Origin of the sequence: Stenotrophomonas sp. ESTM1D_MKCIP4_1, assembly GCF_003086895.1 — a bacterium.
GTDB lineage: Bacteria > Pseudomonadota > Gammaproteobacteria > Xanthomonadales > Xanthomonadaceae > Stenotrophomonas.
The window spans coordinates 3,216,722-3,274,392 of the sequence record NZ_CP026004.1 but is presented as its reverse complement, the minus strand read 5'-3'; the positions used below and the strand labels follow the sequence as shown (position 1 = coordinate 3,274,392).

At 67.3% G+C, this 57,671-nt stretch carries 43 protein-coding genes (2 of these 43 running past the window's edge); 27 read left to right on the top strand and 16 right to left on the bottom strand.

The annotated features are described in order from the left end of the window. The 6 genes from C1924_RS14920 to tsaB all read left to right on the top strand — a co-directional run. On the top strand, positions 1-453 hold the 3' portion of the coding sequence (locus C1924_RS14920) for a hypothetical protein (protein WP_108766008.1). The gene continues 1,119 nt to the left of window position 1, outside the view; 453 of the gene's 1,572 nt are visible here — the last part of the coding sequence; the start codon falls outside the window, past its left edge; its stop codon occupies positions 451-453. A gap of 125 nt (positions 454-578) precedes the next feature. Continuing rightward, complete coding sequence (locus tag C1924_RS14915; RefSeq protein ID WP_108766007.1) at positions 579-1,523, top strand: glycosyltransferase family 2 protein; 945 nt, start codon at positions 579-581, stop codon at positions 1,521-1,523. 74 nt (positions 1,524-1,597) lie between these two features. Then, entirely contained in the window at positions 1,598-4,036 is a 2,439-nt protein-coding gene (gene mrcB, locus C1924_RS14910) for a penicillin-binding protein 1B (RefSeq protein WP_108766006.1), read from the top strand. Next, positions 4,036-4,569 carry a hypothetical protein gene (locus C1924_RS14905; RefSeq protein ID WP_108766005.1) on the top strand — a complete coding sequence of 178 codons (534 nt, stop codon included), beginning with the start codon at positions 4,036-4,038 and terminating at the stop codon, positions 4,567-4,569. The genes mrcB and C1924_RS14905 overlap by 1 nt, the downstream gene beginning before the upstream one ends. Positions 4,570-5,181: 612 nt before the next feature. Beyond that, a complete protein-coding gene (locus C1924_RS14900; RefSeq protein WP_108766004.1) occupies positions 5,182-7,245 on the top strand; it encodes an ATP-dependent DNA helicase in 2,064 nt (687 codons plus the stop codon). Between the two features lie 24 nt (positions 7,246-7,269). Further along, the gene (gene tsaB / locus C1924_RS14895; RefSeq protein ID WP_108766003.1) at positions 7,270-7,983 is read left to right on the top strand and encodes a tRNA (adenosine(37)-N6)-threonylcarbamoyltransferase complex dimerization subunit type 1 TsaB; all 714 of its coding nucleotides are present in this window, start codon (positions 7,270-7,272) and stop codon (positions 7,981-7,983) included. A gap of 568 nt (positions 7,984-8,551) precedes the next feature. On the opposite strand, the gene C1924_RS14890 is transcribed toward tsaB, so the two are convergent. Together C1924_RS14890 and gshB are read right to left on the bottom strand one after the other, a co-directional pair. Continuing rightward, positions 8,552-9,436 (bottom strand): energy transducer TonB, encoded by an 885-nt coding sequence (locus C1924_RS14890; RefSeq protein WP_108766002.1) that lies wholly within the window; start codon positions 9,434-9,436, stop codon positions 8,552-8,554. Beyond that, positions 9,436-10,383: a glutathione synthase gene (gene gshB / locus C1924_RS14885; RefSeq protein ID WP_108766001.1), complete on the bottom strand. Its 948-nt coding sequence runs from the start codon at positions 10,381-10,383 to the stop codon at positions 9,436-9,438. The genes C1924_RS14890 and gshB overlap by 1 nt, the downstream gene beginning before the upstream one ends. 240 nt (positions 10,384-10,623) lie before the next feature. On the opposite strand from gshB, the gene pilG reads away from it, so the two are divergent. From pilG to C1924_RS14850, 7 genes are all read left to right on the top strand, one after another. Continuing rightward, complete coding sequence (pilG, locus tag C1924_RS14880) at positions 10,624-11,025, top strand: twitching motility response regulator PilG (protein ID WP_005418455.1); 402 nt, start codon at positions 10,624-10,626, stop codon at positions 11,023-11,025. Positions 11,026-11,043: 18 nt separating this feature from the next. Beyond that, positions 11,044-11,406 carry a response regulator gene (locus C1924_RS14875; protein WP_108766000.1) on the top strand — a complete coding sequence of 121 codons (363 nt, stop codon included), beginning with the start codon at positions 11,044-11,046 and terminating at the stop codon, positions 11,404-11,406. Then, complete coding sequence (locus C1924_RS14870) at positions 11,406-11,936, top strand: chemotaxis protein CheW (protein WP_108765999.1); 531 nt, start codon at positions 11,406-11,408, stop codon at positions 11,934-11,936. The genes C1924_RS14875 and C1924_RS14870 overlap by 1 nt, the downstream gene beginning before the upstream one ends. 41 nt (positions 11,937-11,977) lie before the next feature. Further along, on the top strand, positions 11,978-14,014 hold the full coding sequence (locus C1924_RS14865) for a methyl-accepting chemotaxis protein (protein ID WP_108765998.1): 2,037 nt from the start codon (positions 11,978-11,980) through the stop codon (positions 14,012-14,014). A gap of 100 nt (positions 14,015-14,114) precedes the next feature. Further along, on the top strand, positions 14,115-20,927 hold the full coding sequence (locus tag C1924_RS14860; RefSeq protein ID WP_108765997.1) for an Hpt domain-containing protein: 6,813 nt from the start codon (positions 14,115-14,117) through the stop codon (positions 20,925-20,927). After that, a complete protein-coding gene (locus C1924_RS14855) occupies positions 20,914-22,242 on the top strand; it encodes a chemotaxis protein CheB (protein WP_108767078.1) in 1,329 nt (442 codons plus the stop codon). Before C1924_RS14860 ends, C1924_RS14855 begins: the two co-directional genes overlap by 14 nt. Continuing rightward, a complete protein-coding gene (locus C1924_RS14850) occupies positions 22,239-22,703 on the top strand; it encodes a chemotaxis protein CheW (RefSeq protein WP_108765996.1) in 465 nt (154 codons plus the stop codon). Before C1924_RS14855 ends, C1924_RS14850 begins: the two co-directional genes overlap by 4 nt. A gap of 128 nt (positions 22,704-22,831) precedes the next feature. On the opposite strand, the gene C1924_RS14845 is transcribed toward C1924_RS14850, so the two are convergent. Next, on the bottom strand, positions 22,832-23,569 hold the full coding sequence (locus C1924_RS14845) for a 16S rRNA (uracil(1498)-N(3))-methyltransferase (RefSeq protein WP_108765995.1): 738 nt from the start codon (positions 23,567-23,569) through the stop codon (positions 22,832-22,834). Further along, positions 23,560-24,951 carry an adenosylmethionine--8-amino-7-oxononanoate transaminase gene (gene bioA / locus C1924_RS14840; RefSeq protein ID WP_216821547.1) on the bottom strand — a complete coding sequence of 464 codons (1,392 nt, stop codon included), beginning with the start codon at positions 24,949-24,951 and terminating at the stop codon, positions 23,560-23,562. Before bioA ends, C1924_RS14845 begins: the two co-directional genes overlap by 10 nt. 77 nt (positions 24,952-25,028) lie before the next feature. Between bioA and nudE the strand changes: the two genes are divergently transcribed. The 5 genes from nudE to C1924_RS14815 all read left to right on the top strand — a co-directional run bounded on the left by nudE (position 25,029) and on the right by C1924_RS14815 (position 28,002). Then, a complete protein-coding gene (nudE, locus tag C1924_RS14835; protein WP_108765993.1) occupies positions 25,029-25,592 on the top strand; it encodes an ADP compounds hydrolase NudE in 564 nt (187 codons plus the stop codon). Continuing rightward, positions 25,589-26,392 (top strand): 3'(2'),5'-bisphosphate nucleotidase CysQ, encoded by an 804-nt coding sequence (gene cysQ, locus C1924_RS14830; protein ID WP_108765992.1) that lies wholly within the window; start codon positions 25,589-25,591, stop codon positions 26,390-26,392. Before nudE ends, cysQ begins: the two co-directional genes overlap by 4 nt. A gap of 14 nt (positions 26,393-26,406) precedes the next feature. After that, positions 26,407-27,240: a nucleoside triphosphate pyrophosphohydrolase gene (mazG, locus tag C1924_RS14825; RefSeq protein WP_108765991.1), complete on the top strand. Its 834-nt coding sequence runs from the start codon at positions 26,407-26,409 to the stop codon at positions 27,238-27,240. Further along, positions 27,237-27,563, top strand: a complete 327-nt coding sequence (locus C1924_RS14820) for a YnfA family protein (protein WP_108765990.1) — start codon at positions 27,237-27,239, stop codon at positions 27,561-27,563. The genes mazG and C1924_RS14820 overlap by 4 nt, the downstream gene beginning before the upstream one ends. Positions 27,564-27,699: 136 nt before the next feature. After that, positions 27,700-28,002: a DUF962 domain-containing protein gene (locus C1924_RS14815; protein ID WP_108765989.1), complete on the top strand. Its 303-nt coding sequence runs from the start codon at positions 27,700-27,702 to the stop codon at positions 28,000-28,002. A gap of 132 nt (positions 28,003-28,134) precedes the next feature. Here C1924_RS14815 and C1924_RS14810 read toward each other — a convergent pair whose 3' ends face one another. From C1924_RS14810 to C1924_RS14790, 5 genes are read right to left on the bottom strand one after another with little or no spacing between them, the layout of a single operon-like run. Continuing rightward, positions 28,135-29,322, bottom strand: a complete 1,188-nt coding sequence (locus C1924_RS14810; RefSeq protein WP_108765988.1) for a GDSL-type esterase/lipase family protein — start codon at positions 29,320-29,322, stop codon at positions 28,135-28,137. Between the two features lie 18 nt (positions 29,323-29,340). Beyond that, positions 29,341-30,093 carry a glucose 1-dehydrogenase gene (locus C1924_RS14805; RefSeq protein WP_108765987.1) on the bottom strand — a complete coding sequence of 251 codons (753 nt, stop codon included), beginning with the start codon at positions 30,091-30,093 and terminating at the stop codon, positions 29,341-29,343. A 46-nt stretch (positions 30,094-30,139) separates the two neighbouring features. Continuing rightward, the gene (locus C1924_RS14800) at positions 30,140-31,444 is read right to left on the bottom strand and encodes an MFS transporter (protein WP_108765986.1); all 1,305 of its coding nucleotides are present in this window, start codon (positions 31,442-31,444) and stop codon (positions 30,140-30,142) included. Continuing rightward, complete coding sequence (locus C1924_RS14795; protein ID WP_108765985.1) at positions 31,441-33,669, bottom strand: oligoalginate lyase; 2,229 nt, start codon at positions 33,667-33,669, stop codon at positions 31,441-31,443. The genes C1924_RS14800 and C1924_RS14795 overlap by 4 nt, the downstream gene beginning before the upstream one ends. Then, positions 33,666-35,105, bottom strand: a complete 1,440-nt coding sequence (locus C1924_RS14790; RefSeq protein ID WP_108765984.1) for a polysaccharide lyase 6 family protein — start codon at positions 35,103-35,105, stop codon at positions 33,666-33,668. Before C1924_RS14790 ends, C1924_RS14795 begins: the two co-directional genes overlap by 4 nt. 241 nt (positions 35,106-35,346) lie before the next feature. On the opposite strand from C1924_RS14790, the gene C1924_RS14785 reads away from it, so the two are divergent. The 5 genes from C1924_RS14785 to C1924_RS14765 all read left to right on the top strand — a co-directional run bounded on the left by C1924_RS14785 (position 35,347) and on the right by C1924_RS14765 (position 42,632). Beyond that, positions 35,347-38,238, top strand: a complete 2,892-nt coding sequence (locus C1924_RS14785) for a TonB-dependent receptor (protein ID WP_108765983.1) — start codon at positions 35,347-35,349, stop codon at positions 38,236-38,238. A 102-nt stretch (positions 38,239-38,340) separates the two neighbouring features. After that, positions 38,341-39,084: a FadR/GntR family transcriptional regulator gene (locus C1924_RS14780; protein WP_108765982.1), complete on the top strand. Its 744-nt coding sequence runs from the start codon at positions 38,341-38,343 to the stop codon at positions 39,082-39,084. A gap of 655 nt (positions 39,085-39,739) precedes the next feature. Then, on the top strand, positions 39,740-40,852 hold the full coding sequence (gene gcvT, locus C1924_RS14775; protein WP_108765981.1) for a glycine cleavage system aminomethyltransferase GcvT: 1,113 nt from the start codon (positions 39,740-39,742) through the stop codon (positions 40,850-40,852). A 94-nt stretch (positions 40,853-40,946) separates the two neighbouring features. Beyond that, positions 40,947-41,342 (top strand): glycine cleavage system protein GcvH, encoded by a 396-nt coding sequence (gcvH, locus tag C1924_RS14770; RefSeq protein ID WP_108765980.1) that lies wholly within the window; start codon positions 40,947-40,949, stop codon positions 41,340-41,342. 774 nt (positions 41,343-42,116) lie between these two features. Beyond that, positions 42,117-42,632: a histone gene (locus tag C1924_RS14765; RefSeq protein WP_108765979.1), complete on the top strand. Its 516-nt coding sequence runs from the start codon at positions 42,117-42,119 to the stop codon at positions 42,630-42,632. 147 nt (positions 42,633-42,779) lie between these two features. Here the strand turns inward: C1924_RS14765 and C1924_RS14760 are convergent, their stop codons facing one another. Then, a complete protein-coding gene (locus C1924_RS14760) occupies positions 42,780-43,673 on the bottom strand; it encodes a LysR family transcriptional regulator (RefSeq protein WP_108765978.1) in 894 nt (297 codons plus the stop codon). Between the two features lie 113 nt (positions 43,674-43,786). On the opposite strand from C1924_RS14760, the gene C1924_RS14755 reads away from it, so the two are divergent. After that, entirely contained in the window at positions 43,787-44,545 is a 759-nt protein-coding gene (locus C1924_RS14755; protein WP_108765977.1) for an SDR family oxidoreductase, read from the top strand. A gap of 145 nt (positions 44,546-44,690) precedes the next feature. Here the strand turns inward: C1924_RS14755 and C1924_RS14750 are convergent, their stop codons facing one another. Next, the gene (locus C1924_RS14750) at positions 44,691-46,091 is read right to left on the bottom strand and encodes a serine hydrolase domain-containing protein (RefSeq protein ID WP_108765976.1); all 1,401 of its coding nucleotides are present in this window, start codon (positions 46,089-46,091) and stop codon (positions 44,691-44,693) included. Positions 46,092-46,376: 285 nt separating this feature from the next. On the opposite strand from C1924_RS14750, the gene C1924_RS14745 reads away from it, so the two are divergent. Further along, positions 46,377-47,705, top strand: coding sequence for an MFS transporter (locus tag C1924_RS14745; protein ID WP_108765975.1), 1,329 nt, complete (start codon positions 46,377-46,379; stop codon positions 47,703-47,705). Positions 47,706-47,781: 76 nt separating this feature from the next. Next, positions 47,782-48,138: a DUF1304 domain-containing protein gene (locus C1924_RS14740; RefSeq protein WP_108765974.1), complete on the top strand. Its 357-nt coding sequence runs from the start codon at positions 47,782-47,784 to the stop codon at positions 48,136-48,138. Positions 48,139-48,275: 137 nt separating this feature from the next. Here C1924_RS14740 and C1924_RS14735 read toward each other — a convergent pair whose 3' ends face one another. Next, positions 48,276-50,753 carry an acyl-CoA dehydrogenase gene (locus tag C1924_RS14735; protein WP_108765973.1) on the bottom strand — a complete coding sequence of 826 codons (2,478 nt, stop codon included), beginning with the start codon at positions 50,751-50,753 and terminating at the stop codon, positions 48,276-48,278. Then, complete coding sequence (locus tag C1924_RS14730; protein ID WP_108765972.1) at positions 50,750-51,667, bottom strand: alpha/beta hydrolase; 918 nt, start codon at positions 51,665-51,667, stop codon at positions 50,750-50,752. The genes C1924_RS14735 and C1924_RS14730 overlap by 4 nt, the downstream gene beginning before the upstream one ends. 142 nt (positions 51,668-51,809) lie before the next feature. Between C1924_RS14730 and C1924_RS14725 the strand changes: the two genes are divergently transcribed. Beyond that, entirely contained in the window at positions 51,810-52,412 is a 603-nt protein-coding gene (locus C1924_RS14725; protein ID WP_079222832.1) for a TetR/AcrR family transcriptional regulator, read from the top strand. 140 nt (positions 52,413-52,552) lie between these two features. On the opposite strand, the gene C1924_RS14720 is transcribed toward C1924_RS14725, so the two are convergent. The 3 genes from C1924_RS14720 to C1924_RS14710 form a co-directional block, all read right to left on the bottom strand. Further along, positions 52,553-55,438 carry a TonB-dependent receptor gene (locus C1924_RS14720; RefSeq protein WP_108765971.1) on the bottom strand — a complete coding sequence of 962 codons (2,886 nt, stop codon included), beginning with the start codon at positions 55,436-55,438 and terminating at the stop codon, positions 52,553-52,555. Positions 55,439-55,819: 381 nt separating this feature from the next. Then, positions 55,820-56,677 (bottom strand): hypothetical protein, encoded by an 858-nt coding sequence (locus tag C1924_RS14715; protein WP_108765970.1) that lies wholly within the window; start codon positions 56,675-56,677, stop codon positions 55,820-55,822. Between the two features lie 119 nt (positions 56,678-56,796). After that, positions 56,797-57,671, bottom strand: partial view of an Hsp33 family molecular chaperone HslO gene (locus tag C1924_RS14710; RefSeq protein ID WP_108765969.1) — the 3' portion only. Its footprint extends 19 nt past the window's final position; only the last 875 of its 894 coding nucleotides appear in the window; its start codon lies off the right edge, out of view; the stop codon is at positions 56,797-56,799.

Sequence of the window (57,671 nt, the reverse complement as noted above, 5' to 3'; positions counted from 1 at the left end):
GAACGGCAGCTGCGCGACCGCCTGCGCCAGATCGACCGCGCCGCGCACGACGGGCGCTGGATCAGTCCGCCCGGGCACAGCGCCTTCGATGCGCTGCGCGAGGCACAGGCGCTGGCCCCGCGCGATGCCCGGGTGAAGGCTGCTGCAGCGCGCCTGCTGCCGGCCAGCCGGGCGTGCTTCGATGACAACCTGCGGCAGAACCGCGTGCAGGCCGCAGGTGCCTGCCTGCAGGCATGGCAGACCTTGGCGCCGACCGCAGCGGGCCTGCCGTCGGCGCGGGTGCGGCTGGCGCAGCGCTGGCTGGCCATCGGCAGCGAGCGGTTGGGGCGTGGTGACGTGGCCTTTGCCGAGGCCGCCGTTGAGCAGGTGCGCCAACTGCAGCCGGACCTGCCGGAACTGGCCGCGTTCGAGCAGCGCCTGCGGCAGGTGGGCGCTGAATCCTGGCGGCGCTGAACCTGCGTAGGGGAGGGGAGTCGGGTATAGTCCAGCGGCTCCAACTTCCCCCCTCTGGCCATGTCCCGCGTAGCATCTGAAGTCACTGTCGGCCGGAGCATATGGGCAGCGATGCGAGGGGCCCGATGACCCCGCAGGCACCCGAGCGCGCGGCGGATGCCCGCGCATCCCGCGTCTGCGCCGTGATCGTCACCTATGGGCCGGACCCGGCCCTGTTGCCGCGCGTGGTCGACAGCGTGCTGCAGCAGGTCGGGCATCTGGTGGTGTTCGACAATGCCAGTGGCGAGGTCGATGTGGCCGCGATGCTGGGCGACCGGGCGGGCGTCACCTTGGTGGCCTCGCCGCGCAACGTGGGGCTGGGCAGTGCGCTGAACCGTGCGTACGAGAAAGCCGCCGCACTGGGTTTCGACCATGTCCTGCTGATGGACCAGGACAGCGTGCTGGCGCCGGGCATGGTGGATGTGCTGTGGACGGCGCTGCTGGACCTTGCGCAGCACGGGCCGGTGGCTGCCGTCGGCCCGCAGTTCCGCGATTCGCGCAGTGGCGTGCTGGCACCGTTCGTCCGTTTCGGCTTTCCGCTCAACCACAAGCTGCGCGGCGGGCCGGGCCAGCGCGTTGCATGTGATTTCCTCATCACCTCCGGTTCGCTGGTGCCGATGAAGGCGCTGCAGGCCATCGGCCCAATGGATGAAGGGTTGTTCATCGACAACCTGGACATGGACTGGTGTTTCCGCGCCAAGCGCGCCGGTTACGCGCTGTACGGCATCTGCGACGCGCAGATGAGCCACAGCATCGGCGAGGAGCTGCTGCCATCCCGGGCGAAGCCGGATGGGGTGGTGGTGCACAAGCCGTTCCGGCTGTACTTCATCATGCGCAACCGGGTGCTGCTGTACGCCCGCGCGTACACGCCGCGCGTGTGGATTGCCCAGGATGTGCCGCGGCTGGTTCTGAAGCTGGTGGGCAACAGCCTGTTCCTGGCGCCACGCGGGGTTCGACTGCGGTTCATGTTGAAGGGCCTGTGGGACGGCGTGCGCGGGGTGAGCGGCGGCCTGCCGCCGGGCAGTCGCTGAACAGGCCGAACGCCAGCCCTTTCCTGCGGGAAGGGCTGGGGTAGACTCGCCTGACCCTACATTCCCGCATTCCCGTGCCCCGACGCTACGATTCCGACGACACCGACGATCTCGACGACGACCTGCAGGACACCGGACCGCTGTGGCGGCGCCGGCTGATCACCTGGACCCTGGCGGCAGTCGCGCTGGGCCTGGGCTTCCTCATTCCCTACACGCTGTACCTGAACCAGCAGGTCACCCAGCGTTTCGGTGAGCTGCGTTGGCAGATTCCGACCCGTGTCTACGCGCGCCCGCTGGTGCTGGTGCCGGGCAAAGCCATGGACGCGGCCACGCTGAAAACCGAACTGGCCGCCTCGGCCTACCGCGATGACGGCGAGGGCAAGGATCCGGCCACCTATGCGGTGCAGGGCGGACGCTTCACCATTTCCAGCCGCGGCTACAACGATGTGGACGGCCATGTTGCCGCCCGGCGCGTGGAGCTGTCGCTGTCCGGCGGCAGCATCGCGTCGTTGCGCGACGCCGGTTCGCGCAAGGCGCTGAAGGCGGCCCGCCTGGATCCCGCCCGCATCGCCACACTGTACGGGCAGAAGCAGGAAGAGCGCCGCCTGATCCGCATGAACGAAGCACCGGACCTGCTGGTCACGGGCCTGCAGGCGGTGGAAGACAAGGACTTCAACCGCCACCACGGCATCGACCTGTCCGGCATCGCGCGTGCGGTGTGGGTGACCATCCGTTCCGGCGGCCAGAGCCGCCAGGGCGCTTCCACGCTGACCCAGCAGCTGGCCCGCAGCGGCCTGCTCGGCATCGGCAAGGAACAGACGATCACCCGCAAGTTCAATGAAGTGCTGTACGCGCTGATCATGGAAGCGCGCTACGACAAGCGCACCATTTTCGAGGCGTATCTGAACCAGGTGTACCTGGGCCAGCGCGGCAGCCAGGCCATCCACGGCATGTCTTCCGGCGCCGAGTTCTGGTTCGGCCGCGACCTGTCATCCCTGGATACCGAGCACATCGCGCTGCTGATCGGCCTGGTCAAGGGCCCGTCCTACTACGATCCGCGGCGCAACCCGGAACGTGCGCTGGACCGCCGCAACTTCGTGCTGGGCAAGCTGCACGAAGCGACGCTGATCGACGATGCCGAGTACCAGCGTGCGCTGAAGGCGCCGCTGGGCGTGCCGAAGAGCCCGGGCCTGGTGGCGGCCAACCGTTTCCCGGCCTATGTGGACCTGGTGCGCCGCCAGCTCGGCCATGACTACCCCGAATCGGCCCTGCAGGGCGCCGGCCTGAGCGTGATGTCGGGCATGTCGCCGTCCGCGCAGGCCTACGCCGAAGGCGCGGTCACCCGCACCATCAAGTCGCTGGAAAGCAAGCGTCGCCCCGAACTGCAGGCCGGCATGGTGATGACCGACGTGCACAACGGCGACGTGGTGGCCGTGATCGGCAGCCGCGAGGTCTCCGAGGTCGGTTTCAACCGCGCCATCGAGGCACAGCGCCCGGTGGGTTCGCTGCTGAAGCCGTTCGTGTACCTGCTGGCGCTTGCGCAGCCGGACCGCTATTCGCTGGCCAGCTGGGTGGACGATTCGCCGGTGACGGTGCAGCTGGGTCGTGGCCGCAACTGGAGCCCGGGCAATGCGGACAACCGCAGCCATGGCACGGTGCGGCTGATCGATGCGCTGGCCCACTCCTACAACCAGGCCACGGTGCGTGTGGGCATGCAGGTGGGTCCTGAACGGGTGACCCAGCTGATCCATGTGCTGGCCGGCATCAAGGCCGATGCCAACCCGGCGGTGATCCTCGGCTCGACCGACCAGAGCCCGTATGCGATGGCGCAGCTGTACCAGTTCCTGGCGTCGGGTGGTGAGATCCAGCCGTTGCATGCGGTGCGCGGCGTGCTCGACCCGCAGGGCAAACTGCTCAAGCGGTATGACAAGACTCCGGCCCCGGCGCAGGAAGGCGATTCGATTGCCGCCAACCTGATCAGCATCGGCCTGCAGCAGGTGGTTGCCAGTGGCACCGCGCAGCGTCTGAATGCCGATGGCCTTGGCCGCCTGCAGCCGGCGGGCAAGACCGGTACCACCAATGATGGCCGCGACAGCTGGTATGCCGGTTACACCGGCGACCACCTGGCGGTGATCTGGATGGGCAACGACCAGAACGAGCAGGCCGGGCTGTACGGCGCCACCGGCGCGATGCGGGTGTGGTCGGGCATCTTCCAGCGTCTGCCGAGTGCACCGTTGAAGGTCAGCAACAAGGGCCTGGATTGGCAGCCGGTGGCTGCCACCGGCACCAACAGCACCGATGAAGGCTGCCCGGATGCGCGCCGCTTCCCGTTCGTGGTCGGCTATGCGCCGGCCTACGCACCCTGCGCCCCGGCCACGCTGCCGGATGAGCAGGGAGGCGAGAGCGAAGGCGGCGGCTGGCGCAGCTGGTTCGGCCTGGACCGCAAGCAGGAACCGCCGGCCGGCGAACCCGCGCCAGCGCCTGCGGCCGCTACTCCCCCTCCCAGCCGGTGATGCCGATGACTGTTCGATCCCTGTATCCGCTGTTGGCTGTGACCGCTCTGAGCCTGGCTCTGGCGGCCTGCGTGAGCAGCCCACCCCCGGTGGCCAAGCCGGTGGACACGACGACGCCGGCCCAGCGCCTGGCGGCGGTGGACGTGGCGGCCGGTCCGGACGACAAGGAGCTGTCGGTGCAGCCGCTGCGTGATTCGCAGGTGGAAGACCTGCGCCAGACCGCGCTGGCCCAGCGCCAGCGCAACGATCTGGCGGCGGCTGCGGGCAGCCTGGACCAGGCTTTGCAGATCGTGGCCGGCGACCCGGCGGTGCTGCAGGAACGTGCGGAGATCGCGCTGCTGCAGGGCCAGTGGGCGGAGGCGGAGACGTTTGCGCGCAAGGCGGTGGACCTGGGGTCAAAGACGGGCCCGCTGTGCCGCCGGCACTGGGCGACGATCGAGCAGTCGCGCCTGGCGCGTGGCGAGAAGGAAAATGCGGTCTCGGCGCATTCGCAGATCGAGGGTTGCACGGTGCCGGGGATCAAGCGGTACTGAAGTATTCCAGCCAACGGCGCAGCCCCTCGTGGCTGGTCGGTCGGTAGAGTCGACTGTTAGTCGACTGGCCTTGCGAGGTGGGCCGGGCGGGTAGGCTGCGCAGGGGACGCTGCAAGTACGTCCATGTAAGCTCGGTCGCCGCATCCATGCGGCTCACGCCCCTGCGCAACCCACCCGCCGGTCCCCTGACAGTTTCCGTGTGCGTCCAGCCACGGAAAAGAAAAAATCAAGGCAAAAGCGGGTCGCGCGCTGCGCGCACTCGCGGTGGGGTCGGAGCCGTTTTCCGCAGGAAAACGGCTCCGACCCCTTCTTGTTTCCGTTCGACCCACCGCTTCTGAATCCAGTCGAGCAAGCTCGACGCTACGAAACATGTGCGTCCGTCACCGGGAAACTGTCGAAGGCGGGGCGGGAGGGGTAGGCAGGACCGTTGGCGCCATGGATGGCGCCATCGAGCCCCAGGGACGGGTTTACGGCGTGTCCTGCCTGCCCCTCCCGCCCCGCCCAGCACGCAGCAACCCAGAGCCATTAACACCGCTGTTGCTGTTGCCGTTGCTCCGGCCTTGGCTTGAAACGGGTGCCGGGCAGCGCCCGGCCGGGTATCCTTCCTGTCTGATGTCCGACCTCGTTCATGCCAGCCGCGAAGCCCTCAGCGAAGGCGGCGCGCTCGCCTCGCACCTGGATGCCTTCGTCCCGCGTCCCGCGCAGCTGCGCCTGACCGAGGCCATCGCCGATGCGCTGCAGCAGCGTGACCTGCTGCTGGCCGAGGCCGGCACGGGCACCGGCAAGACCTTTGCCTATCTGGTGCCGGTGCTGCTGTCCGGGCTGCGTACCATCATCTCCACCGGTACCCGCGCACTGCAGGACCAGCTCTACCATCGCGATCTGCCGCGTGTGCGCCAGGCGCTGGGCGTCGGTCTGCGCAGCGCGCTGCTGAAGGGTCGCGCCAATTACCTGTGCCGCTATCGCCTGCAGCAGGCGCGCGGCGAACCGCGTTTTTCCAGCCCCGAGCAGGCCGCGCAGTTCCAGCGCATCCTCGCCTGGTCCGGCCGCTCGCAGTTCGGCGATATCGCCGAACTGGACGGGCTGGCCGACGATTCACCGCTGCTGCCGATGGTCACCTCCACCGTCGACAACTGCCTCGGCACGGATTGCCCGTTCTGGGATGACTGCTTCGTCGTACACGCGCGGCAACGTGCGCAGGCGGCCGACGTGGTGGTGGTCAACCACCACCTGCTGCTGGCCGATCTGGCCCTGAAACAGGATGGCTTCGGCGAATTGCTGCCCGGCGCGCAGGCCTTCGTCATCGACGAAGCGCACCAGCTGCCGGAGCTGGCCGCGCAGTTCTTCGGTGAAGGCTTCGGCATGCGCCCGTGGCAGGAACTGGGCCGCGACTGCCTGGCCGAGGCGCGCGGCGTCGGCGGCGCGCAGTCGGCGCTGCAGGAACCGGTGGACCAGTTGCAGCAGGCGCTGCTGGCCCTGCGCCTGGCAATGGAAGGGCTGCCGTCGCGGGGCACGCAGTGGCGCGCGCTGGCGATGCCACAGGTGCGCGATGGTTTCGATGCGGCGATGAGCTGCCTGGTGGCGCTGGAGCAGGCACTACAGCCGCTGCGCGAGGCGGCCGCCGGCCTCGATGCCTGCCATGCCCGCGCACGCGAAGCGGTTTCGCGGCTGGCGCGCTGGCTGGGCGATGATGCGCCTGCCCTCGATTTCGATACCGACCCGGCCGAGGTGGCCAGTGCCGCCGATGTGCTGTGGTACGAACTCACCCCGCGCGGTTTCCGCTGCCAGCGCACGCCGATGGATGTGTCCGGCCCGCTGCGCGAGCATCGCGAGCGCAGCCGTGCGGCCTGGATCTTCACTTCGGCCACGCTGACCGTGGGCGGTGGCTTCGATCACATTGCGACCCGCCTGGGTCTGGACGACCCGCACACCCTGGTCCAGCCCAGTCCGTTCAACTGGCCCGATCAGGCGCTGTGCTACCTGCCTGAAGGCCTGCCCGACCCGGCCGCGCGCGGCTTCGGCACGGCGCTCATCCAGGTCCTGCGCCCGGTGCTGCAGGCGTCGCAGGGCAGGGCATTCCTGCTGTTCGCTTCACACCGTGCGCTGCGCGAGGCGGCCGAAGCGCTGCGCGATGGGCCCTGGCCGTTGTTCGTGCAGGGTGAGGCGCCGCGCGCCACGCTGCTGCAGCGCTTCCGCGAATCCGGCAACGGTGTGCTGCTGGGCTCGGCCAGCTTCCGCGAGGGCGTGGATGTGGTGGGCGAGGCGCTGAGCGTGGTGGTGATCGACAAGCTGCCGTTCGCCGCGCCGGATGATCCGGTGTACGAGGCGCGGCTGGAGGCGATCCGCAGCCAGGGCGGCAATCCGTTCCGCGACGAGCAGCTGCCGCAGGCAGTGATCGCCCTCAAGCAGGGCGTGGGCCGGCTGATCCGCAGCGAAACCGACCGTGGCGTGCTGGTGCTGTGTGATCCACGCCTGCTCAACCGCAGTTATGGCCGGGTTTTCCTTGATTCGCTGCCGCCGTTCCGCCGCACCCGCGCGCTGGCCGATGTGCAGGCCTTCTTTGGGCCACAATGGGCGCCCGAGACCGCCGCCGCTGCCCCGACTTCCCCAGCCCCAGCCCCAGCCCCCGTGCCGGGCCCGGAGCCGGCGCCCGGTGCCACGTTCCCCCTGTTCTGACCCGATGCGTCCTGATTCAATCCGATGAAACTGCTCGCCTTTGAAACCGCCACCGAAGCCTGTTCCGTTGCCCTGCATGTTGATGGGCAGGTGCTGGAGCGCTTCGAGATCGCCCCGCGCCGCCATGCCGAACTGAGCCTGCCGTGGGCCGAGGCGCTGCTGGCCGAGGCCGGCATCAGCCGCCGCCAGCTGGATGGCATTGCGCTCAGCCGCGGCCCGGGCGCGTTTACCGGCGTGCGCCTGGCGATCGCGATTGCCCAGGGCATCGCGCTGGCGCTGGATCGTCCGCTGCTGCCGGTGTCGACGCTGCAGGTGCTGGCGCTGCGTGCGCCGGTTGAAGAAGACCAGATCCTGTCGGCAATCGATGCGCGGATGGGCGAGTTGTATGTGGCCCGCTTCGAGCGGGTGGACGGCCTGCCGGTAGCCCGCGATGCCGAGCGCGTGTGCGCGCCGGCGGCGGTGGCGCTGCCGGACGGGCTGCAGGCCTATGGCGTGGGCACGGGTTTCGGCGCGGCCGAGGGCGCGCTGGTGTCCCAGCTTGGGGCTGGGCTGCGTGCCTTTGATGCCGCCGCATTGCCGCGCGCATCGGACGTGCTGGCGCTGGCGGTGCCGGCGTTCGCCCGTGGCGAAGGCGTGGCGGCGGAGAAGGTGGAGCCGGCGTACCTGCGTGACAACGTCGCGCTGACCCTGGTCGAGCAGCAGGCCGCCCGCGAGGCGAAGGCGAAAGCCAACGGCTGAGCCCCTCGTGGCTGCAGATCGGTAGAGTCGACTGTCAGTCGACTGCAACAGCCGCGCCTGGCCGGGCGGGTGGGTTGCGCAGGGGACGCTGCAAGTACGTCCATGTAAGCTCGTAGGCGCCATCCATGGCGCCTGCGCCCCTGCGTGACCCACCCGCCCGACCTCTGACAACTTCCGTGCGCGTCCGCCACGGAAAATCGAAAAAGAAAAATCAAAGTCAAAAGCATCCACGCGTTGCGTGGATGTGTGTCGACCAAGGTCGACACCTACCAGGAGCGAAGAGGCGCCGCGATCTGTCAGGGGCGGGGCGGTGTGGGCGTGCAGGACCGCAGGCGCCATGGATGGCGCCTACGAGCCCCCATGGGTGAGGGCGCTTTGCTTGCGAAGCACTGCTTCGCAAGCGCCCGAACACACAGCCGCCAGCGGCTGGGCCGGACCCCGGAGGGGGGGGGTACGGCGTGTCCTGCACGCCCACACCGCCCCGCCAAACCCACAGTCCGACCGCGGCTGTTGCTGTTGACCTGGCTCTGCGGCGGGTCCCGGGCCGCAGGCCCGGGCAACAGAAAACCTACCGGTCGTCGCGCAGTTCGCCACCCGGCAGGAACACCCACGTGCGGGTCACCTGCAGGATATCCACGCCATCATCGGTCTTCGGCAACGCCGGGAACGGCTGCGCCAGCGCGATCACCCGCAACGCCGCCTCATCCAGCAGCGGCGTGCCGCTGGATTTCAGGATGCGGCTGCTCTCCACGCTGCCATCGCGGCGTACCCCGACGCTGATGACCACCTGGCCACCCAGCCGGCGCTGACGCGCCTCGTCCGGGTAGTTCAGATTGCCCACCTGCTCGGCACGGTCCACCCACGCACGCAGGTAGTTGGCGTAGACGTACTCGCGCGTGCTGGCCGAGACAAACTTGCGGTTCGGGCGCTTCGCGTACTGCGCAGAGCGCAGGTGCACTTCGGCGGCCAGGCGGGCCATTTCCGCATCGCGCTGCTCACGTGCGGTCCTGGCCGCATCCGGGCTTGGATCCAGCGGGGTGGGGCGGTCCTGTGCCTGCGCCACCGTCTCTTCGCCGTTGCGGCTGCTGACCACGCGCGCCTGCGGCGGCGGCACCGGCGCAGCCGACTGCTGTTGCTGCGGCACCGGGCTCAGCCCGGCCTGGGCCTGTGGCGCGATGCCGGTCTGGTTGTCGCGCGGGCGCTGTGCGCGGTCGTGTTCACCGCCGCCTTCCTGGCTGGCCGCGGCCAGGAAATCGGCCTGCTTCGGCGTCAGCGCCGTGCGGGTCTGGCTGAAAATCACTTCCAGGGTCGGCACCAACGGCGCTTCGCCCTTCACGGCAAAGCCCACGCCCAGGATCAGCAGGGCGTGGACGATGACCGACAAGGCCAGGGTGGCCCCCAGCCGCTGCGCTTCACGCGGCGGAGGGGCCAGCACGGCGGGTGCAGCGTCCATCAGCGCAGGCCGGCCTCGATCGCGTCGAACAGGGTGCCGGCGATGTTCAGGCCGTACTGTGCGTCCAGCTCGCGCACACACGTCGGGCTGGTCACGTTCACTTCGGTCAGGTAATCGCCGATCACATCCAGGCCCACGAAACGCATGCCGCGGCGCTTCATCTCCGGCCCGACCTGGGCGGCGATCCAGCGGTCACGCTCGCTCAGCGGGCGGCCTTCGCCACGGCCGCCGGCAGCCAGGTTGCCGCGGAACTCATCGCCCTGCGGGATGCGCGCCAGGCAGTAATCCACCGGTTCGCCATCCACCAGCAGAATGCGCTTGTCGCCGGCGGTGATGTCGGGAATGAACTTCTGGGCCAGCGCCAGCTTGCGGCCGCCGTCGGTCAGGGTTTCCAGGATCACGTTCAGGTTCGGATCGCCCTGGCCGCTGCGGAAGATCGAGCGGCCGCCCATGCCATCCAGCGGCTTCAGCACGGCCTGTCCATGTTCCAGTGCGAAGGCCTTCAGGGCCTTGGCGTCGCGGCTGACCAGCGTCGGCGGGCAGCACTGCGGGAACAGCAGGGCGGCCAGCTTCTCGTTGTAGTCGCGCAGGCCCTGCGGGTTGTTGACCACGCAGGCGCCGGCCGCGGCCGCCACGTCCAGCACCTGGGTGTCGTAGACGTATTCGGCATCCACCGGCGGGTCCTTGCGCATCAGCACGATCTGGCCCGGGCCGAACACCGTGCGGCTGAATGCGCCAAGCTCGTACCAGCCGGACGGGTCGTCGCGGACCTGCAGCGGGGCGGTCTGGGCCACCGCCACACCGCCTTCCAGGGCCAGGCCGCCCGGCCGCACATAGTGCAGGGCGTGGCCGCGGCGCTGGGCTTCCAGCAGCATGGCGAAGGTGGTGTCCTTGGCGATCTTGATGTGGGCGATGGGGTCCATCACCACGATGACGTTCAACGGCATGGGTGCACCTGTCAGGCAAGGCGTTGATGGTAGCGGCAACGCCCCCCGCGTGCCTGCCCGGGGTACTGCAACGCTGCGTCCGTCCTGCCGCCTGCGCAGTCTTTGCCAAACCGGTCACGTTCAGCCAGCCGCCACCCCAAGTGCCATGGACGGCGCTTGAAGCGGGCGCGGGAAGTGCGATATAGATACGCCTTCGTAGCGGCCCCCAGCACAGAAGGGTCGCGCGCTTGGGGAAAGGCAATGACTGAAAACACGACTGCGGGCGGGGAGCTCGCAGGACTCCGGGTGATGGTCATCGATGACTCGAAGACCATCCGCCGGACGGCGGAAACACTGCTGAAGCGCGAAGGCTGCGAAGTGGTGACCGCGACCGATGGCTTCGAGGCCCTGGCCAAGATCGCCGACCAGCAACCGCAGATCATCTTCGTGGACATCATGATGCCCCGTCTTGACGGGTATCAGACCTGCGCGTTGATCAAGGGCAACCAGCTGTTCAAGGCGACCCCGGTGATCATGCTGTCCTCCAAGGACGGCCTGTTCGACAAGGCCCGCGGGCGCATCGTCGGCTCGGAACAGTACCTGACCAAGCCTTTCACGCGTGAAGAACTGCTGGGTGCCATCCGCACATACGTCAACGCCTGACCAGGGGGGAAAGGCACAATGGCTCGTATCGTCCTGATCGAGGATTCACCGACCGACCGCGCGGTGTTCACCCAGTGGCTGCGCCGTGCCGGCCACGAAGTGCTGGAAGCGGACAATGCCGAGGATGGCCTGCAGCTGGTGCGTGACCAGGTTCCGCAGCTGGTGCTGATGGACGTGGTCCTGCCCGGCATGAGCGGTTTCCAGGCCACCCGTGCGATGTCGCGCGACGCGGCGATCAAGCACATCCCGGTGATCATCGTCAGCACCAAGGCGATGGAAACCGACAAGGCATGGGGCCTGCGCCAGGGTGCGGCCGATTACATCGTCAAGCCGCCGCGCGAGGAAGAACTGATCGCGCGGATCAACGAACTGGTGGCCTGATGCGTTCGCCCTTCGACATTCTTGAAGCCTATGAACGGCGCAGCCTGGCCCATGCGGTGCAGCTGCCCGAACGGCAGTTCGCCGAGGATCTGTGGCGTGGCGTCGGCTTCCGCGTGGGCCAGCGCCGGCTGGTGTCCGATTTCCGCGAAGTGGTGGAAATCGTGCCGATGCCGCCGGTGACCCCGGTGCCCTGCGCGCAGCCCTGGCTGCTGGGCGTGGGCAACCTGCGCGGCAACCTGTTCCCGGTAGTCGACCTGAAGTATTTCCTGGAAGGCGCGCGCACCGTGCAGCAGGAAGGCCAGCGCGTGCTGATCATGCGCCAGGCCGGCGGCGACGTCGCGCTGACCATCGACGAGCTGTTTGGCCAGCGCAGTTTCGAGCTGGGCCAGCAGGTCCAGGCCGGCACCCTGGCCGATGGCCGCTACGGCCATTTCGTCGATCGCGCCTTCCATGCCGATGGCCACGACTGGGGCGTGTTCTCGCTCTCGTTGCTGTCGCGCACCCCTGAATTCCGGCAAGCCGCGGCCTGAGGCCGGGCAACACCCCCTGCATTGAAGATCGAGGTTGAACGATGAGTACTGCTTCGGACGCCCCCAAGACCGGCAAGCTGCGGCTGGGCGGCAGCAACCTCTGGCTGGCCCTGCTGGCTTTGTCGATGATCCTGTTCGGCGTGAACACGGGCGTGTCCACCTGGCAGGGCAGCCGCCTGGCCGATGCCGGTTCCAAGGCCGCCGACCTGCAGGTGCTCTCGCAGCAGCTGGCCAACCAGGGCCGTGATGCGGTGGGCGGCAACGCGCAGGCGTTCACCGCCTTCAAGGCCACCCGCAACGCCATCGAGCAGAACGTATCCACGTTGAAGGGCCGCTACGGCAATGAGCCGGGCGTATCCACGGCGATCACCCGGCTGTCCGACACCTGGGCGCCGCTGGGCAAGCAGGCCGGCCAGCTGGTGGCCAGCGAACCCGCCGTGCTGGCCCTGGCCGGCAACGCCAACAACTTCACCGGTGCCGTGCCGGGCCTGCAGGCCCAGTTGAACGAACTGGTGCGGGCGATGTCCGCCTCGGGTGCTCCGGCGTCGCAGGTGTACAGCGCGCTGCAGCAGGTCGTGGTGGCCGGTTCGATGGCCCGCCGCGTCACCGAAATGCGTGCGGGCGGTACCGCCGCGGCCGCCTCGGGTGATGCACTGGCCCGCGACATCACCGTGTTCTCGCAGGTGCTCGATGGCCTGCGCAACGGCAACGAAGACCTCGGCATCACCGCCGTGCGCGGTGCCGGTGCCGTGGCCGCGCTGGAGCAGTCGCAGCAGAAGTGGGAAGCGATGAAGCAGGACGCCGATGCGATCCTGGCCAGCTCGCGCCAGCTGTTCGCCGCACAGTCCGCAGCCAACGCGCTGGGCCAGGGATCGGCGCGCATGCTGGACGACAGCCGCAAGCTGTTCGAGGCGTTCTCCTCGTTCGGTTCGGTGTCCGATACCCGCCTGTTCCCGAACTTCTGGATCGGCGTGGTGTCCGGTGCACTGTCGCTGATCGCGATCATCGGCTTCGTTTCCACCAGCGTGCGCAGCCGTTCGCGCGAGCAGGAACTGCGCTACCAGACCCAGGTGGAATTCAACAGCCGCAACCAGCAGGCGATCATGCGGCTGCTGGACGAAATCTCCTCGCTGGGTGAGGGCGACCTGACGGTGAAGGCGTCGGTGACCGAGGACATGACCGGTGCCATCGCCGACGCGATCAACTACGCCGTTGACGAGCTGCGCCACCTGGTGACCACCATCAACGACACCTCGGCCAAGGTCGCCGTGTCCACCCAGGAAACCCAGGCCACCGCCATGCAGCTGGCCGAAGCGGCCGGCCACCAGGCCAACCAGATCACCTCGGCGTCGGACCGCATCGGCGAAATCGCAGCGAGCATCGAACAGGTGTCGCGCAACTCGGCCGAGTCGGCCGACGTGGCACAGCGCTCGGTGGTCATCGCCGCCGAGGGTGCCGGCGTGGTGCGCGAGACCATCCAGGGCATGGACCAGATCCGCGACCAGATCCAGGAAACCTCCAAGCGCATCAAGCGCCTGGGTGAGTCCTCGCAGGAAATCGGTTCGATCGTGGAACTGATCAACGACATTTCCGAACAGACCAACATCCTGGCCCTGAACGCTGCCGTGCAGGCGGCCTCGGCGGGTGAGGCCGGTCGCGGTTTCGCGGTCGTGGCCGACGAAGTGCAGCGCCTGGCAGAACGCACCTCGGGCGCGACCCGACGCATCGAAAACCTGGTGCAGGCCATTCAGGCCGATACCAACGAAGCGGTCACCTCGATGGAACAGACCACCGCCGAGGTGGTGTCCGGTGCGCGCCTGGCCGAGGATGCCGGCACGGCGCTGACCGAGATCGAGCGCGTGTCCAACGCCCTCAACAACCTCATCAAGAACATCTCCATCGCCGCGCAGCAGCAGTCCGCTGCGGCCTCGGACATCACCCGCACGATGGGCGTGATCCGCCAGATCACCGGCCAGACCTCGCAGGGTGCCGGTCAGACGGCCGAGTCGATCGGCCACCTGGCGCAGTTGGCGGCCGACCTGCGTCGTTCGGTCGCCGACTTCAAGCTGCCGGCGTGACGCGGGCAGGGCGGCGAGCAAGGAACCTTTCGATGAAGCATTTCCATTCCCCACGCCAGAAGACGCGCGGCCTCCGCGCGGCGGCGACCGGAGCACGTCCATGAGCAGCCTGCGCGATGCGATGAGCCATGCAGCGCTGGGCTGGGTCAAGCCGGAGCTGGACGAGACCCTGCGCCAGGTGCGCAACGAGGTCGAATACTTCGTTGAAGATCCGGCCGATGGCAGCCGCATGCGTATCTGCGCCGGCTACCTGCACCAGGTGCAGGGCACCCTGCGCATGGTGGAGCTGTATGCCCCGGCGATGGTGGCCGAGGAACTGGAACAGCTGGCCGTGGCCGTCGGCGAAGGCCGCGTGGCCGAGCGCGATGAAGCCTGTGCCACGCTGATGCGTGGCAGCGTGCTGCTGCCCGATTACCTGGAACGCCTGCAGAACGGCCACCGCGATATTCCCATCGTGCTGATGCCGCTGCTGAACGAGATCCGCGCCGCGCGTGGCGAGGAAGGGGTCAACGACAGCGTCCTGTTCGCCTTTGCGCCGGACAGCGTCAGCGCCACCGAAGCCGAGCTGGACCACGCCCGTGGCAGCCTGAGCGGGCGCAACCGCGAACTGCTGGATACCGTCGGCAGCGCGGTCAAGGAAGAACTGCTGCAGGTCAAGGATGCGCTGGACCTTCACCTGCGCACCGGCGGTGCGCCGCAGCAGCTGCAGGAGCAGGTCACCAAGCTGGGCGCCGTGGGCGACACGCTGGGCATGATGGGCCTGGGCGCAGCCCGTGGCGTGGTGGCGCAGCAGCGTGATGCGTTGCTGGGCGTGGTGGAAGGCCGCCAGCAGATCGACGAGGACATGCTGCTGGATATCGCCGGCGCATTGCTCTACGTGGATGCGTCGCTGGACGACCAGGTTGCCCATCTGGGCGCTGGCGGCAGCGGCGAGGATGACCCGAGCGCGGTGGAAAGCCGGCGCACGGTCGAAGTGCTGGCGCACGAAGCGATCGCCAATTTTGCTGCCGCCCGCGAGCACTTCGTCGCGTTCATCGAAACCAGCTGGAACCATGCCGAGCTGCAGGACGTGCCGCGCCTGCTGGGCGATGTAGCCGGTGCGCTGCGCATGCTCGACCTGGGCACCGCCGCTGATTACCTGCGCGGCGTGCAGCAGTACATCGAGGCCGAACTGATCGGCCGCCAGCGCGTGCCCAGTGGCCGCCAGCTGGACACGCTGGCCGATGCGATGGCCAGCCTGGAGTACTACCTGGAAGCGCTGCGTGACCGCCGCCCGGGCCGCGAGGACATCCTCGACATTACCCGCAGCAGCCTGGAAACCCTGCGCTACTGGCCGCTGCCCGAGCGCAGCAGTGCCGAGCCCCAGGCCGAAGCGCCGCAGCCCATCGTGCGCGAAACCCTGGCCGTGGCCGCCGCTCCGCTGCAGCTGGACCCGGTGGCGTTCGACGTACAGCCGGCCGCACCGGCACCGGGCGAGATCCCGCCGCCGCTGCCCGATTTCACGTTCGATCCGCTGCCGGCGCCGCCGGTAGCCGACAACAGCCTGATGTTCGGCGCGCTGGGTGGGCAGGACACCGCCGCAGCGACGACGGCACCCGCCGAGCCGGCACCGTTGTTGTTCGCCGCCTCCACCGCGCCGGCACCGGGCGTGCCGCAGTGGGAACTGGGGGCGCATGCGTCCGCGCCCATCGCCGATGAGCGTGCGCCGACCTTCAACAGCTTCGATCCGGTCAGCTACGACCAGCTCAGCTACGACCCGGTGGGCGCCGAGCACGCACCGGCCGCCCCGGCGTGGTCGCTGTCCGACGTTGCCGATGCGCAGGCCGAGGAGGGCGATGCCCTGGTGCTGGAAGACAGCGTTGAACACGCTGGCATCAGCCTGCAGGACGATGCCAGCGCAGCGTCGCTTCCGTTGTCGGCCGCTCCTGCATTCGATCCGGTGGCTGCCGAGCATGACGGCCTGGCCGTGCTGGATGAGGGCGTGGTGTTCCACTTCGACAACAGCGCCCTGGACAACGCCGACGATGTGCTGTCGCTGCAGGCGATGGAAACCCTGTCGCTGGACGAGGAGGAGGATGCTCCGTCGCCGGTGCTGGAGATCGTCGACGCTGCCGAAGCGGCGCCGGTCGAGCTGCTTGCGTCGGCCGCGACGATTCTCCCGGTCGAGCAGGTCGACATGAGTGACGTCGCTGCCGAGACCGCGCCGGTCGAAATGATCGAGGCGCTGGCCGCCACCGAGACCGGTGTCGACGAAGGCGTGACAGCGACCTCGCTGCCTGCCGCAACCGTGTCCCTGGTCGATGTCGATACCATCGCCCCGATCGATTTCAGCGACGCCGACGCACAGTTCTTCGCCGAACTGAGCGCGGCGGCCGCCGAGTTCAACCCGCAGGCTGCACCTGCCGCCGAAACGGCGCCCGTGGCGGCCGACGACGCCGGCTTTGAAGCCGGTTTCGACGATGATGCCGAGAACATCGACCAGGACATCCGCGAGGTGTTCCTGGAAGAGTTCGACGACGAGATGGGCAATCTCGGCGCGCTGCTGCCGGCCTGGCGCATGCAGCCGGACAACCTGGACCGGCTGCGCCCGATCCGCCGCATCTTCCACACCCTCAAGGGCAGTGGCCGCCTGGTCGGCGCCCGCACGCTGGGCGAATTCGCCTGGAAGATCGAGGGCATGCTCAACCGGGTGCTCGAGGGCAACCGTGCCGCCACCCCGGCCGTGCTGGCGATGATCGACCACGCCAGCGCCGCGCTGCCGCAGCTGAATGCCGCGCTGCGCGATGGCCAGCGCGTCACGGTCGATCTGCAGGCCATGCAGGCCATCGCCGACCGTGTCGCCGCCGGCGAGGAAACCTTCTACGTGCCGCTGCAGGCTGCCGCTGCGCCCCAGCCGGTTGCACAGGCAGAGGCCAACGTGCCGGTGCAGGACGAGGCCGTTGCGGCCGACGTGCTGGCGGTTGCCGAGCCTGTGGATGAACCGGTGGGTACCCCGGCCAACATCGACAGCGTGCTGCGCGAGATCCTGGAAGCCGAGGTGGACGTCCATCTGGCGACGCTGCAGCAGTGGCTGCAGTCGGCCCAGCAGGCCGAGCAGCCGGTGAACGATGCGCTGCTGCGCGCCGTGCATACCATGAACGGCGCCTTCGCCATGACCGAAGTGCCGGAGATCACCGCGGTCACCGGCGGCGCCGAGTCGTACATCAAGCGCGCGCTGGCCGCCAATGTGGTGCCGGGCGCCGAGGCGCTGGGGGCGCTGGAAGCCACCGCGAAGGCCATCAGCACCACCATGGAGGCGCTGCAGGCCGAACAGCCGCGCATCGCACCGCAGGCCGAGCTCGCGCAGCATCTGCAGGCACTGGCGGGTGAGCTGCCGGAAGCCCGCTGGCCGATGGTCGGCCTGGAAATGGACGAGGACGACCAGGACGAGTTCGACGTCGCAGGCGAGATCGCGGCCGAAGCCGAAGCCGAAGCCGAAGCCGAAGCCGAAGCCGAAGCCGAGGCCACCGACGTGGCGATGCCGGCTGCGGTCGAGGCTGCTCCGGCTGCGCACGACATCGATGTTGTCCCGCATGTTGAACCCGTGCCGGACGCCGGTCTGGACGCGGCCGAACTGACCGGTGGCGAAGACCTGTCGCGTTACTTCGACGCGGGCTGGCCGTCGATGCCGGAGGCTGCGGCAACGTTGCCGACAGGGATTGAGGCGGCCGCCACGGCCGAAGCCGCCGAAGCCATCGCCTCCAGCGAGTCGACCCCCGCCACGCAGGACGATGCTGATACCGCATCGGTTGCGATCGACGTGGACGCCGCCGGCCTGACGGCGGTCGAAGATCTGTCGCCGTATCTGGACGCCAGTGCGTTGCCGGTGGATGACCGCGATCCGCAGGACGCTGAGGTTGCGGCTGCTGATGACGCGATTGACCAGACCTCGGCCGCCGAGGAACCGGACGCTGAGCCTCTCGACGAAGCGACCGGGGAATGGGTGCTCGACAGCGACGCATCCAGCACTCACGATGAAATGGCTGTGCCGGGCTTCGCAGAACCGGTCACGCTGGAAGCCGCGCTCGAAGCCGGCCTGCATGTGATCGATGACGCGCCGGCGCAGGACGAGGACGGCCAGTGGCCCGTGCTTGGCCTGCAGGCCAGCGAACTCGCGCCGGGCGAGGCTGACGCCTTTGCCGAGGACGCGGACGTCGGCGGGGAGGCGGCGGTCGGTGAAGGAGAGAGCGCCGACCTGCCGTCCCCGGCGACGGTGAATGACGATGTGTCGAGCGATGCCGAGGCCGGTGCTGCCGCGCCGGTACGTCTGTTCGAGATGGAAGACGCACCGGGCCACGGCCTGGATGCCGTCGAGGTCGCGCCGCAGGTGGATGCTGCTGAAACGGCAGGCGTCGAGGCGGGCGACATCCAGGGCGAAGCTCTCGAGGCCGAAGCTGTCGAAGCCGAAGCTGTCGACGCTGAAACCGTTGAAGCTGAAGCCGTTGAAGCTGAAGCGCCTGAAACCGAAGTTGCCGGGGCAGAGGCTGCGGAAGCCGCGCTTGTCGAGGCCGATGCCGAGCCACTCGATTTCAGCATCTACGACCGCGAGCTGGTCGACATCTTCGTCGAAGAAGGCAAGGACCTGCTCGACCACTGCGACGGCCTGATCAGCGAGCTGCGTGATGCGCCGCAGGACCGCGAAGTCGTGGCTGGCCTGCAGCGCGACCTGCACACGCTCAAGGGCGGTGCGCGCATGGCGGGCATCAATGCCATCGGCGATCTCGGCCACAGCATCGAATCGCTGCTGGAGGCTGTGGCAGCCGGTCGCACTGAAATCGAGCGTCGCGATGTGCAGCTGCTGGAGCGTGGCTTTGACCGCCTGCACCAGCTGCTGACCCTGACCGGTGACCACCGTGTGGTCGAACCGGCGCAGGATCTGGTGGAGGCCTTCGAGGCCCGCACCCGCACCGACCTCGCCAGCGCTGCCGGCACCGCTGCAACGGCCGCCGCCGTGGCCGACGATGCGCAGGTTGTGGCCGCGCCGTTGGCCTTGGCCGATGCGCCGCTGTCGGCACCGCTGCCGGTGGAAGGCACCTCCGACGAAGATCCGCTGGCCCGTCCGCAGCAGGAACAGGTGCGCGTGCGCGCCGATCTGCTGGACCGCCTGGTGAACCATGCCGGTGAAGTGGCGATCTACCGTTCGCGCCTGGAACAGCAGCTGGGTGCCTTCCGTGGCGCCATGGGCGAACTGGAGCGCACCAATGCGCGACTGCGCGACCAGCTGCGCCGACTCGACCTGGAAACCGAAGCGCAGATCGTCGCCCGCTACCAGCGCGAGCAGGACCAGGCCGACCAGAAGTTCGATCCGCTGGAACTGGACCGCTTCTCCACCCTGCAGCAGCTGAGCCGCGCGCTGAACGAATCGGCAGCCGATCTCGGGGGCCTGCAGGGCGTGCTGGACGATCTGTCGCGCCAGTACGATTCGCTGCTGCAGCAGCAGTCGCGCGTCAGCTCCGAGCTGCAGGATGGCCTGATGCGTGCGCGCATGGTGCCGTTCGATGGCCTGGTGCCGCGCCTGCGCCGTGTCGTCCGCCAGGCCGGCATGGACACCGGCAAGCAGGTGCACCTGACCCTGGAAGGCACCCACGGCGAACTGGACCGCAACGTGCTGGACCGCATGGTCGCGCCGCTGGAGCACATGCTGCGCAACTCCGTGGCCCACGGCCTGGAAGCACCGGAACAGCGCCGTGCGGCCGGCAAGCCGGAAGAGGGCGAGATCGCCATCCGCCTGCACCGCGAAGGCTCGGAAATCGTGCTGGAAGTGGCTGACGACGGTGCCGGTCTGGATCGCGAGGCGATCCGCCGCCGCGCCATTGACCGCGGCCTGCTGGGCGCCGATGCGACGCCGAACGAACAGGAACTGGACAACCTCATCTTCGCCTCCGGTTTCTCCACCGCCGACCAGGTCAGCCAGCTGGCCGGCCGCGGCGTGGGCATGGACGTGGTGCGCAACGAAGTGCGCCAGCTGGGCGGTTCGGTCGATATCCAGTCGGTGCGTGGCCAGGGCGTGCGGTTCACCCTGCGCCTGCCGCAGACCCTGGCCGTCACTCAGGCCGTGTTCGTGCAGATCGGCGAAACGACGTTTGCCGTGCCGGTGGCTTCGGTCAGCGGTATCGGTCGCCTGTCGCGCGAGCGTTTCGAGGCAGCCGACAGCAGCTACCGCTACAGCGGCGAAGACTACCCGCTGTACGACCTGGGCAGCCTGGTCGGCCAGGCCCCGGCGCGCGCCGACGGCCAGGACCAGGTGCCGCTGCTGCTGGTCCGTGCCGGCGACCTGCGCGCCGCCGTGGCCATCGACCAGGTGCTGGGCAACCGCGAAATCGTAGTGAAGCCGGTCGGCCTGCAGATCGCCTCGGTGCCGGGCATCTACGGCGCCACCATCACCGGCGATGGCCGGGTGGTGGTCATCCTCGACGTGGCCCCGCTGGTGCGCCGTTACCTGGCCAACCCGACCGCGCCGGTGCAGGACAACGTACCGCGCCAGGACCGCCAGGTGCCGCTGGTGATGGTGGTCGACGATTCGCTGACCATGCGCAAGGTCACCGGGCGCATCCTGGAACGCCACAACTTCGAGGTCAGCGTCGCCCGCGACGGTGTCGAAGCCCTGGAGCAACTGGAAGAGCGCGTGCCCGACCTGATGCTGCTGGACATCGAAATGCCGCGCATGGACGGCTACGAGCTGGCCACCGCAATGCGGGCCGACCCGCGCTACAAGGACGTGCCGATCGTGATGATCACCTCGCGCAGCGGTGAGAAGCATCGCCAGCGTGCCTTCGAGATCGGTGTGCAGCGTTACCTGGGCAAGCCGTACCAGGAGCTGGACCTGATGCGTAATGTGTATGACCTGCTGGGGATCGCCCGTGTCCGTGAGTGACATCCATCCGGTTCCGGCCGTTGCCCTGCTGGCCCGCCCGGGCGCCGCACGTGAACGCCTGCGCGAAGCGCTGGCCCATGCCGATGTGCAGATCGTGCTGGAAGACGACCCGGTGACGCTGGAACCGCAGGCGCTGGCCGACGCGCACCCGCAGTTCGTGGTGATCGCGCTGGAAGCGGCCATCGAAGATGCGCTGGAGCGGCTGGAACCTGCGTTGTCCGCGCCAGGCCTGACCCTGGTGTTCGACGAAGCCGAGCTGGCCGCACGCCGCGATGGCTGGGAGGCACAGCGCTGGGGCCGTCACCTGTCGGCCAAGCTGCATGGCCACCAGCAGGTACTGCCACCCGGCGCCGAGGACGAGCCCAGCCTGCAGCTGGAGCCGGGCCGGCCCGCGCCGCCGCTGGTGCCGCCGAAGGACGAAGTGCTGCACGCGCATATGGAACAGGCCCAGGACTGGGCCGACGATGTGCCCGGCGACCGCCTTTACACGCCGCCTGCGCCTTCGCCGGCCTATGCCGAACCGGTGTCGCTGGAGCAGCATCTTGCTGCCCTGCAGATTCCGGCCGAGGATGCACCGAAGGCGCCGGCGGCCGATGCCGCTGTGCCGCCGCCGGTGACGTTCGACCACACGGCGTGGTCGCTGGTCGACGAGGCCGCGGATGCGCCTGCTGCTGCCGCACCGGGCCCCGCCCACGAGGTTGCCGCACCCACCTTCGACACTGGCCACCTGAGCCTGGTTGATCTGGACGCCGGCCTTCCCGGCGGTACGCGTGCCGGGGTGCTGCTGGTGCTCGCTGGCATTGGTGGCCCCGACGCACTGCGTCGTCTGCTCGGTGCACTGCCGACCGGGCTGGCCGTACCGGTGCTGGTGCACATGCGCCTGGACGGTGGCCGCTACGGCAACCTGGTCAAGCAGATGGCGCGGGTATCGCCGCTGCCGGTGCTGCTGGCCGAAGCAGGTCAACGCGCCACAGCAGGCGAGGTCCACATCCTGTCTGACGATATCGGCGTTCGCACCGCTGCCGATGGCGTGCATTTCCAGACCGACCCGCTGGGCATTTCGATTGCCGCCCTGCCGGCTGAAGACAGCGCCCTGATCCTGCTCAGCGGTGCCGACCTGGCCCATGTGGGCCCGGCCCTCGACCTGGCCGCCGCAGGCGCCTGGGTGGCCGGGCAGGTGGGCGAGGGCTGTTATGACCCTGCCGCGGCAACCGCCGTGGTGGCGGCCGGCATGGTGGCCGGTGAGCCGCAGGAACTGGCGCAGGCGGTTGCCGCGCGCTGGGCGGTGGATGGGGACAACGGAGAGACGCCATGAGCTACGCAAGCAACGATGAAATCCGCGGCGTCCTGATCCAGGCCGGTGGCGAGCGCGTGCTGCTGCCCAATGCAACGGTGGCCGAAATGATGTCGCGCGTGCCGGTGGAGCCGGTGGCCGACGCGCCACGCTGGCTGGTCGGGCAGATCGCCTGGCACGGCTGGCAGGTGCCGCTGCTGTCCTTCGCCCGCCTGTCCGGGTTGGGTGATGAAACGGTCGGCGGCAACAACAAGGTGGTGGTGCTGAAGGCCCTCAGCGGCAATGCACAGCGCCCGTACTACGCGCTGCTGACGCAGAACTTCCCGCAGTTGATTTCCGTGCCGCGCGACGGCCTGCTGGCCGACGCCTCGGAAGAAACCCTGCCGGAGATCGTGCACATGCGCGTGCTGCTGGGTGAACAGAGCGCACTGCTGCCGAATCTGGACGCGCTGGAATCCGCGCTGGATTCGCTGGCCGCCTGATCGTCAAACGGTAGTGCCGGCCGCTGGCCGGCATCCGCTTGATCCCAACACCGCGATCACCGTAGTGCCGGCCGCTGGCCGGCAACCTCATGATCCCAACGCCGCGATCCCGGTAGTGCCGGCACGACCTATCCCAGATCGCCCAACCGCGCCTGCAACGCCGCGATCGCGGCCAGGCCGGCGGTCTCCGTGCGCAGGATGCGCGGCCCCAGCTGCAGGCCCTGGAAGCCCGCGGCTGCCAACTGGTCACGGTCGCGCGGCGACCAGCCGCCCTCGGGGCCAATGGCGATCACGATGCCGCCGGCTGGCGCTGCCTGCAGCGTCGACAACCGGTGCGCGCCCTGCGGGTCCAGGGTCAGCCGCAGCGTGTCGGCCGGCAGCGCCGCCGCGGCCTGGGCCAGCGACAACGGCGAGCCCACCTGCGGAATGCGCGCACGACCGGACTGGCCGCAGGCCGAGGTCACCACGTTGTTCCAATGCGCCACACGCTTTTCCGCACGGGCCGCATCCAGCTTCACCTCGGTGCGCTCGGCGTTGACCGGTACGATGGCGCTCACGCCCAGTTCGGTGGCCTTCTGCAGGATCAGGTCCATCTTTTCGCCACGCGCAATGCCCTGCAGCAGGGTGATGGCCAGCGGCGATTCGTTGTCCACCGCCTGCACTGCGTCGATGCGCACCTGTACTTCGCGCTTCCCGGCCACGGTCAACGTGGCGCTGTAGTCGTGGCCATCGCCATTGAACAGCACGCAGGTATCGCCTTCGCGCAGGCGCATCACCCGCACCAGGTGATTGGCCGACTCTTCCGGCAGGGTCACGGTCTGGCCGCTGTGCAGCGCCAGGTCGATGGGGCAGCGGGTCACGCGCATGCAATTGCCTCGTCGATGGCTGCCAGCGTGGTATGTGCCAGCAGCTCCAGTTGTTCGTCATCCACGCAGTAAGGTGGCATCCAGTACAGCACGTCGCCCAGCGGGCGCAGCACCACGCCATGCTTCAGCGCGGCCTTGTAGGCGTGCAGGCCAAGCCGCAGCGCCGGGTTGAACGGAGTGCGGCGGTTGCCGTCGCGCGACAGCTCGAAGGCCACCACCATGCCCGCCTGGCGCACATCGGCCACATGCGGGTGGTCGGCGAAGGGGGCGGCCAGCGTACCCATCACCGATGCGGTGCCCCGGTTGCGCGCGATCACATCGTCGTCGCTGAAGATGTCCAGCGTCGCCAAGGCCGCCGCGCAGGCCAGCGGGTTGCCGGTGTAGCTGTGCGAGTGCAGGAAGGCGCGTTCGCGCGAATCATCGAGGAAGGCGTCGTACAGCGCCTGCGTGGCCAGCACGGCCGCCAGCGGCAGGAAGCCGCCAGTGAGGCCCTTGGACAGGCACATCAGGTCGGGCATCACGCCGGCCTGCTCGCAGGCGAACATCGTGCCGGTGCGGCCGAAGCCGGTGGCGATTTCGTCGGCGATCATGAATGCGCCGTGCGCATCGCACAGTTCGCGCACGCGCTGCAGGTACACCGGGTCATGCATGCGCATGCCGCCGGCGCACTGCAGGCGGGGTTCGAGGATCACCGCGCAGATTTCGCCGGGATGCTGGTCGAACAGGGTGGCCAGACCGTCAGCGGCCTGTCGCGCGCGGTCGGCGGCGCTCTGGCCCGGTTCGGCCAGGTAGGCATCGGGGGAGGGCGCGAACAGGCCCTCCGCCAGCAGGGGGGCATAGACGCGGCGGTACAGCGGGATGTCGCCCAGTGCCAGGGCGCCCAGGGTCTCGCCGTGGTAGCCGTTCTCCAGCGCGACGAAACGCGTGCGGCGGGTCTCCCCGCGGTTCTGGAAGTACTGGAAGGCCATCTTCAGCGCCACTTCCACGCCGGCCGAGCCGTTGTCGGCAAAGAACACCTTGGACAACGGCGCTCGGTCGGCCTGGCGAGGGGCCAGGGCCAGCAGGCGCTCGGCCAGGGTGATCGCCGGCTCATGGCTGAACCCGGCCAGCATCACCTGTTCCAGCTGCCCCGCCTGGGCGGCGATGGCCGCACCGATACGCGGCTGAGCGTGGCCGAACAGATTCGTCCACCAGCTGCTGACCGCATCCAGGTAGCGGTTGCCGTCGTGATCGATCAGCCAGGCCCCCTGGCCGCGCGCGATCGGCACCAGCGGCAGCGTGTCCGGATGCTCGCGCATCTGCGTGCACGGGTGCCACAGCACCTGCAGGTCGCGTTGACGCCACTGCAGGGCCAGCGGGGAAGGGGTTGGGTCTGCTAGCATTTCGGGCTCATGAACATGTTGCTGCCTGCACATTCTATCGGCCCCGGCGCGCGCGCCGGCCGCCGCGGAGATTCCGCATGAACGACGACCGCAGCGGCCGTCGCCTGCCGATCATCCACCGGATCACCGACGAGGAAAACGGCCCCTTCCAGCGCCAGCACCTGGACCTGGAGTTTTCCAACGGTGAACACCGCCGTTTCGAGCGCCTGGTCAGCCGCGGCCATGGCGCCGTGGTGGTGGTGCCGATGCTGGATGAGGAGACCGTGCTGCTGGTGCGTGAATACGCCGCCGGAGTGCACCGCTACGAGCTGGGCCTGGTGAAGGGCCGCATCGATGCCGGGGAAACCCCTGAACAGGCCGCCGACCGCGAACTGAAGGAAGAAGCCGGCTATGGCGCCCGCCGCGTCGACGTGCTGCGGGCGATGACCCTGGCGCCGACCTACATGAGCCACCAGTCCTGGCTGGTGGTGGCGCGCGACCTGTACCCGGAAAAGCTGGCCGGCGACGAGCCGGAAGAGCTGGAAGTGGTGCCATGGAAGCTGGCCGAACTGGACCAGCTGATGCTGCGTGAAGACTTCTCGGAAGGGCGCTCGCTGGCTGCGCTGTTCATCGCGCGCCAGTGGCTGCAGGGGCGCCGATGATCAAGCTGACCACCGAGCTGCGCGAGACCGCCATTGCCATTGCCCAGGAGGCGGGGCAGGCGATCATGCAGGTCTACAGCGAGGGTTTCGACGTCGTGCTGAAGGCGGATGACAGCCCGGTCACCGCGGCCGACCTGGCCGCCGACCGGATCATCCAGCAGGGCCTGCGCCAGCTCACCCCGGACCTGCCGATCCTGTCCGAGGAATCGGCGCAGGTGCCGTGGGAACAGCGCCAGCACTGGGGCGCTTACTGGCTGGTCGACCCGCTGGATGGCACCCGTGAATTCGTCAAGCGCAATGGCGAATTCAGCGTCAACATCGCGCTGATCTACCAGGGCGCACCGGCGTTCGGCGTGGTCCAGGCACCGGTCACCGGCATCGTCTGGCATGCCATGCGCGGCGAGCTGGCCTACCGTCGCCAGGGCCTGCACGACAGCGTGCTGCGCACCCGCACGCCTGCCACCGCACCGCTGCGCGTGGCGGCCAGCCGCTCGCACCGCTCGCCGGAAACCATCGCCCTGCTCGAACGCATGGGTGACATCGAAACGGTGGCGCAGGGCTCTTCGCTGAAGTTCTGCCGCATTGCCGAAGGCGGGCTGGATGTGTACCCGCGGCTGGGCCCGACCTCCGAATGGGACACCGCAGCAGGCCAGTGCGTACTGCACGCCGCAGGTGGCGCGGTGCTGTCGGCCAGCACCGGCAAACCGTTCCGCTACAACCGCCGTACCACGCTGCTGAACGGTGATTTCATCGCCCTTGGCGATACCCGCCTGCCGTGGCGTGATTGGCTGTCCGACTGACCCCTGGAGCCCGCATGAGCGATACCCCCACCGCCGGCAGTGCCGCCAGCACCGAACTGGAGCGCCTGCTGGCGATCATGGCGCGGCTGCGCGATCCGCAAGGGGGCTGCCCCTGGGATCTTGAGCAGACCTTCGCCACCATCGCCCCGTACACCATCGAAGAGGCCTACGAGGTCGCCGATGCGATCGACCGCGGCGACCTGGATGACCTGTGCGACGAACTGGGTGACCTGCTGCTGCAGGTCGTGTTCCATGCGCGCATGGCGGAAGAGCAGGGTTCATTCGCCTTCGCCGACGTAGCCCGTGCGATCAGTGACAAGATGCAGCGCCGGCATCCGCATGTGTTCGCCGATGTCAGCGTGGACGACGCCGATGGTGTGATGCGCAACTGGGATGCGATCAAGCGCGCCGAGCGCGCCGCCAAGGGCGACCCGGACACCTCGGCACTGGCGGGCATCTCCCGCGGGCTGCCCGAATGGCAGCGTGCAGTGAAGCTGCAGTCGCGCGCGGCCAAGGTCGGCTTCGACTGGCCTGGCCCGCTGCCGGTGCTGGACAAGGCGGCAGAAGAGCTGCAGGAACTGCGCGAGGAATTCGAGCGCGGCGACATCGCCGGCAACAAGGCGCGGCTGCAGGAAGAGCTGGGTGACCTGCTGTTCGTCTGCGCGAACCTGGCCCGCCACGCCGACATCGACCTGGGTGCGGCCCTGCGCGGTGCCAACCATAAGTTCGAGCGCCGGTTCCGCGCCATGGAAGGGCAGGCCGAAGCCGAGGGAAGCACGTTGGCGGGGATGGACCTGGATGCGCAGGAAGCCCTGTGGCAGCACGCCAAGGCGGCGGAAAAGGCGTGAAGACGCTGGGTCTGTTCCTGCTGACTGCACTGGCCGAGATCGTCGGCTGCTACCTGCCGTGGCTGTGGCTGCGCAAGGGCGGCAGCGTGTGGCTGCTGCTGCCGGCGGCGGCCAGCCTGGCCCTGTTCGCCTGGCTGCTGACCCTGCACCCCACGGCCAGCGGACGCGTCTATGCGGCCTATGGCGGGGTCTACATCGGCACCGCGCTGTTCTGGCTGTGGCTGGTGGATGGCATCCGTCCCAGCCGCTGGGACCTGCTGGGTGCCGCGCTGTGCCTGGCCGGCATGGCCGTGATCATGTTCGGGCCACGCCAGCCGGTCTGATGCCGGGTGGTAGCGTCGAGCTTGCTCGCCTGCTGTTGCCAGAAGCCGTCGAGCAAGCTCGACGCTACCAGGCCGAAGCCGTCGAGCAAGCTCGAAAGGCGCATGATGTGAGCGGTCCTGACCCAGGAGCACGTACATGTCCCGCTTTGCCAGCTTCCGCGAGTTCTACCCGTTCTATCTGGATGAGCACCGCGACCCGGTGTCGCGGCGCCTGCATTTCGTTGGCAGCTGTGGCGTATTGCTGCTGGTGGCCGCTGCGCTGCTGCGCGGCCAGCCGATGTTGTTGCTGGCGGCGTTGGTCTGCGGCTATGGGTTCGCCTGGGTCGGCCATTTCTTCTTCGAGAAGAATCGTCCGGCGACCTTCCGGCATCCGCTGTATTCGTTCGTCGGCGACTGGGTGATGTTCGCCGACATCCTGCGCGGCCGGATCAAATGGTGAAGGTAGCGCCGGGCCACGCCCGGCGGCTTCCGATCTTCTGTAGAGCCGAGCCATGCTCGGCTGTTTTTGGCAGAGGCAGCCGAGCATGGCTCGGCTCTACAGGAAGCCAGGGCAACCGAGCATGGCTCGGCGCTACGGAGAGCCAGGGCACCCCAGCATCTTCAGATCGATCGACTCGGCCATGCGGCGGTAGCCTTCATCGTTCGGGTGCAGGTGATCGCGGGTGATGCTGGCCGGCAGCGATTCCGGCTGCGCCGGATCGCGCAGTGCGGCATCGAAATCCACCACGCCGTCGAAGCCGTTGTCCGCGCTGCGCGCCCACTGGTTGATCGAGGCACGGGTGGTGGCCGAGACCGGTTCGTAGCGCTCGGAGCCCGCAAACGGCGTCAGCGTGCCCAGGTACGCGCGGATGCCATGCAGGTGCAGTCGCGCGGCCACCTGCTGGTAACCCAGCCGCATGTCCGGTGCGCTGCGCCCCGGCAGCGGTTGCGCCCCGCCGCCATGGCGGATGTCATTGATCCCTTCAAACAGGATCACCTGGTCGGCACCGGCCACCGCGATCACATCGCGGTCCAGCCGGGACAGCGCGCTGTGGCTGCGGCCATGGTCCAGCAGCTTGTTGCCGCTGATGCCCTGGTTGAGCACCACGAACCGGTCCGGGCACGCCTGCTGCAGGCGCTGCGCCAGCCGCTCCGGCCACTGGTTGAACGAGCCGCGCGTGGCCGTCGCGCCCTCGGTGATCGAGTCGCCCAGTGCCACGATCACCTGCGGCCGCTCCGCGCGCTGCACCAGCACCGCTGAAAACACGTTCTGCTGGTAGCTGACGCGCACGTTGTCGGCCACCGCAGGCTGCCTTCCCTCCACCACGCGCACCACCGTGCGCCGCACCGCAGGGCGGGTCGGCTGTGGGAAGAATGCGGTCACGCTGATCTCCTGCAGCGCGCTGACCGTCAGTGGCAGCGGGTCACTGAGCAGCGCAGCGCCCACCGGCACATCGATGGCGGACCGGCCATCGACGGTCACCGGCAGCGCCGCCGCCCTGCCATCCTTCAGGCGCACACGGATGTCTTCCACGTGCAGCGGTGCATCGCCCAGTTCGTTGCTGATGCGCAGGCGCAGCGCGTCGCCACGGCTGCCGACGCGGATGTCCTGGCGCACCGTCTGCGCGGCGAACTGCACCGGTGCCGCCGGTGTTCCGTCCTTGCGGTCGGGGGCGGGCGACGCGGTCCAGGCGGTGACCCAGACCGGTGCGGCCAGGGCCGCGGGGGCGGCCACGGCAGTGCCGATGGCCAGCGAAAGCAGGGTGATCCAGCGCTGCATGGCAGGTGTCCGCTCAGGTCAGGAGAAGTAGGTGCCGCCGTTGACGTCCAGATTCGCACCGGTGATGAAGGCCGCTGCGTCCGAGGCCAGGAACACGGCCGCATCGGCGGCTTCGTCCGGCACGCCCTGGCGGCGCAGCGGGGTGTTGCCGGCCACCGCGGTGCGTACCTCCGGCTTGGTGAATTCATCATGGAAGCGGGTGGCGATCATGCCGCAGCACAGCGCGTTCACGCGGATGCCCTTGGGCCCCAGCTCCTTGGCCATGGCGCGGGTGAAGGTCATCACCGCGGCCTTGGCGGTGGCGTAGATCGACGCGCCCGGACCACCGCCATCGCGGCCGGCCTGCGATGCGAAATTCACGATGGCCGCGCCTTCGCCCATGTGCGGCACGACCGCGTGGGTGGTCAGGTAGGTCGAGGTCAGGTTCAGATCCATCACCGTGTGGAAGAACGCCGGGTCGATGTCGGCCAGCGGGCGGCGCTGCACCATGCCGCCGGCCACGTTCACCAGCAGGTCGATGCGTTCACCGAACGCGGCCTGGGTGGCGGCGACGAGACCTGCCACGGCGGCGGCATCGGTGACATCGGCGCGGTGCACGATGGCCTGGCCGCCGGCCGCCTGGATCTGCGCCAGCGTGTCCTGCGCGCTGGCTTCATCGTTGGCGTAGTTGATGCAGACGCGTGCGCCGGCAGCGGCCAGCTTGATCGAGACGGCACGGCCGATATCACGGCCACCACCGGTGACGATGGCCACCTTGTCCTGGAACGACATGCGGGAAACTCCTTGGTTTGCGGGGGAATGAAAGAAAAGTGCGTACTCAGCCGCCACGGCGGTCGAGCTTGTGGATCGGTCCGGTCCACCACCACAGCGCGGCCAGCGACAGCGGCACCAGCGCGGCGACGAGGATGAAGATCGGGGCGTAGGAATGGCGGGTCAGCACCGGCACCAGCCAGGTGGTGATGAGGGTGCCGGCCACCGCGGCCAGGCCACCCAGGCCCGCCAGCGTGCCCACCGAACGGCCGTCGAAGAGGTCGCCCGGCAGGGTCTGGATGTTGCCGATGGCCACCTGGAAGCCGAACAGCACGGCGGCAATCGCCAGCACGGCCATCAACGGCTGGTTGGCCAGCACCGCGCCCAGCAGCGCCGGGGCCATGATCACGCAGCCCAGGGTGATGGACAGCTTGCGTGCGCGGTCCACGCTCTGCCCGGCACGGATCAGGCGCCCGGACAGCCAACCGCCACTGAGACTGCCCAGCATCGCGCCGACGAAGGGCACCCAAGCGAACAGGCCGATCTGCTTGATGTCGAAGCCGAAGGTCTCGGCCAGGTAGATCGGCAGCCAGGACACGAACAGCCACCAGATCGGGTCCAGCAGGAAGCGGCAGGCGAGCATGCCCCAGCTCTGCCGATGGGCCAGCAGCGCGCGCACGCTCACCTTGGGCGCAGTGGCGTCGCGCTGCCCGGCCTGGTCTTCCATGATCAAGCGGCGCTCGGCATCGCTCACCCACGGATGCCTGTCCGGGCCGGCGCGGTAGACGAACAGCCACGGCAGCAGCCACAGGAAGCCGATGGCACCGACCAGCACGAAGGTGCCGCGCCAGCCCAGCCACAGGTACAGGGCGGCGATGGCCGGTGCGGAAACGATCGCACCAATCGATGCGCCCGCGTTGAACACGCCCTGCGCCAACGCGCGTTCGCGCGCCGGGAACCACTCGGCATTGGCCTTCACCGCACCGGGCCAGGCACCGGCTTCGCTGACGCCCAGCAGTGCCCGCACCAGGCTGAAGGACAGCATCGAATGGGTGATCGAATGCAGGGCGATGGAGATCGACCACACGCTGATCGACAGGGCAAAGCCCAGGCGCGTGCCGATCATGTCGAACAGGCGGCCGAACAGGAACTGGCCTGCCGCGTAGAACAGCATGAACACTGTCACCAGCAGGGCGTAGTCATCCTTGGTGGCGCCCACCTCCTTGGCGATTTCCGGCCACATCACCGCCAACGCGTTGCGGTCGATGTAGTTGATCACCGTCGCCACGGCGATCAGGCCGACAATCAGCCAGCGCACCGCCGATCGCACCGGAACCCTGCGCAGGCCGGACACCCCTGCGGGCCCGTTCATTTGCCGTCACCCTTGCTGCGGTCCATGCGCGCGTGGCTGCCGCTCCAGCGGTAAACGTGGCCATCGACGGTCACGCGGTGCTCGCCCGTGGCGCGGCTGTCATCGGCTACGCCCAGGGCGATGCGGGCACCACTGGCCAGGCGCAGCTCCAGGACTTCGGCATCGCTGCCGCGGGTGCGCACGATGTCCTGGATGCGGCTGTCGGCGCCGTGCACGTACTCGGCGGTGCCGTTGTACTCGCCGTGCGGCTCCAGCACGCTGAAGAAGGTCACGTCCTTCTGGCCTTCCACGCGCTGCAGCAGGGCGGGTTCGCGGCGCAGGTTGAACTCCGGGTCGTTGGCACCGCTTTCCACCAGCAGGGCCTGCGCGGGTGCGCTGCTGCCGAAGCGGTAGGTATAGAAGCGGCCGTCCAGCAGCCAGGCCAGCGTGCGCGGTTCGCTGCCGGCCTTGCTGCGTGCGTCCAGCCACAGGTGCTGGTAGCCGTTGTCCCCGCCCAGCACCGGGCGCTGGCTGGTGAAGTGTTCGGCCTCGAAACCGGTGGTGACGATGTGGCCGTTGAAGTGCAGCGGCAGGTCGTAGCGCGCGGCCTTGTCACCGTGTACCTGCAGCAGGTCCAGCACCACCGGCAGGCCCAGGTCGGGGTGGCGCAGCAGCGCCTGGGTGCGGGTGAACACCACGCCGGGGTAGGCATCGCGCATGGTTGCCGAAGCAATCTGGGTATCGGTGTCGGCCTGGAAGAAGCGCACCTGCGGCGCATGTTCCTCGCCGCGCTTCCAGTCACCCTTGAAGTGGCTCTGCTCGTCCACCACCAGGGTGTTGTGGGCCACGGTCTGCTTGGCCCAGCTGCGGTTCTCGGCCAGGTAGATCCCGCCGCGCTTGGCTTCCACGTTGAGGAAGCGCGCCGCACCGTAATCGGTCACCACCGCCTTGCCGTTGTCATAGAACAGCCAGTTGAGCTTGTCGAAGTGGCCATGGCCCATGCCCTGCATGGTGTCCTTCTGCACCAGCGCCTGGCCGTCCTCGCCGTTCATGCGCAGGATCGCCAGCCCGCCACGGTCGCCGTCCGGGCCATCGCGCAGCAGCATCGGCCGGTAATCGAAGGGCTTGGCCTTGTTGGCCGCCAGTGCCTGCGCCACCTGCAGGCCTTCGGGCGAAAGCAGCAGGCGTTTCTGCTGCTGGGCCACCGACAACAGATGGTCATCCCCGGTACGGGCATACGCAATGCCGATGCCGGCCACCAGTTCTTCGGTATCGATGCCCTTGTCGAGGATCGCATCGTTGATCGGGAAGAACAGCCCGTTGTAGCTGGTCTGCACCAGTACATCCACCGCCTTCAGCAGCACGCCGTCGCGGCGCGCGAAGATCTTCCGCTGCGGCTCATTGCGCTCGATCGCGTTGGCGAACAGCAGGAACGGCGCCAGTGCATAACGCTGGTAGTACGGGCCTTCCTCGTAATAGCCATCGGGCGAGAACAGCAGGTCGATCTGGCGCAGGAAGCCGAACTGGTCGTCCTTCTGGCTGCCGCGCAGGGATTTTTCCACCAGTTCCTGATCGCGCAGCACATAGCCGGTCATGCCGGTGGCGGCCACCGCCCAGGTGGCGTGGTTGTGGATCTGGTCGTAGTTCTTCGGCTCGCTGATCAGGAATTCGGCCATCGGCCGGAACAGCTTCGATTCGATGGTCTGCCGGTCCTGCACGGGCAGCGCGTCGCGGATCGCGTCGTAGCCCTGGATGGCATTGACCAGCCACACCGAATCGTTGAGCACCTGCCAGAACACGCGGCCGGGAATCTGCCCACGGCCTTCCGGATGCGGGCCCAGTGTCGGGTAGAGCCTGGCGTACTGCATCAGCATGTCGCGCGCGTAATCGACGTAGGCTTTGTCGCCGGTCAGCCGGTACAGCGTGCCGGCGGCCAGCAGCGCCTGGTAGTTGCGCTTGTGCTGTTCGTGGGTGCGCCCGCCGCCCTTGTCCTTGGGCACCGGCACGTCGATGCCGGCCTTCATCATCTTCTTCAGTGATGCTTCGGTGCGGGCCTGTTCCTTGGCGAACCACGGGTAGCGGCTGCCTTCACTGGCCATCTGCTGCCACTGCGCAGCAGTCACCAGCACCGGGGCGGTGTCAGCCTGGCGCGCGGCGGCGGCCGGGGCCGCCAGCAACGGCGCGGCCGGCAGCAGGGCAAAGGGGATGGCCAGGGCCAGGGAAACGAACAGCGGCTGCAACCTCATCGATCAACTCCGGTGCTGGTGCGGGACAGGAAAACCTCGCCCACCTTGGGATACCAGTCCACCCCCGTGGCCTCGCGTGCGGTCATCGCCAGCGCCGCATCGGCGCCGGTGGCGGGCAGGGCAGGGGTTGGCGTCCACAGGCCACTGGCGGCCTGCTGCAGGGTCACGCTGCGGCTTTCGACGCCGCTGGGGAACACTGTGCTGGCCTGCGGCGACTGCACATTGCCGCTGAAGGCGATGCCAACCAGCGAACTGGCGGCGGTGGGTGGGTTCCTGCTGTTGCGATTGACGATCAGGTTGGCACTGAAGCGGCTGTTGCTGGCGGCCACATCGATGCCCTTGGCCGGGTCATGGCCGACGCCGAAGCTGATCTTCGCCACGTCCACGAAGGTGTTGCGGCTGACAGTGGCGTTGACCACCGGCGCATAGCCGGACAGTGGCGGATTGGCCTGTGCGTCCATGATCGCCAGCGCCGAACGGTTGCTGGAACCGGCCAGGCGCTCGAAGTAGTTGTTGCTGACGGTCTGGTCGGCATTGATGATGCGCACGCCGCCGGTGCCGGCCTTGTCATCGCCGAGGAAGACGTTGTCGATCACCCGGTTGCCGTTGCCGTGGCGCAGGGTCAGCGCGCCGGCCGAGCGGTAGAAGACATTGCCGCGGTAGGTGTTGCCACCGGATTTGTTGGAGACGATCTCGGTCTCGCCGTCGCAGCCTTCAAACCAGTTGTTTTCCACGGTGCTGTTGGAATCGCTCAGCGAGGTGTCGCTGGTGCCGACGCGGATCGTCTCGCCGCCGTTGACGCCCAGCAGCGGACGTGGGCCGAACCAGTTGTGGTCGATGCGGTGCTGGTTGTCCAGGCCCTGGGTGGCATCGCGCACCACCACCACGGTAGGGCCCGCATTGGTCTTGCCGCGCAGCTGGCTGTGGTCCAGCCGGTTGTGGCTGCCGTACAGCGACACCCAGTAGTCCTGGTCGCCGGCATCGGGGTTGGTGTAGTCGTCGATGACCAGGCCGGTCACCCGGCTGTGGCTGGCCACCGCCTTGCTCGATTCGCGGAAGGCGACCACGGCATCACCCGGCGTGTAGCCGTCGCGGAACACCAGGTTGGACACCTGCAGATGGCTGCCTGCCAGGCGCAGGTCCGAGCGCCCACTGAGAATCACCTTGCCCGGCGTCTGTGCGCGCAGGGTGATCGGTGCTGCGGCCGTCCCCTGGCCCTTCAACAGAAGGCGGGTGTCGGTCCAGGTGCCATCGGCCAGCACGATTTCGTCGCCGGGTTGCAGCGCCGCCGCGGCGGTAGCGAATTCGGCGGCGTCATGGACCAGCCAGCTGGCAGCCATTGTCGACGAAGTGGTCAGGCAAAGTGACAGGCCAATTGCCAGCGCTGATGCAGGGAACAGGTTGGACGGGCGGTGCGAAGGCGATTCGATGCGCATGAAGTCCTTCCAGGGACGGCCGGGCCGCCGTTTCGAGTGGGTGTGTATACCAGTTGCGGGGTCTGTTGTAAGCCAGTGTTCGCGCAAAGTCATGCTGCATCAGCACATTTAATGCTGGCCAAGTGGTATGAAACAAAGGCCTTAAGAAAAATACATACCAGTTGGTTGACATTTGTGTGTCGGCGTGTCGAAGCTGCGTCCCACGCCTGCCGTCCAGGCGATCCTTTGGGAGGAGGAAACCATGCGGCAATCTGCCGGAGCTGTACGCACCATCAAGCTGTCACCCACACCTCTTGTCGTGGCATTGCTGGCCGCGCTGGCCGCCGCTCCGCTGGCGCAGGCGCAGTCCACCACCGGCAATGCCGGGCAGAACGCCACCACGCTGGACCAGGTGCAGGTCACCGGCATCCGCGAATCGATGCAGAGTTCGATCAACAAGAAGCGCGACGACACGGTGATCGCCGATGTGCTCTCGGCCGACGACATCGGCGACCTGCCGGCGCCGTCGCTGGCCGATGCGATCGAAACGCTGACCGGCGCGGCCTCGACCCGCGACAAGACCGGTGCCTCGGAGATCTCCATCCGTGGCCTGGGAGCCTTCCTCAGCAGCACCAATTTCAACGGCCGCGAGATCACCAACGGCAGCGGCGACCGTTCGGTGAACTTCAACATGTTCCCGGCCGAACTGATCAACACAGTGGCCATCTACAAGACCCAGCGCGCCGACATCATCGAAGGCGGCGTGGCCGGCACCATCGGCCTGGAAACGGTCAAGCCGCTGGAATACGGCAAGCGCTCGGTGCAGTTCGACCTGCGTGGCAGCTGGGCCGAGTATGACAAGAAGTACCGCGATGACGATGGCATCGGCTACCGCGGCACGGCCAGCTACATCGACCAGTTCGAGTTCGGTGACGGCCAGAAGCTGGGCATCTCGCTGGGCTTCCAGCGCCTGGACGGCACCGATCCGGAAGAGAGCATCACCAGCGGCTCCACCTGGTACGCGTGTGATGGCAACCAGAACGTGACCAATGCCAACTGTGCCGAGGTGGGCGCACAGGCCATCGCCAATGGCGCGCCGTACTACCTGGTGCCCAGCAGCCGCATCTACCGCCTGAAGCAGGAACGCAACGACCGCCAGAGTGAATTCGCCGCGGTGCAGTGGCGGCCCAACGACGTGGTCGAGGTGAACGTCGACGTCGAGCACACCCAGCGCAACTGGTACGAAAACCGCAGCGACCTGAGCCTGTCCAATGCGCGCCGCGGCATCACCCAGCGCGAGGTGGACGAGAATGGCATCGTCCGCCATCTGCACGGCAGCACCTCGATTGATTCCACCTCCAACCGCTACTGGCGCGGCGAGGAGTACACCGGTGGTGGCCTGAACCTGATCGTGCGGCCCAGCCCGGCCTGGGAACTGTCCACCGACCTGTCCTATTCGCACACCAACCGCTTGGACAGCGAGCGCATGACCCGCCTGCGTGCCAACCAGCGCGACATCAACAATGCCATCGTGCCAGGCATCAGCAGCGGCACGACCGGTTATGTCGACTACGACTGGGACTGGCATGGCGAAGTGCCCAGCGTGGCGTTGGCGCCGAACTTTGATGTGCAGAACTGGGATGCGTATTCCGGCGCGGCACGCGTCACCTCCAGCGCCACCGAGAACGACCACAAGATCAAGGCCGGCCGCTTCGATGCCAGCTTCATGCCGGAGTCGGGCTTCTTCACCCGCATCAAGGGTGGCGTACGTGCCAGCCAGGCCGACTACCGCCTGCGCGACAACACCCTGGTGACCGACTACGACCAGCGCATTGCGGCCGACAAGGCGAAGATCATCGCCGCCAACCAGGCCTGCCGGGCACCGTTCCCGCAGGACGATTTCATGGATGCGGCCAGCGGCAACACGATCTCATCCTGGGCCTATTTCGATCCCAACTGCCTGTACCAGTCCTTCCGTGGCAGCCTGGACAGCGGCCTGGATCCCGATTTCCAGGACCCCAACAACGTCGACATCACCGAAAAGACCCGCGCGCTGTACCTGCTGGGCGAATTCAGCAGCAGCCTGTTCGGGCTGCCGGTGACCGGCAACGTGGGCGTGCGCTGGGTGAAGACCGATGTGCGCTCGGAAGGCGTGCGCACCGACCTGCAGATCGAGGACAACGGCGATGGCACGATCCGCCTGCAGCCGACCGGCAACTACACCACCCAGGTGTTCAAGGCCGGCAATGACAAGCTGCTCCCCAGCCTGAACGCGGCCTTCGAACTGCGTCCGGACGTGCTGCTGCGCGTCGGTGCCTACCGTGCGATGTCACGCCCGGACATCGCGGCGCTGGGTGCCGGCCGCACCATCAACGTCAGCAGCGATGCCACCTACGGCAACCTGGCCGATGCGCTGGATGACATCAGTGCCAGCGGCAACCCGGCCGCGCAGCCGCTGATGTCCTGGAACGGCGACCTGTCGCTGGAGTGGTACCCGAACCCGGATACCATGCTGGCCGGCGCGGTGTACTGGAAGCAGTTCAACGGCGGCACCGCCACCGCGCTGGTGCCGGAGACCTACACCATCAACGGGCAGACCGTGACCGTGCCGGTGCGCCAGCAGGTGACCACCGACGATGACAGCACCCTGACCGGGCTGGAGCTGAGCGTCACCCATCGTCTGTCCTACCTGCCCAAGCCGTTCGATGGGCTGGGCTTCAAGGTCAGCTACAACTACGCCGACGCCGACTACGAGACCCAGGATTCGCGACTGGGCGAGCAGCTGGCCGCCGATGGCAGCGTCATCCCGGCCATCGTGCCGCCGGCCGGCCTCAGCGGTTTCTCGCGGCACGTGCTGTCCGGTTCGATCTACTGGGACGTGGGCCGCTTCAACATCCAGGCCATCGGCAAGTTCCGCTCGCACTACTACCAGGACTTCACCGGCAACACCGCGCAGCAGAACCGCTACTACGACGACAACACCAGCGTCGACCTGCGCATGCGCTACAAGGTCAACAAGCAGCTGTCGCTGTCGCTGGAGCTGATGAACCTGACCAACGAACCGCGCGTGGCGTACCAGCCGCTTTACGGCAACTTCCGTGAAGTGGTGACCTACGGGCGGCGTGCGTATTTCGGTGTACGATACAAGTTCTGAACAGGGCGGCGCGGCCAGTGGTCGCGCCGTCGCTCCATCCGGACCCGCACCGCGCACGGTGGCCCGGGACGGGCCCGGAGGGAACCGCCAAGGGTCAGCCGCATGTCCGCCAACCGCCTCTACCAGACCATCGCCGCCAAGCTCCGCAAGCTGATCGAGGACGGCGAATTTCCGCCGGGTTCGCGCCTGCCGGGCGAGCGTGAACTGGCCGAACGATTCGGTGTCAGCCGGGTGACCGTGCGCGAAGCCGAGATCGCCCTGGAAGCGCAGGGCTGGATCGCGATCCGCATTGGTTCGGGTGTGTACGTGAAGCCCCGCCCGGCGCAGGCCTCCGGTGGCCTGCCCGATGTCAGCGCCTTCGACCTGACCGCTGCCCGCGCGGTGTTCGAGGCCGAAGCCGCCGCGCTGGCCGCCAGCAACATCGACGAGGCCGGCATCGCCGAACTGCAGGTGCTGGCGCAGGCGCTGTGCCGGCGCGACCTGACCGACGACGAGGCCGGCGACTTCGACCGCCGCTTCCACCTGACCATCGCGCGCCTGTCCGGCAATCCGGTGGTGGAATACTTCATCCAGCAGATCTGGCGCATGCGCAGCGATCTGCCGCGGGTGGCCGAGGTCTATGCACGGGTCTGCCACGACGATGGCGCCAGCCGTGCCGACGAGCACATGGCGATCTTCGAGGCGCTGCGCAGCCGTGACCCGGTGGCGGCGCGCAACGCCATGCGCTACCACTTCCAGCGCCTGTTCGAGGCGATGCTGGAGGCCACCGAAAGCCAGGCGCTGGAAGAGATCCGCCGGCGTACCCAACAGGACCGCGAGCGCTTCCTGGCCACCACGCGCATCTGAGGGTTTCCAGCCAACGGCGCAGCCCCTCGTGGGTTGGTCGCTTGATGCGTCCGGATATGCGTGTCGGGTCGGGCGGTTTGGGTTCGCGGGACACGCCGTAAACCCATCCATGGGGGCTCGATGGCGCCATCCATGGCGCCAACGGTCCCGCGAACCCAACCCGCCCGACCCCCGACAGTTTCCGTGCGCGTCCAGCCCACGGAAAAGAAATTAAGAGCAGAAGCAAAAGCGAAAGCCGGTCGCTGCGCTCGCGGGGTCGGATCCCTTTCCGCAGGAAAGGGATCCGACCCCTCTCCATATATGTATCGACATCCACATCTGCTCCTGCTCTGCTCTGGCACTTACCATCAGTCACCACGGAACCTGACAGGGGTGGGGCGGTGTGGGTTGGCAGGACCGTTGGCGCCATGGATGGCGCCATCGAGCCCCCAAGGATGGGTTTACGGCGTGTCCTGCCAACCCACATCGCCCCACCCAAACCCAGACAACCCAGAGCCGACGAACCCAGGCTCTGCGCCCTAAGCTCTGGCTTGAAGAAAGCGGCGCCGGCCGCAGGCCGGCTACAACCCCCAACTCCCCGCTGCGCTGCGGCACGCCTGCCGCCGAGCGATCTGGGATAATGGGCGTTCTTGTTTACCCTGCTGCCGGACCGGTCATGACCCAGAAAACGCTGCTCAACGATACCCACCGCGCCCTTGGCGCCAAGATGGTCGATTTCGGGGGTTGGGACATGCCCATCCACTACGGCTCGCAGCTGGACGAGCACCACCTGGTGCGCCGCGAAGCCGGTGTCTTCGACGTCAGCCACATGACCGTGGTCGACCTGCGCGGTGAGCAGGTCAAGCCGTTCCTGCGCCGCCTGCTGGCCAACTCCGTCGACAAGTTGAAGGTACCGGGCAAGGCGCTGTACTCGTGCATGCTGAATCCGCGCGGCGGCGTCATCGACGACCTCATCGTCTACTACCTGGCCGATGACTTCTTCCGCATGGTCGTCAACGCCTCCACCCGCGAGAAGGACCTGGCCTGGCTGCGCGAACAGGCCGCTCCGTTCGGTGTCAGCGTCGAGCAGCGCCCGGACCTGGCCATTCTCGCCGTGCAGGGCCCGCAGGCGCGTGACCTTGTCGTCGGCCTGGTCGGCGGCGGCGACCGCGATGCGCTGGCCAAGCTCGTTCGTTTTGCCGCCCTGCAGGTCAAGGCCGATGACGGCGTTGAACTGTTCGTCGCCCGCACCGGCTACACCGGCGAAGACGGTTTCGAGATCCTGCTGCCGCAGGAGGCCGTGGTCGCTTTCTGGAACCGCCTGCTGGCGGCGGGCGTAAAGCCGGCCGGCCTCGGTGCGCGCGACACCCTGCGCCTGGAAGCCGGCATGAACCTGTACGGCCAGGACATGGACGAAGCGATCAGCCCGTACGAAGCCGCACTGGCCTGGACCGTGTCGCTGGACGAAGGCCGTGACTTCATCGGCCGCGATGTACTGGAAGCCCAGAAGGCAGCCGGTGACGCGCGCCAGATGATCGGCCTGGTGATGGACGAGAAGGGCGTGCTGCGCCACGGCCAGGCGGTGACCACCGCCAGCGGCCAGGGCGAGATCCTGTCCGGTACCTTCTCGCCGACCCTGGCCAAGGGCATCGCGTTCGCCCGCGTGCCGGCTGGCGAACTCGGCCAGGTGACCGTGGACATCCGCGGCCGGCAGGTGCCGGTGCGCGTGGTCAAGTTCCCCTTCGTGCGCGAAGGCCAGGCCCAGCCCGGCGTGCTCGCCGACGCCTGATCCGAACGTGCCGGTCGTCACTGACAGCAGTGGCGGCCGGTTGGTTACACTAGCCCCGATTTTTCCACCCCCTGCAAAACCTGGAGCAGTTCCCATGAGCGAGATCCCCGGCGACCTCAAGTTCCTCAAGTCCCACGAGTGGGCCCGCGTCGAAGGCAACGGCCGTGTCACCGTCGGCATTTCCGACCATGCCCAGGGCCTGCTGGGTGACCTGGTCTATGTCGAGCTGCCTGAAGTCGGCGCCGACGCCAAGGCGGGCGAGCAGATCGCCGTCGTCGAGTCGGTCAAGGCGGCCTCGGACGTCTACAGCCCGATCAGCGGCAAGATCGTCGAGGTCAACTCAGCACTGTCGGACAAGCCGGAAACCATCAACGAAGATGCCTACGGCGAAGGCTGGATGTTCGTGGTCGAACTGACCAACGCCGAAGAGCTCAACGAGCTGCTGGATCCGGACGCCTACGCCGAAGCCCTGGAAGACGAAGACCACTGAGTCTTCGTTTCCTGGTTCAAGAACGGCCACCTTCGGGTGGCCGTTTTCGTTCCAGTGACCGTAACCGGCTCATGCCATCGGGTTCGCAGCACACCTGTCGCCTGGCATCAGGCGGCGTTGAAAGGCGCGATCCGGCGTGCGCAGTTTTGCGCAAATCCGCATTTCCGCCCCGCGTCGGCGCGCTCGAATGTGAAAACTTTTACCCCCCGTTGCAGACCTGTTGTGGTGTGCCGGGCGGGTACGCGCACGCGCGCCTGGCGACGATGCGCGAAGTGCGGTGCCTCTTCGTGCCTATCAACGCAGAGTGCTTATTTCAAGCGTTTTTTATTCAGTGCGTGCGAACAGGCGTTGCTGTGCGTGGCGTTGGCAGTGCGCGATGGAGGGCCAGGATGGCACCGCAGGGCGGCGCTGTCGGCGGCGATTGGGTGGACACGGATGTGAAATTTTTTCGCGGGGGTTGTTGACAGTAAAAAAAACCGTGATTAGGTTTCGCCTCAGCAGACCTTGCCTGCCAAACCGAGTGCGCAGAATCAATCGTCCGATGCGAAGCAGCCCCTCCAAGACCACCGCGTTCCTGCTGACGGTGGACAGGGCCCCGCTTCCCCCGGAGAAATGCAAGGGATCTTCCGTTCCGATGCCCGCTCCGCCGATCGAGGCGGGCATTGCCGCATCCGTAACGGCGCGCCTGACGCGCCGGCGGTCCCCGCACGCAGCACCTGCGGGTTTGATCCACCTGGGCGTTTCAACTCCCTATCACTGACGAGGAGCCATCCCATGGCAACCAAGAAAGCTGCGAAGAAAAAGCCCGCCGCCAAGAAAGCGGTGAAGAAGGTCGCTAAGAAGGCCGCTGCCAAGAAGGCAGTGAAGAAGGTCGCGAAGAAGGCGACCGCCAAGAAAGCCGTGAAGAAGGTCGCCAAGAAGGTCGCCAAGAAGACCACTGCGAAGAAGGCAGTGAAGAAGGCGGCGAAGAAGGTTGCCAAGAAGCCGGCAAAGAAGACCGCGAAGAAGGCCGTCAAGAAGGTCGCCAAGAAGGCTACTGCCAAGAAGGCAGTGAAGAAGGCGGCGAAGAAGGTCGCCAAGAAGCCGGCAAAGAAGACCGCGAAGAAGGCCGTCAAGAAGGTCGCCAAGAAGGCAGTAAAGAAGACTGCCAAGAAGGCCACTGCGAAGAAGGCCACCAAGAAGGCTGCCCCGAAGAAGGCTGCCAAGAAGGTCGCCAAGCGCAAGCCGGCCGCCCGCAAGAAGAAGGCCGCTCCGGTCGCTCTGCCGGCAACCCCGGCGCCGCTGATCTAAGTACTTCCCGATAGCCGTACCCTGAAACCCCCTTCCCTGGCTGCCCAGCGGGGAGGGGGTTTTTTTATGGGCGCTTGCCGGCGGTCGAGTCGACTGTCAGTCGACTGCTCTTTGATCGGTATCGCCGGAGTCGACTGTCAGTCGACTCTACCGGTACGCCGCCGGCGGGAACCGCTCCACCAGGAAGTCCAGGAAGCTGCGCAGGCGGGTGGAGGGATAGCGGTCGTGCGCGTGCACCACGTGCATCGGACGACCCGCCTGGCCGTGCTGCGGGAACAGTTGCACCAGCCGCCCGGCCGCCACGTCTGCAGACAGCAGCAGGGACGACTGCAGCACGATGCCCAGCCCGTGCAGCGCGGCCACACGCAGCGCTTCGCCGTTGTTGATCTGCAGGCGCGCAGCGGCGATACGCTCGAGGCCGCCAGCCTCATCCTGCAGCCACTGCGCCAGCGCGCTGGGCTCGAACGACAGGCAGTGGTGCGATGCCAGTTCGGCAAGTGCATGGGGCGTACCGTGGCGGGCGAGGTACGCCGGCGAGGCGCACATCATCAACCGGTAGGGCGTCAGCGGGCGTGCCACCAGCGTACTGCTGTCGGCCAGGGGGCCGATGCGCAGCGCGGCCTCGAAGCCTTCGTCGGCCAGGTCGACCACGCGGTCGCTCAGGGTCGCCTCCACCCGCACCTGCGGATGGCGCTGCATGTACTCGGCCAGGGCCGGTACCAGCGCGTGCGTGCCGAAGATGACCGGCGCGCTGATGCGCAGCGTGCCTGCCGGCGCCAGGTGTTGGTGGGCGGCCTGTGCATCGGTCTCTTCCACCAGCCGCAGGATGTCTCTGCAGCGGGCGTAGTAGTCCTCGCCGAACGGTGTCATGTGCTGGCGGCGCGTGGTGCGGCTCAGCAGCTGCATGCCCAGGCGCGCTTCCAGGGCACGCAGGTGTTTGCCGGCCATGGTCGCCGAGATGTCCATGGCCGCGGCGGCAGCGCTGAGGCTGCCCCTGTCCACGATCAGCACGTAGACCTGCATGCTCTCCAGCAGGTTCATCTGACACTCCGGGTGTTGAATGCTGAAACCTGCGCGGAGTTTATCAATCAGGGGTGATCAAAGAGCATGCCTGCGAGGGCCGGATGTGCCGGCCACGCATGAGGGACAGCACCATGGATCTGAAACTGGAAGGACGAAACGCGCTGGTGACCGGCGCGGGCAGCGGCATCGGCGCTGCGGTGGCGCGACAGCTGGCGGCGCTCGGCGTACGCATCGCGATCAGCGCGCGCCGACTGGAGCCGCTGCAGTCGCTGGCGGCGGAGATCACCGCCAACGGTGCCGCCGCACCCCTGATCCTGCCGGGTGACCTCACCGACGCTGCACAGCTGTCGCGCATCGCCAGCGAGGCCGAGGCCGCGCTGCAGCGCGTGGACATCCTGGTCAATGCCGCAGGCGGCTCGCGGCCGACCACGCCGGATGCCGATGAAGACGTCTGGAAGGAAGCGATGGCGTTGAATTTCTCCGCGTCGCGGCGGCTGACCCAGGCGCTGTTGCCGGGCATGCAGGCGCAGGGTTGGGGGCGGGTGATCAACTTCAGCGGCTCGATGGAGCCGCGTGCCGTGAATGCCGCGACGGCGGCGAAGGCCGCGCTGCACCTGTGGAGCAAGGGCCTGTCATCGGAAGTGGCTGCGCAGGGCATCACGGTCAACACCCTCGCGCCGGGGCGGATCAACAGCGCGCAGATCCTGGGCCGGTTGCATCCTACTGAGGAAAGCCGGCGCGCGTTCATCGAACGCAACATTCCGATCGGGCGCTTCGGCGAACCGGAGGAGGTCGCGCCGCTGGTGGCGTTTTTGGCGTCGCCGCTGGCCGGCTACATCACCGGCGCGGTCATCCCCGTGGACGGCGGCATGCACTACTTCGCGCACTGAGCGGGCGTTGGTAGAGTCGACTGTCAGTCGACTGCTTTTCGATCCGGCACTACGTGAGTCGACTGACAGTCGACTCTACCAAAGTCGACTGACAGTCGACTCTACCAAAGTCGACTGACAGTCGACTCTACCGGAGCTGCCGCGCTCAGCGCGGCGAGGCCACGGCGCTGTTGCTCGAGGCGCCCTTGCCCTTGCGCTTGTCCTGCTGTGCGGGCGTTGCGCCCTCAGCCATCAGGCTGTCGCTGCCGAAGTCGGTGTCCACGTCCAGCCAGCGCTGCGCCGGCAGGCCCAGGGCAGAGTCGAGCACGGTGGGCAGCAGGCCGCTGGGCAGGCCGCTTTCGCCGTTCCACATGATCGCAATGCCCAGGTCACGCTCGGGCACCAGCGCGACCAGGCCACGGTAGCCCTGCACGGCGCCGGCATGGAACACCACGTCGTGGCCGGCGTAATCGAAGGTGCGCCAGCCCAGTGCGTAGCCGGCCGAATGCAGGCGCTCGCGGCGCCAGCCCGAACGCATTTCGCCCGGGGTGTTGATCAGGCTCGAATGCAGGGTGGCCAGCAGCGGTGCCGGCAGCACGTCGGGGCGATGGCCGGTGTGGGCCAGCAGCCACTGCGCCATGTCGCTGGCACTGGCATTGACGCCGGCAGCCGGGGCGACGCGGTAGTAGGTCGGCTTCGGCGTCAGCGACACCCAGCCGTTGCGGCTGCGCACGTGCGGGCGCGCCCAGCGCGAACTGGCCTGGATGCCGGCCAGGCCGAGGCTGGCATCGTTCATGCCCAGCGGCTTGAAGATGCGGCGCTCGACCGATTGTTCGTAGAAGCTGCCCGAGGCGGCGTAGACCACGTCGCCAATCAGGCTGAAGGCCACATTCTGGTAGGCGTAGCAGTCGCCCGGCAGGCACTTGAGGCTGGTGTTGGCCAGCTTCTGGGTCAGCGTGTAGTACTCGGCGTTGCCTTCGATGTCGCGGTCGTAGGCGTTGTAGGGCAGGCCGACGCGGTGGCTGAGCACATCGGCCACGGTCAGGCGGTCGGTCGCTTCTGGGGAGTTGAGGCGGAAGCCCGGCACGTAATCGGTGACCTTGCTGTCCCAGCGCAGCGTGCCATCGTTGACCAGCAGGCCGGCCATCGTGCCGGCGAAGGCCTTGGACAGCGATGCCAGGCGGAACACGGTGTGCGCGTCGACCGGCAGCGGATTGTTGACATCGGTGACGCCGTAGCCGCGCGCGCTCAGCACGCGGCCGCCCTGCACGATGGCCACGGCCATGCCCGGCACACGCTCGCCATAGGTCAGCTGCTGCGCCATCGATTCGATGTGGGCGACGTTGAAGCCGGCGGCAGGCAGCTGCACCTGCGGCACCAGGCCGGTGCGGTAGGCCGCCGGCTGGGTGTGGGCGACGCTCGGGCCCGCAGCGGTTTCAATGTTGGTCGGCATCGGCGGCAGGGCCGGCGGTGTCTGCGCGGTGGTGGACAATGCCACGGGCATCAGCATGCCCAGCAGACCGGTGGCCGCCACCCGGATCGGGCGACGCAGGTTGTTCATTTTCATCGGTTTGGACCCGTGCGCGACTGCTGTTTGTGATTCTAGCGCCGCTTTTCGCCTGTGCACAAACAAAGCGAAGATGAATGCGCATCTGATTGAAAAAGTTGGTTTTTTGACGCTCGTCGATGGCGCCCAGACGTTCCCGCGCGCGCCCTGCGCAGCGCCTGTGCGGCGGCATCGGCACACGGCGCGCTGGCGATGTTGCAGTGCATTGTCTAACGTACGCGCTTCACCGCCCCCGGAGCCTGCCATGTCGTCATCCAACCGCTGGGTTCCGGCCAGGGCAACGGCGTGAGCGCGGCCACGGGCAAAGGGCCGCTGCGCGGGCTTGTGGCGGCGCTGCGCGAATCACCCGCGCTGTGGTGGTCGTTCCTGTATTTCTTCTGCCTGCTCAGCGGCTATTACGTGCTGCGTCCGGTGCGCGAGGCGATGGCGGCCTCGGCGGATCTGGAGACGGTCTTTCCGCCGCTGCTGATCGGCTGGTTCGCCAGCCATGGCATCGCCCTGAAGGACTTCGTCCTGCAGTTCCTGTTCACCTGCGTGTTCGTGATCATGCTGGTGCTGCAGCCGGTCTACGGCTGGCTGGTCAGCCGCTTCCCGCGGCGGGTGTTCCTGCCGGTGGTGTATGGCTTCTTCATCGTCACCCTGCTGCTGTTCTACCTGCTGTTCGACAGCGGGGTGCCGGGGCGGGGCATGGCGTTCTTCCTCTGGATCATGGTCTTCAACCTGTTCGCGGTGGCCGTGTTCTGGAGTTTCATGGCCGATGTCTTCAGCAATGCGCAGGCGCGTGCGTACTACGGCTACATCGGCGCGGCCGGCACCGTCGGTGCGTTTCTCGGCCCGATCATCACCAGCGCGCTGGTGCAGCGCGTGGGCATCGCCAACCTGATGCTGGTGTCCGCGGGATTCCTGCTCGTCTGCCTGGTCTGCATCTGGCGCCTGCGGCACTGGGCAGTGCTGCGCGAGCGCGAGCAGGCGCTGGTGTCCGGCGAGAAGCCGATGGGCGGCAGCGTGCTCGATGGCCTCAAGCTGATCGTGCGCGAACCACTGCTGCGCTGGCTGGCAGTCCTGGTGGTGTTCGGCGTGGGTGTGGGCACGCTGCTGTACAACCAGCAGGCCAGCATCGTGCGTGCCGCCTTCAGCGACCCGGCGGCCAGCACGGCGTTCTTCTCGCGCATCGATCTGGCGGTGAACGCATTGACCCTGCTGCTGCAGCTGAGCCTGACCCGCTGGCTGCTGTCGCGCCACGGCATCGCACCGGCCCTGCTGATTCCCGCCTTTGCCATCCTGCTCGGCTTCTCGGTGCTGGCCGCCTCGCCGCTGCCGATGATGGTGGCGGTGGTGCAGGTGCTGACCCGGGCCAGTGAGTTTTCGCTGTTCAAGCCGGCACGCGAGACCATCTACACCCGCGTGGATCGCCAATGGCGCTACAAGGCCGGCGCGGCCATCGACACCGTGATCTACCGCGGTGCCGACCTCAGCTTCACCTGGGTGCACAAGGCGCTGTCGCTGCTGGGTTCGCACGTGGTATTCGTTGGCGGCATCCTGGCAGCGGCCTGCATGACGGCCGCCGCGTTTGGCGTGCTGCGCGAAGAGAAGAAGCTGCCGCGCGACCGCTGATTTGCCGGGGTCAGATCCCTTTCCCGCAGGGAAAGGGATCTGACCCCATTCTCCCTCTCCGTTCAAGGAACCGCCCATGTACTGGATCGCACTCGCCCTGACCCTGCTGGTCGCACTGCTGCACGTCTACTTCCTGGTGCTGGAAATGTTCCTGTGGACCCGTCCGCTGGGCCTGAAGACGTTCCGCAACACGCCGGAGAAGGCCGAGATCACCCGCGTGCTGGCGGCCAACCAGGGTCTGTACAACGGCTTCCTGGCGGCGGGTCTGTTCTGGGGCCTGTTCGATCACCTGCCGATGCTGGTGAACTTCTCGCTGGGCTGCGTGATCGTGGCGGGCTGCTACGGCGCGTGGAGTGTGAACAAGCGCATTTTCTTCATCCAGGCGCTGCCCGCGGTGCTGGCTGCGCTGGCATGGTGGTTCGTGCCGGCGTAATCGTGTGATGGCGGTGCGCGTATCCACCCATGGGGTGGATCTACTGCGGTAGAGCCACGCAATGCGTGGCTCCGCACCCTCCACAAAAAAACGGCGGGCCGAAGCCCGCCGTTTTCATGTCCGCTTACTCCAAGCGATCACGCTGCCTGCGAATGCGGATCCTTGTGCTGGCGGTCGTAGTAGCTGGCCGCACGCAGTTCGTGGGTGTCGAAGTCGTCCACGGTGATGGTGTCCAGGGTCAGCGTGCGCAGTTCTTCCAGCAGGCTGCGCTCGTCCTGGGTGATCACGCCTTCGGCCACGGCCTCGTCCAGCTGCGCCTTGAAGTCCAGCGCTTCGATGCCCTTGCTCTTCAGCGCCTTCAGGAACTTGCGCTCCACCGGCTCGGCCATGATCGCCTTGCTCAGGTAGCTGTTGATGCGGCCGCCCGGGTTGTTCTCGCAGGGGGTCAGGAACACGCCACTGGCCAGGCGGTCGCGGGCTTCGTTCGGCGCCATCAGCAGGGCAGCGACGCGGCGGCTCAGGCGGTCGCCCGGAGCTTCGGCGCGGCGGCCCAGCGGGAAGATCAGCGCCCACATCAGCCAGCCGATCGGACGGATCGGGAAGTTGCGCAGGGCCGCCGACAGCGACTCTTCGATCTTGTGCACGCTGTCATGGAAGGCCCAGGCCAGCAGCGGCTGGTCGGCCTGCGGTGCGCCTTCGTCGTGGTAGCGCTTGAGCATGGCACTGGTCATGTACACATGGCTCAGCACGTCGCCCAGGCGGCCGGACAGCGATTCCTTGAACTTCAGCTTGCCACCGAGGGTCATCATCGAGATGTCAGCCATCAGTGCCAGGTTGGCCGAGTAGCGGTCCAGCTTGCGGAAGTAACGGCGGGTGTAGGCATCGCCCGGGGCGGCTCCGAAGCGCGCGCCGGTCAGGCCGAACCAGAACGAACGCACCGCATTGGAAATGCCGTAGCGGATGTGGCCGAACAGGCTGCGGTCGAAGTCCTGCAGGCCGGCACGGGTGTCGGGATCCTGCGCGGCCTTCATTTCCTTCAGCACCCACGGGTGGCAGAGGATCGCACCCTGGCCGAAGATCAGCAGGCTGCGGGTCATGATGTTGGCGCCTTCCACGGTGATCGCGATCGGCGCGGCCTGCCAGCTGCGGCCGGCGAAGTTGCGCGGCCCCAGGATGATGCCCTTGCCGCCGATCACGTCCATCATGTCCGAGATCACTTCGCGGCTCATGCTGGTGCAGTGGTACTTGGCGATGGCCGAGGGCACCGACGGCACGTCGCCGCGGTCCACCGCAGCAGCCGTGGCCTGCGACAGCGCGCTGATCTTGTAGGCCTTGCCGCCGATGCGGGCCAGCGCTTCTTCCACGCCTTCAAAGCGGCCGACCGACAGGCCGAACTGCTTGCGGATGCGCGCGTAGGCGCCGGTGACTGCAGCGCCCGCCTTGGCACCGCCACTGGCGGTGGAGGGCAGGGTGATCGAGCGGCCCACAGCCAGGCACTCGTTGAGCATGTTCCAGCCCTTGCCGGCCATCGCAGCGCCGCCGATCAGCTGGGTCAGCGGAATGAACACGTCCTTGCCCCTGATCGGACCGTTCTGGAAGGTCGAGTTCAGCGGGAAGTGGCGACGGCCGATCTCCACGCCGGCGGTATCGCGCGGCAGCAGGCCCAGGGTTATGCCGATATCGCGGGTGTCGCCGATCAGGCCATCCGGGTCGTACATGCGGAAGGCGAGGCCGATGAGCGACGCCACCGGGGCCAGGGTGATGTAGCGCTTGTCGAAGGTCAGCTTGACGCCGAGCACCTGCTCGCCGTTCCACTCGCCCTTGCAGACGATGCCGTAGTCGGGAATGGACGTGGCGTCGGAACCGGCGAACGGACCGGTCAGGCCGAAGCAGGGCACTTCGCGGCCATCGGCCAGGCGCGGCAGATACTGGTCCTTCTGTTCCTGGGTGCCGTAATGCACCAGCAGTTCACCCGGGCCCAGCGAGTTCGGCACGCCGACGGTGGAACTGACCACCGAGGACACCGAGGCCAGCTTCTGGATGACCTTGTGGTGGGCCAGCGCGGAGAAGCCCAGGCCGCCATACTCCTTCGGGATGATCATGCCGAAGAACTTGTTCTTCTTGATGAAGGCCCACAGTTCCGGCGGCAGGTCAGCGTGGACGTGGGTGATTTCCCAGTCGTTGACCATCGTGCACAGTTCTTCGACCGGGCCATCAAGGAAGGCCTGTTCTTCGGCGGTCAGCTGCGGCTTGGGGTAGTTCAGCAGGATGTTCCAGTCCGGATCACCGGTGAACAGCTCGCCCTCGAAACCGACCGAGCCGGTTTCCAGCGCGATGCGCTCGGTCTGCGACAGCGGCGGCAGCACCTTGCGGAACACCTTCATCATCGGGCCGGTCAGCAGCGGCTTGCGGATGAACGGCAGCAGCAGCGGCACGGCAATCACGGCCAGCACGGCAGCGGCGACGATCGTGGCGGTCTGGTTGACGTAGGGCACGAACCAGCAGGCGGCCAGCAGGGCCACGCTGATCAGCGTCCAGGTCAGCAGCCGCATGCGGTGGTAGGCGACGAACGCGCCTGCCAGCAGCAGGGCGAGGAAGGGAAGAACGATGCTCATGAGCGTGCTCCGGTGACGTGCTCGTTTGTGGCGGACGAAGCTGCGGCATCCACCGCAGGCAACACGTCCAGATAGTCCAACACAGTAGCGGTAAAGGCGTCGTTGTCATCACCGGCGACCATGTGCGTGGCCTGCGGCAACTGTACGTGGCGCGCGTGCGGCGCCAATGCCAGGAATTCGGCCACGGTCTGCGGCGTGACCAGATCGCTGCGGCCGCCGCTGACCAGCAGCAGCGGGCACTTCACCTGGCGCGCGGCGGCGGCCAGCGCACCCTGGTGCTGCTCGCTGTCGCGGGCCAGTTCGGCCACCAGGCGCGGGTCCCAGTGCCAGCGCCAACGGCCCTCGCCATCCTCGCGCAGCAGCGCCCGCAGCGACTGCTCGGATTTGCGCGGGCGGTGCGGCAGATAGGCCGAAATCACATCGGCGGCGTGGGTGAGCGAGGTGAAACCCTCGGGATGGGCGGTCATGAAGGCCAGGATGCGCTCCACACCTGCGGTGTCCCAGCGCGGGGTGATATCCACCAGCACCATCGCCGAGAACAGGCCCGGCCAGCGCGATTCGGCGAGCAGGCCGAACAGGCCGCCCATCGACGCGGCGACCAGCACCGGTGGGCGCGGCTGCTCACCGGCCAGCACGATCAGGTCATCGGCGAACTGTTCGCCGTGATAGGGCAGGTCGGCGGCATTCCAGTCCGAATCGCCGTGGCCGCGCGCATCGTAGGCCAGCGTCTGCAGGCCAGCGGCGGACAGTGCACGGGCGGTGGCATCCCAGGCGTGGCGGGTCTGGCCGAAGCCATGCGCGAACAGCACCCGCCCACGGCGCCCGTGGTCACTGGCGGTCGCGGCGAGGTGGGCACCATGGGCCGCCTCCAGACGCAGGTCATGGAACGCAGCGGGAGTCGGGGGCATAACCATACTCGCTAGTATGGATTGCTGGTGATGGAAGTCAATACCATGCAGTATGGTGCGCTGCGGAAGGCGTCATTGCCCGCCCCGCGACGGTTTCGCGCGCAACGGCGTACTGCAACGAACCCCGCCGTATGGTTAAATCGTCCCCATGAATCAACCTGACGCTTCTGCCGGCGAACCGCGTGCCGGCCGCAACAGCCGCCTCAGTGCCGAAGACTGGGCACAGGCGGCCCTCGATCTGATTGCTGAACAAGGTGTGGGTGCCGTCGCGGTGGAACCGCTGGCGCGCCGCCTGGGGGTGACCAAGGGTAGCTTCTACTGGCACTTCCCTTCGCGCGATGCCCTGCTGCAGGCAGCGCTGGAACGCTGGGAGCTGTTCGAGCAGGAGCAGGTCTTCGGCAGCCTGGAAGACGTCCCTGATCCGCGCGCGCGCCTGCGCCAGCTGTTCCAGATGGTGGCGCACGAAGTGCAGCCGCACATCATCTACAGCGAACTGCTGAAGGCGCTCGACCACCCGATGGTGCGGCCGGTGATCGACCGTGTGTCGCAGCGCCGCCTGGATTACCTGGTGGCCTCGTTCCGCCAGGCCGGGCTCAGTTCGACCGATGCGCGCCATCGTGCACGGTTGGCCTACGCGGCCTATGTCGGCTTCCTGCAGCTTTCGCTGCAGCTGCAGCAGCCCAAGCAGGCGCGCGAGGATTTCGAGGCCTACGTGGAACACCTGATCGAGACGTTGATTCCGAACGGGTGATGCAGTTCCAGGTGTACGAAAAAGCCGCGACAGGGTCGCGGCTTTTTTGTTGCCTGCGCGCCTGCGTGGCAGGTGGGCGAGGCAGGAAAAACAACGGCCCCTTGCGGGGCCGTTGCTGAAGTCAGCGATCAATCAACCGATCAGAACTTCTGCTTGTACTGCATGTAGATCAGGCGACCGATGTCGTAGCCGCCGTAGTAGGCGTACTGCGAATTCGGGTTGGAGTACATCTGCGGGCCGTAGTGATCGAACACGTTGCGTGCACCGACACCGATGGTCGCATTCCACGGGGCGTTCCAGGAGAACTGGACGTCGTGGAAGGTGGTCGCGCCACGCTTGTTCTGCGCCTGGTTGCGGGCCGGATCCGGCGAGCCGTAATCGGGCAGCGAGCACTCGGTGTCGTAGTAGCAACGCTCCTTCACGCTGGAGAAGTAACGGGTGCCCCAGGTGATGCCGAAGTCGCCGAACTCCCAGCCAATGGACAGATTGGACTTCAGGCGGAAGTTGCTGCCGAAGCCGTTGTAGATCTGTACCGGCGAGTCGTCGTTGGCGGTCTTCAGAACATTCTTGGTGACGTACGTGTTCTGCAGGTTGAAGTTGAAGGTGCCCCACGCGTCGGTGGCGTAACGGTAGCTGGCGTCGAAATCGAAGCCTTCGGTTTCGATGAAACCAGCGTTACGGCTGCCGTAGCTCAGCGTGTTGACGAAGCCGCGGGTCGCATCACGGGTGAAGGTCGAGCAACGCTCAGCGATGCCAAGCACATAGCAGTCGTTGAGCTGATCCGTCGGCGTATCGGCAACGATCGTGTTTTCGATCTTGATGTTGAACCAGTCCAGGCTCAGGTTGAGGCCTTCGGCGAAGCTCGGGCTCCAGACCAGGCCGACCGTCTTCGACTTCGACGTTTCCGGGGTCAGGTTCGGGTTCGAGCCGGAAATGAACGGCACCGGGCTCTGCTCATCCGGGCCTTCGGCGGGGACGTAGCCCTGCTTGAGCTGACGGAACGTCGGTGCCAGCGCGCCCAGGGCGGCAGCACAACGCTGGGCGGTGGCAGCGTCGGTTGCGGCCAGGCCGAACGACGTATCGCAGGGATCGGTGAAGTACTCGAACGACTGCGAGCTGCCGCCGTACAGGTCGGCGATGGTCGGCGCGCGGAAGCCTTCAGCATAGGTTGCGCGAACCAGCAGCTGGTCGATCGGGCGCCACTTCAGGCCGAACTTGCTGTTGGTCGTGTTGCCGAAGGTGCTGAAGTCCGAGAAGCGGGTGGCCGCGCTCAGGCTCAGCTCGCGTGCGCCGGGCAGGTCGGCCAGGATCGGCAGATTCAGCTCCAGGTACACTTCATTGACGTCGTACTTGCCGCCGGTGGGGCCCGACGCGAGATCCGTCGAGTAGCCCGACTGCGACAGGGCGTCCGGGTTGAAGCTGCCCTTTTCTTCGCGGTACTCGTAGCCGAGTGCGAAGCCCAGGTCGCCTGCCGGCAGGGTGACGATGCTACCCGCGATGTTCGCGTAGTAGGAGGTCATCGTGGTTTCGCCGACGTTGTGCGTGGTCGGGAACAGGAACTGCTGCAGATCCGGATTGCCGGTCAGGCCGCCGTCACCGACGCGGCCGAACGGAATGGCCGGATTCCACGGAATGCAGCCGCCTGCGCCGGCGCCGTAGGCCGGGTTGGTGCCAGCGGCCAGGCCCGCAGCCGTGCCGCACTCGACGCGACCGGTATCCGGGTTGAAGAACGATGCACCGGTCGCCGCATTGGCAGCCAGCACATTGTAGTTGCCGGTCTGGCTCTGGTTGTTCTCCGAGTTCTGGTACAGGTAACCCGCTTCCCAGTCGAAGAACTTGTCATTGAACTGGAACGAGCCCTGCAGCGCGCCGCTGAAGCGGAACGTGGTCAGCTTGTTGTTGGACACGCGCGGCACTTCCCAGCCGCGGCGCACGTACGCCATGTCCTGACCGAAGGGGTTGTAGTAGCTGTCAGCCGACCAGATGGAGCCGAGGTTCGTGTACGCCTCGGACTGCAGCGGATAGCCCGCGACCTGGGCTTCGGATTCGCGGCGGGTGTACATCAGGTCGCCGCTGAAGCGCACGTTGTCGGTCAGGTCGTACTGAACGTTCGCGAACACGCTGCGACGTTCGGTCGGGGTCAGCAGCTGCATCTGCTCGTTGGAATTGCTGACGTCGCCGGTGATCGGGGTCAGATCGGTCTCGTGGAAATCGCCCGCGTCATACGGGTTGCCACCACGGTTCAGGGTCAGCAGCGGGGAATCAGCATCAGTGGGATCGTAGACCGCGCCCCACTGGCTGACCGAGGTCCAGCCGGCGGTCGGGTGACGGTTGGTGCGCGAGGACTGCGAGAACCAGCGATCCTTGGCCCAGACAGCCTTTTCCTTCGAGTACTCGGCGCCGATGGTCACCGAGCCGCGATCACCGGTGAAGCCGGTGACGAAGTCCATGCTCTGCTTCTGGCCGTCACCTTCGCTGTACTGACCGGTGTAGACGTTGGCTTCCATGCCCTCGAAGTTCTTGCGGGTGATGATGTTGATCACGCCCGCCATCGCATCCGAACCGTAGATCGAAGACGCACCATCCTTCAGCACGTCGATGCGTTCGACGATGGCCGACGGAATCTGCGAAACGTCCTGGTAGCCGCTGACGCTGGCACCCAGACGCTTGCCATCGACGAGGATGAGCGTGCGCTGCGCGCCCAGGTTGCGCAGGTCGATGTAGTAGCCACCGACCATTTCGCCCGAGGACAGCGGCTCGGAACGGCTGATGGCCGGAGAACCGGCGGCAGAGATGTTCTGCAGCACATCGGCGACCGTCTTGAAGCCGCTCTTTTCGATGGCCGCGCGGCTGACGCTCAGCACCGGCTGTGCGGTTTCGGTGTCAACCTGGCGGATGCGCGAACCGGTGACCGAGATGCGGTCCAGGTTGGTTGCTTCCTGGGCCTCGGCGGCGATGGATGTCGTCGCGCCGGCGACCAGCGCGATGACGACCGCATCACGCAGCTTGTTGGACTTGAAATTCATTGGCTCTCTCTCTCCAAGGAAATCTTGGCTGGGTTGTTGCCTGCGTGTGGATCGCAAAAAGTGGATCCAAAAAAACGCAAGGCTGAACCGATAGTAACGGCGCCCCCCGGAAAATTAAAGCAGCGTTAACTGCAGTCCCCTGAGCTCAATTCAGCTGTACGGAATCTTTTCGATTCAATGACTTGTAGTACATGACTGAGACACAATCGTGACTTGAGTATCGTTTTGTCAGAAAAAAAGTTTCTGTTGATACGTGTCACTTTGTGTCTGAACGTAACAAGCCGGCGGTGCCCAGGCTCCATCGTTACCCGTAGAAACAAACAGGGCGCCCCTGGGGCGCCCTGATGATGTGGAGCTCACGTACGAAGACGGGGAAGCCGGTTACAGATCCTGCTCGTAACGCACGTACGGCACGGTGCCGTCGTCGTTGCTTTCGTTGCGCGGGGAGAACGGATTCTTGCCGCGGCTGATCACGTTCTCGGCGCCGACGGTCAGCTGGCCAGACCACGGTGTGCGCCAGGTGAGGCCGATGCCCAGGCCTTCCCACTTGCCGGGCTTGCCCGGAACGTCGACCACACGGCCGATGATGCTGCCGCTGAAGTTGCCGTAGCCGGCACCCAGGCTCAGGCTCTTGCTGTCCCAGCGGTCGACCAGGGCGGGCGATGCATCGGAAATCGGCACCAGACGCGCCTTGGCATAGGTACCGGCGATGGAGACGAAGCCCTCGCGGCCGATGTTGCGCTGGGCGAACACGGTCAGGTCGTTCTGCTCGGCGCGCAGGGAAGGGGTCTTGTTCGGCGAGGCCAGCCAGGCCGGCAGGGTCTCGCGGCTGGTACCGGCGGTGATGCCCAGGCGGTTGACACCGCGGTTGAGCGCAGCGGTGCCGGTCAGGCGGCGGGAGTTCGGTCCGATGGCATCATCGTCATCGCCCAGGCTGGCCAGCATGCACTGGCTGGCCAGACCGCTGATGCTGGTACCGCTGCTGCTGTTGCAGAGCAGGCCCAGCGAATCGCCCGAGGACAGGCCGAAGGCGGCGTCCAGTGAATTGCGGCCGAAGTGCCAACGGGCACCGGCAGCCTGTTCACCGGTCGGCTCCAGGTACAGCAACGCCTCGACCTTGCCGCTGCCCTTGTTCCAGACCGGCAGCACGGTGCGGGTGTCCTTGCTCTGCGCATGCGCGCCCGTGATCGCGCCAAGGGCGATCAGCAGGGCCAGCGGTAGACGCAGGAAGGTACGCATCGGACCAGTTCAGACAGGGATGGACAACGGAAGTTCCCGCTGGGGCGGGAACTCGATCCTAGGGTGTTTATGAAATCTTAACAAGCCTTGATCCTCCCCAGAACACAAGACCTGCTCATTCATTGAAGTCGTTCAGGTGCCGGTACAGCCCCCTCGGCACCGTGGAACAGTATGCCGAACTCCGTCAACGGAAAGTGATACTCCCGTCCGCAGAATTCGCAGCGGACGTCCACCGAGCCGGTATCTTCAGCGGCGGCGCGGGCTTCTTCCTCGCCCAGCGAGACCAGCATCGAGGCAACGCGCTCACGCGAGCAGGAGCAACCGAAGGCCAGCGGCTTGCTGCCCATCAGTTCCGGCTTCTCCTCGTGGAACAGGCGATGCAGCATCTGCTCGGCCGGCGTGGCCAGCAGTTCGGCCTTGCCCAGCGTGTCGAACAGGGCGCTGGCACGGGCCCAGCCATCGTCGTCGCCTTCGTCGCCGGGCAGCTTCTGCAGCAGCAGGCCCACGGCACCTTGCCGGTCGGCGGCCAGCAGCAGGCGGGTCGGCAGCTGTTCGGACTGGCGGAAGTAGTCCTCGAAGGCCTCATCCAGCGCCGGCGCAGTCAGGCCCACCAGGCTCTGGTAGCGCTGCGGTTCGCGCGGGTCCAGACCGGGGTTCTCGATGGTGATCGCCAGCAGGGCGTCGCTGCCCAGGTCGGAAAGGTCACGCGGGGCGTCAGCGCCGTCGGCCAGCTGGGCGATGCCGCGCAGGGTGCCGGCGGCGGTGCATTCGGCGAACAGGGTGCGCAGGCCGGTGCTGCTGCGCAGCTGGATGGACAGGCGGCCATCCACCTTGGTGTGGCCGGTGAACAGGGCCGAGGCCACGCAGGCCTCGCCGAGCAGTGCAGCGGCGTTGTCCGGATACACGGCGTGGGACAGGATTTCCTGCCAGGTGGCCTGCAGTTGCACGTGCACACCACGGACGCCGGCGTCGGGCAGCAGGAAGCGGATCAGGG

Bases quoted from the DNA above. Each gene is read 5' to 3' on its own strand.
- mazG (WP_108765991.1), top strand. From the start codon at position 26,407: ATGAGCGATACCCCCACCGCCGGCAGTGCCGCCAGCACCGAACTGGAG.
- C1924_RS14850 (WP_108765996.1), top strand. From the start codon at position 22,239: ATGAGCTACGCAAGCAACGATGAAATCCGCGGCGTCCTGATCCAGGCC.
- nudE (WP_108765993.1), top strand. From the start codon at position 25,029: ATGAACGACGACCGCAGCGGCCGTCGCCTGCCGATCATCCACCGGATC.
- C1924_RS14760 (WP_108765978.1), bottom strand. From the start codon at position 43,673: ATGAACCTGCTGGAGAGCATGCAGGTCTACGTGCTGATCGTGGACAGG.
- cysQ (WP_108765992.1), top strand. From the start codon at position 25,589: ATGATCAAGCTGACCACCGAGCTGCGCGAGACCGCCATTGCCATTGCC.
- bioA (WP_216821547.1), bottom strand. From the start codon at position 24,951: ATGCTAGCAGACCCAACCCCTTCCCCGCTGGCCCTGCAGTGGCGTCAA.
- C1924_RS14765 (WP_108765979.1), top strand. From the start codon at position 42,117: ATGGCAACCAAGAAAGCTGCGAAGAAAAAGCCCGCCGCCAAGAAAGCG.
- C1924_RS14875 (WP_108766000.1), top strand. From the start codon at position 11,044: ATGGCTCGTATCGTCCTGATCGAGGATTCACCGACCGACCGCGCGGTG.
- C1924_RS14780 (WP_108765982.1), top strand. From the start codon at position 38,341: ATGTCCGCCAACCGCCTCTACCAGACCATCGCCGCCAAGCTCCGCAAG.
- pilG (WP_005418455.1), top strand. From the start codon at position 10,624: ATGACTGAAAACACGACTGCGGGCGGGGAGCTCGCAGGACTCCGGGTG.
- C1924_RS14845 (WP_108765995.1), bottom strand. From the start codon at position 23,569: ATGCGCGTGACCCGCTGCCCCATCGACCTGGCGCTGCACAGCGGCCAG.
- C1924_RS14720 (WP_108765971.1), bottom strand. From the start codon at position 55,438: ATGAATTTCAAGTCCAACAAGCTGCGTGATGCGGTCGTCATCGCGCTG.
- C1924_RS14800 (WP_108765986.1), bottom strand. From the start codon at position 31,444: ATGAACGGGCCCGCAGGGGTGTCCGGCCTGCGCAGGGTTCCGGTGCGA.
- C1924_RS14725 (WP_079222832.1), top strand. From the start codon at position 51,810: ATGAATCAACCTGACGCTTCTGCCGGCGAACCGCGTGCCGGCCGCAAC.
- gcvT (WP_108765981.1), top strand. From the start codon at position 39,740: ATGACCCAGAAAACGCTGCTCAACGATACCCACCGCGCCCTTGGCGCC.
- C1924_RS14715 (WP_108765970.1), bottom strand. From the start codon at position 56,677: ATGCGTACCTTCCTGCGTCTACCGCTGGCCCTGCTGATCGCCCTTGGC.
- C1924_RS14905 (WP_108766005.1), top strand. From the start codon at position 4,036: ATGCCGATGACTGTTCGATCCCTGTATCCGCTGTTGGCTGTGACCGCT.
- C1924_RS14795 (WP_108765985.1), bottom strand. From the start codon at position 33,669: ATGAGGTTGCAGCCGCTGTTCGTTTCCCTGGCCCTGGCCATCCCCTTT.
- C1924_RS14865 (WP_108765998.1), top strand. From the start codon at position 11,978: ATGAGTACTGCTTCGGACGCCCCCAAGACCGGCAAGCTGCGGCTGGGC.
- C1924_RS14900 (WP_108766004.1), top strand. From the start codon at position 5,182: ATGTCCGACCTCGTTCATGCCAGCCGCGAAGCCCTCAGCGAAGGCGGC.
- C1924_RS14735 (WP_108765973.1), bottom strand. From the start codon at position 50,753: ATGAGCATCGTTCTTCCCTTCCTCGCCCTGCTGCTGGCAGGCGCGTTC.
- C1924_RS14785 (WP_108765983.1), top strand. From the start codon at position 35,347: ATGCGGCAATCTGCCGGAGCTGTACGCACCATCAAGCTGTCACCCACA.
- tsaB (WP_108766003.1), top strand. From the start codon at position 7,270: ATGAAACTGCTCGCCTTTGAAACCGCCACCGAAGCCTGTTCCGTTGCC.
- C1924_RS14815 (WP_108765989.1), top strand. From the start codon at position 27,700: ATGTCCCGCTTTGCCAGCTTCCGCGAGTTCTACCCGTTCTATCTGGAT.
- C1924_RS14740 (WP_108765974.1), top strand. From the start codon at position 47,782: ATGTACTGGATCGCACTCGCCCTGACCCTGCTGGTCGCACTGCTGCAC.
- C1924_RS14750 (WP_108765976.1), bottom strand. From the start codon at position 46,091: ATGAAAATGAACAACCTGCGTCGCCCGATCCGGGTGGCGGCCACCGGT.
- C1924_RS14915 (WP_108766007.1), top strand. From the start codon at position 579: ATGACCCCGCAGGCACCCGAGCGCGCGGCGGATGCCCGCGCATCCCGC.
- C1924_RS14890 (WP_108766002.1), bottom strand. From the start codon at position 9,436: ATGGACGCTGCACCCGCCGTGCTGGCCCCTCCGCCGCGTGAAGCGCAG.
- C1924_RS14870 (WP_108765999.1), top strand. From the start codon at position 11,406: ATGCGTTCGCCCTTCGACATTCTTGAAGCCTATGAACGGCGCAGCCTG.
- C1924_RS14755 (WP_108765977.1), top strand. From the start codon at position 43,787: ATGGATCTGAAACTGGAAGGACGAAACGCGCTGGTGACCGGCGCGGGC.
- gshB (WP_108766001.1), bottom strand. From the start codon at position 10,383: ATGCCGTTGAACGTCATCGTGGTGATGGACCCCATCGCCCACATCAAG.
- C1924_RS14805 (WP_108765987.1), bottom strand. From the start codon at position 30,093: ATGTCGTTCCAGGACAAGGTGGCCATCGTCACCGGTGGTGGCCGTGAT.
- C1924_RS14860 (WP_108765997.1), top strand. From the start codon at position 14,115: ATGAGCAGCCTGCGCGATGCGATGAGCCATGCAGCGCTGGGCTGGGTC.
- C1924_RS14730 (WP_108765972.1), bottom strand. From the start codon at position 51,667: ATGGTTATGCCCCCGACTCCCGCTGCGTTCCATGACCTGCGTCTGGAG.
- gcvH (WP_108765980.1), top strand. From the start codon at position 40,947: ATGAGCGAGATCCCCGGCGACCTCAAGTTCCTCAAGTCCCACGAGTGG.
- C1924_RS14790 (WP_108765984.1), bottom strand. From the start codon at position 35,105: ATGCGCATCGAATCGCCTTCGCACCGCCCGTCCAACCTGTTCCCTGCA.
- C1924_RS14810 (WP_108765988.1), bottom strand. From the start codon at position 29,322: ATGCAGCGCTGGATCACCCTGCTTTCGCTGGCCATCGGCACTGCCGTG.